This window comes from uncultured Campylobacter sp. (assembly GCF_938039245.1).
Classification (GTDB): domain Bacteria; phylum Campylobacterota; class Campylobacteria; order Campylobacterales; family Campylobacteraceae; genus Campylobacter_A.
Genome location: NZ_CALHVN010000001.1, coordinates 1 through 45,699 on the forward strand (window position 1 = coordinate 1; position 45,699 = coordinate 45,699).

Below are 45,699 nucleotides of genomic sequence, written 5' to 3' on the forward strand. Positions count from 1 at the left end.
TAAGGGGGAAGGGAGCGACTTCGTAATTCAAGCCCCTTCCCCCTTAACATAAAAGCTAGACGCCACCAAACAACACAGGGTCTCGGTGCGTAAAATTTCGAGTTAAATTTGCAAATCTGAGCGTAAAACGATAAGGCGAAGTATCTTGCGATGAATTTAAATGTTGCGACAAAATTTTCGACCGAAGATAGAACATTTAGTTCATCGAGGGAGAAAATTTCTAGCTCATTTAAAGGCGCGCAAGAGACGAGTCGCAAATCAGAATCAATCACTCAAAAATTCTATGATTTTCTTCTCACACTCCCCGACGCTGTCGCTAAATTTACTCTCAAACTGCGATCTATTAAACGTCCGCTGACGCTTGGCCAGCTGCGCCGTATGCGTGCAGATGAGCTCCTCCAGCTCGGCCTCGGTCTTGATCTCGCCTCGCAAAAACTCTCCGCACTCTTTTAGACCGACCGAGTTTAGCGGCTTTGGTCGCTGCGGATACCGCGCAAACAGCCCCCGCGCTTCGTCCAGCAAACCCTGCTCAAACATCGCCCTAGTGCGCTCTTTGATACGACCTCTTAGCTCGTCCCTATCCCAGCTAAGCTCGAAAATCGCCAAATTTGACGCAACGGGAGCTAGGGTATTTTCGCGCAGATACGAGCTTGGAGCCTCGCCGCGCCCGCTAGAGCGCAAAAACGAGTAGATGTCAAACCACTTTTGCAAGCGGTAGGTATCGTTTGCGCTAAATTTGACGGCAAAATCAGGATCGAGGCTTGAAACGAGCTCGTAAATTTGAGCGTTGCTTAGGCCGCTTTCTACGCGCTCAAATTTAGGCGTGAGACCCGACAGCAGCGCCTTTAGATAAAATCCGCTGCCGCCGGTTATAAATAAATTTTTACCGTTTTTTTGCGCAAATTCGCGTGCCGTTTTATAAACCTCAAAAAACATCCCGACGTCAAAATGTTCATCGGGCATCAGCAAATTTACCCCAAAATGCGGCACCGAAGCTAGCTCGTCTGCACTCGGCTTGGCGCTTGCGATATCGATAAATTTATAAACGCAAAGCGAATCAAGACTTAAAATCGCTCCGTTAAATTCGCTTGCAAGCTTTAGCGCGAGCGCCGTTTTTCCGCTAGCGGTGGTGCCGATGATGGCGAGTTCTTTCATAAAAATGCCTTAAAATTCGTGAATCTGCTCAAATTTTATCACAATTTACGCTTTTATAAGATAAAATAAAGCAAAAATTTCAGGAAGATTATGCAAAAATTTATAAATATTTTAAAAGATATTAACGAACTGATCGTTTTTAAGCACTCTATTTTCGCGCTACCTTTTATATTTACCGCGATGATAACGGCGAGCGCGCAGGTAAACGGCACGGCTTGGTTTGGCTGGAAGTTGCTTATTTTGGGCGTTCTTTGCGCGGTTTCGGCGCGAAATTTCGCGATGGCGTTTAACCGCTACAAGGACGAGGACATCGACAAGCTAAACCCGCGCACGGCAAATCGCCCGAGCGTGGACGGACGCATCGGCAAGACGAATCTGCAAATTTTTATCGCAGCAAACGCCGCCATCTTCGTGCTCGTCGCCTATCTCGTAAACGAGCTTGCCTTTTGGCTGAGCTTTCCGATCCTAGCGGTGCTTGGCGGATATTCGCTTTTTAAGCGTTTTAGCGAGTTAGCGCATCTAGTCCTTGGTCTCTCGCTAGGTCTTGCGCCCATCGCCGGAGCCGTAGCAGTCACGGGCGAGATACCGCTTTTTAGCGTGCTACTCTGCCTTGGCGTGATGTTTTGGGTGGCGGGATTTGACCTGCTTTATTCGCTTCAAGATATCGAATTTGACCGCGAGCACGGGCTTTTTAGCATACCTAGCGTTTACGGCGAAAAGGCTACGATGTTTATCTCGGCAATCTTTCACGCCACGGCCGTGATCTTTTGGCTACTTTTTGCGTGGGCGGGAGGGCTTGGCGCGGCGGCATATGCGGGCATTTTGCTTTGCGGTGGCATCCTAGTGGCCGAGCACCGCATCGTTAGGCGAGATTTTAGCAAGATCGACCGTGCGTTTTTCACGTTAAACGGCTATCTTGGCATACTTTTTTTTGTTTTCGTCTGGGCTAGCCTATGAGACTGGTTCCGGCAAATTTAGACGTAGTTTTTGAGGAAATCGGCGAGCGCGAGAGCGAGTTTTTGCGCGAATTTGACAAGCTAAGCGGAAACGAGGACGATCCGCTAGGAGCGTGGATAAAGCGCGCCAAAGCAAAGGGCGACACAAAAGAGAGCGATCAGGTGATACTGACGCTGCTGGTCGAGCTTCACCGTAAATTTGACGAGCTAAACGCCTACATAAAAAACGAGAAATTCGTAAAACTCGAGCTTGCGCAATCTAGCGTGCTAGACGGGATAAATTTTGAAAATTTTAGGATAAAAGAGGCTAAATTTAAAAACGGTGCCGGATACTACGGACGCATTTTTATGCCTATTTTTCCAAAGCGAGACGTGGCGATATTTTTTGAAGCGCTAGATGAGAAAACCGCCAAAATCACGCGTATAAACGAGAGCGACGAGAGCGACTACAACGGCTACGTGACGGCCAGAGAGCGGGCAATGATAAGAGAACTAAAGGAGATGAACGATGAATAACGACTTGATAATATTTGTCATTTTCGGGCTGATTTTGACGGTGCTTTTTGTGCTGGTTTTTATAAAAGATTTAGAGGCTTCGAGGAAATTTTCAAGATACGAAAAGGCGATCGAAAGCCTAATACAAGAGCTTCACGCGGTAAAAAAACAGGTTGCGAATTTTAGCCAAAGCGAGCCTGCCGAATTTGACGTAGTGCAGCTAGAAAGCAACCTCGAACAGCGTTTAAATGAAAAAATCAATCAAAAAATAACTCCGATAATAAACACCCTCCAAGGCATCGAAAGCTCGATAGATAACTTTCAAAGCCAGCAGCAAGATAGGTTATTTACGCTTGAAGAGCGCACCAAAAGTATCAGCAAGATCTCCGCTCCAAACGGCGAGGACGACGAAAAGCGCATCGTGCAGATGTATAGCGAGGGCAAAAGCGTCGAAAGCATCGCAAAAGAGCTATGCGTGGGGCTTGGTAAGGTCGAGCTGACGCTAAAACTGAGAGAGCTGATTTAGTGTTAAAACGCGGGCGCGAAATATAAAAAAATAACATTATTTTCATACGCGAATTTTAAAAAAATTTAAAGCTTAAATTCCTATAATGCCTTTTAACCAAATCAAAAACAAATCTTTTTGATAAAATTAAGGGCGAAAAATGTTAATAGACGGGCACGGACGGACGGTTGATTATCTGCGTATTTCGGTCACGCAAAGATGCAACTTTAGATGCAAATACTGCATGCCTAAAACTCCGTTTAGCTGGGAGCCGAAGGAAAATTTACTAAGCTTTGAGGAGCTGTTTTTATTTGTCAAAGTCTGCCTAGACGAAGGCGTAAAAAAGATCCGTATCACGGGCGGCGAACCGCTACTGCGTAAGGACTTGGACAAATTTATCGCGATGATAAGCGAGCATAGCCCGGACGTCGATCTAGCTATCACGACAAACGGCTTTATGCTCAAACACTACGCAAAAGCCCTCAAAAACGCGGGCTTAAAGCGCATAAATATGTCGCTTGATAGCTTAAAAACCGAAAAGGCTAAATTTCTTGCGCAAAAAAGCGTCCTGCACGAGGTTTTAGCGGGCCTTGACGCTGCGCTTGAAGCCGGACTAAAAGTCAAGCTAAACACCGTCGCGCTAAGAGGCGTAAACGACGACGAGATCGTCTCTTTACTAGAGTTTGCGCGCTCTATGGGTTGTCAGATTCGCTTTATCGAATACATGGAAAATATCCACGCGACGGACGAGCTAAAAGGCATGAAATCGGCTGAAATTTTAGAGGTCATCGCAAAAAAATATCGCTTCGAAGCAGCCGAAAAGATCCCGACGAGCCCGGCCAGCATCTACAGACTAGAGGACGGCTATACCTTCGGCGTCATCGACCCGCACAAACACGACTTTTGCGAGAGCTGTAATCGCATACGCCTCACGGCCGAGGGGCATCTCATCCCGTGCCTATACTTCGAGGATGCGATGAGCATAAAAGACGCCGTAAGAAAGGGCGATATCGCGGGCGCTAGCGAAATTTTACGCCAGGTTTTACAAAATAAACCCAAAGAAAACAAATGGGCGATCGGTTCTCAAAACGAGACCTCAAGCCGCGCCTTTTACCAAACGGGCGGCTGAAATCAGGACTAAATTTACGTCAAATTTGACGTAGATTTAGCCTGCTTTACTAAATTTAACCTCACTTTATTTTTACGTTTTTATCCGTAAATTTACCGCCGTTTTTTTAGCAAAACCCGCTCAAATTTGACGCAAAATCCGCTTAACTCCATAAAACTACCCTTCAAATTTTGCTATAATCGACCAAAATTTAAAAGGCGAAATTTGAGTTTAAACCTAGTCGAGAGTTTTTTAAGCATCCAAGGCGAAGGCGCAAGCAGCGGCCGTTTGGCGATTTTCTTGCGGTTTGCGGGCTGCAATCTAAACTGCGCAGGCTTTGGAGTGCGCGCCGTCTCGCCCAAAACCGATGAAACGCTAGTTGGCTGCGACACGATCCGTGCGGTTTTTACGGGGCATTTTTCGTATCAAAAAATCTCGAGCGCGGACGAACTCATAAAAATAACGCAAAATTTGAGCGCAAATTTACGCCAAAAGCCTATCATCGTCATCACGGGCGGCGAGCCGCTACTACATCATAAAAATCAAATTTTGCTAGATTTTTTAAATTTTGCGACTAGCAAGGGCTACGAGGCGCATTTTGAAACGAACGGCACGATCGAGGTGGATTTCGCTAGATTTGAGATTTATAAAAAATGCCGCTTTGCCGTTAGCGTCAAGCTTGAAAATAGCGGCGAAAGCGAGGCTAGACGTATCAACGCTAGCGCTCTAAAAGCGATAAAACAAAACGCCGCGGGCAGTTTTTATAAATTCGTCCTTGATAAAAAAAGCGCGGAGGACGGCTCGGCGATAGCGCAAATTTCGCGCATTTTAGGCATTTGCGACGCGGAAGTCTTTTGTATGCCGCAAGGTTATGATAAAATAAGCCTTGAGCAAAACGCCCTATCCGTCGCGCAGTTTGCGATTAAGCACGGTTTTAACTACTCCGATCGCCTACACATCAGGCTTTGGGGCGCAAAAGAAGGGGTTTAAAGCGCAAATTTAGGCGGCGTTACCCGTATCTTTACGGCGCGAAACAAAAATTTAATAAACGGAGCTAAGATGATAATAAGAAAAATGTTTAAATTTGAAAACGCCCATATCGTTAGATTTTGTAGCTCGAAACGCTGCAAAACCAGTATCCACGGGCACTCTTACAGGGCTGAAATTTTACTGGAGTCAAATTTTCTCGATAATGCGGGGATGGTGTATGATTTTGGTCTAATGAAGCGCGAAATCGGCTGCATCATCGATAGCTTTGATCACTGCACGACGATATTTAGCGGCGACGAAGCCGAGTACAAAAACGACCTTAAAAAGCACTCCGCGCGCTGGGTAGAGATCCCGCTAAACCCCTCCGCAGAGCAGTTTTGCAGGATATTTTTCGTGATGATAGATAGGCTTTTAAAAGCCACTCAGATGCAAAACGGCGAGCGCGAAGTGAAGCTTCACAGCGTCATCGTCCACGAGACCGATACAGGCTATGCGCAGTGCTTCAGAGAGGATGCATATAACGCCAAAATGGGCGAGGTAAATTTAAACGAGGTCGTCTTTTCCGAGGGCGTGAGAGCCGAGTGGGAGGACGCCGAGCTGTTTGAGAAGATCAAACTGAGTAAAAAAATAGTAAATCCAAAGGAGGTCTAGCGCAAATGAGGAAAATTTTTGCGATTTTGACGCTGACGGCTCTAATCTTTAGCGGCTGCGAGGACGAGAAAAGCTCGCCTGAACTAGATCTAAACGAAACCGTCCCCAGCGACGTACCCATCGCGCAAAGCGACGCAAACGTGAGTATCGACGAAAATATGCCGCCGGAACCGGTGCCTGAAAAATGAAATTCAACGAACATCTATCAGAGCTCTACGAGCTAGCGCGCTCTATACATGTCGGGCTTGCCTTTACGCTTTTGGCGCTTGTCGCGGCGCACTTTTGCCTGATAAATTTCGGCGTAAATTCGCCCGCCTACGCTAAGCGCATCAGGCTATTTTTGCCCACATACTACTCGTTTTTGGCCGCGATGATGCTTACGGGGCTGCTTTTGATGAGCGTTTTTTACTTTTATCTGAGCCTCAAGGCTCTTGTTATGATCGCGGTTTGGATACTGCTTATCGGGCTTGGGGCGATAGAGTTTAAGCGGCTAAAAAAGGCGATGAAAACTAAAAATTTCGCTGACTTTAGAGCCAAAATGCGCCTAAAAATCGCGGCTGATTTTGTTTTGATACTAATTGCAAGCGGGGTGAGATGAAATTTTTATATTCAAAAGATGCCAAAAACGAGCAAATAAGGCTTGATGGCGAGGCGTTTTTGCACCTGAAGGCGCGGCGCGCAAAGGCAGGCGAGCGCATTGACGTGCGAAATTTGACCGACGGGCAAAACCACATCTATGAAATCGTAAATTTAGACAAAAGGAGCGCGGAGCTAAATTTGATATTTTCGCACGACGTGGAAGCGCGAAATAGCGATCTAACGCTAGCTTGGGCCGTCGTCGATCCAAAAACTATCGAAAAAACGTTGCCCGGCCTAAATGAAATGGGCGTAGCTAAAGTCGTATTTTTTTACGGCGAATTTTCTCAAAAAAACTTTAAGCTCGATTTTTCGCGCCTAGAGCGCATTCTGATAAACTCATGCGAGCAGTGCGGACGAAACGATTTGATGAAATTTGAAATTTACAAAAGCTTAGACGAATTAGTCAAATTTTACCCAAACGTCGCTCTTATCGACTTTGAAGGCAAAAACCTAGACGGCTACGCGGGCAAGGAAATTTTAGCGATCGGCCCCGAGGGGGGATTTAGCGGGAGCGAGCGAGAGGCGGTTGCAAAAAAATACGGACTAAGAGCAAAAAATATTTTGCGCTCGCAAACGGCGATTTTAGGCATAGCGGCTAAAATTTTGATTTAAATTTGATTTTTTACGAAGTTTTTTGTATAATCTCGCCTTACTTTAAATGAAAATTAAAAAATCAGACGATAAAAGGATAAAATGATGAAAAAAGAAATTCATCCGGAATTTGTTGAGTGCAAAGTAACTTGCGCTTGCGGCAACACCTTCACTACGAAGTCAAACAAAAGCGAGATCAGAGTAGATATCTGCTCAGAGTGCCATCCGTTTTTTACGGGCAGCGAAAAGATCGTAGATAGCGCGGGCCGCGTCGATAAATTTAAGAAAAAATATAACTTAAAATAATCCTTTGCTATATTTCGTTCCTACTCCGATAGGAAATTTAAACGATATCTCGCTTCGCGCTTTGAGCGTTTTGCGCGAATGCGAGATACTCTTTTGCGAAGATACCAGAGTCGCAAAATCTCTCATAAACCTGCTAAATACGCGTTTTGATGCAAATATAAACATCCAAAATTTTATTCCGCTACACACGCATAACGAAGATGAAATTTTATCCAAAATAAAGCTTGAGATTTTTGATAAAAACGTCGCGTTTTTAAGCGATGCGGGAATGCCGGGCATCAGCGATCCGGGAGCCGCGCTCGTAAATTTCGCGATAAAAAACGATATCGCATACGAAGTGCTAAGCGGATCAAACGCCGCGCTCTTAGCCGTCGTCGCAAGCGGTCTTTGCGAAAAAGAATTTTGTTTTTTAGGATTTTTGCCAAATAACGGCAAAGAGCGAGCCGCAGCGGTGCAAAATGCGCTAAATTCGCCGTTTCCCGCAGTCATCTACGAAAGCCCAAAACGCATACTTTCGCTTATTTTAGATTTTGCCAAACTTGAGCCGGATAGAGAAATTTTTGCCATAAAAGAGGCGACGAAGAAATTTGAAACAAAATTTAGGGCCGCGGCAAGCAATCTGGCAAAAAAGCTACAAAAGGCGAATTTAAGCGGCGAGTGGTGCGTCGTAGTGCAAAAAAATTCAAATTTTACCTCAGAAAAAATCACTCAAAACGATATTTTAGAACTTGAAATTTCGCCTAAGGCCAAGTCCAAACTCCTAGCAAAAATTACGGGCAAAAGCGCTAAAGAAATTTACTCAGAACTGGCTCGCTAAAATCGCATACGGACTTAGCAAAGGGCGAAATTATCTAAAAATTTAGCTAAATTTTACCGATTTTTAGCTATTATCAGGCGATGATAATATACGGTAAACAGCTATTTTTGCACATCATAAAAAACTATAAAAAAAACGTCAAAACGGTCTATCTCGCCAAAGAGTGCAATAAGGCGCTATTTTCGCAGATCGTAAGCGTCGGTGCGCCTATAAAACGCGTGGATAACCAAAAGGCTCAAGCTCTCGCACACGGCGGCAATCACCAAGGTTTTTTAGCCGAGGTCGAAGAGTTTGAGTTCAAGAGTATCGACGAGATAAAAAAAGAAAATTTTATAGCGGTTTTATACGGACTTAGCGATGTCGGAAACATCGGCGCTATAGTCAGAACGGCGCATGCACTCGGCTGTGGAGGCATCGTCGTCGTCGCTAAAAATTTGGCGATGGAAGGCGTCCTGCGAGCTAGTAGCGCAGCGGCCTACGAGGCAAATATCGCTCTCGTAGAAGACGGCCTTAGCTTGCTAAACGAACTAAAACAAGTCGAATTTAAAATTTATGCCACGGCAAGCGGCGGCAAAAACGCCCACGAGGTCAAATTTAGCCAAAAAGTAGCTCTCGTGATGGGTAGCGAGGGCGAAGGTTTGCACAAAAAAGTCCTCGCCAAAAGCGACGAAATAATAGGAGTAAAAATGAAAAACGATTGGGACAGCCTAAACGTCTCGGCTGCGTTTGCCATACTTTGCGATAGGATTATAAATGAATGACATAAGTTTATTAAAAGAACTGGGGCTTAGCGAAGTCGCTAGAAGAACGCACATCGAAGCCGAATATCTAGGCTACATCGCCGATAAAAATTTTGAGAAATTAGCGCGTTTTAACGTTAAAGGCTTCGTTAAAATTCTAGAGCGCGAGCTAGATATAGACTTTACGCAATGGATGAGCGAGTATGATGCTTTTATGACCGAGCACGAGGGCGAGCTAAAGCATAAAACCATAACCATATCGCCTAAAATACCGGCCTATACCGCAAGCGAAAAATCCTCCTACGGCGGTATGCTAGGCGGTATCGTTACCATTTGCGCGATCGGCGCTTTAGTGTATTTTTTCGAGCCTCAAAAATATATCGGCGATCTCTCAAGCCTCTTTGAAGATAAAAATAAAAGCGTGACTTACTCCGATGCGACGACCGTACGGCAAGCCGCCAAAAACCTAGACGCCATTAAAGACGCAAATATTACGGTCAGCGTATTATCATCTCCAAAGGCGCAAGACGAGCTTAGCAATAACGAAGAAAACGCCTCAAATCTAGCGATACCTAACGCCGCCCAACCTCTACCCGAGATAAACGTAACCGTCGCGACGGTCGCGCAACCAAAGCCTATAGAGCAAAATACAGGTTCAAATTTGCAACCTACCGAGATGTCAAATAAAACCGAGCAAAATATAACCGCTACCGTTTTATCTACGCCTAAAACCGGCGATATATACGAACTAAACGGACTTAGCGAGATAAAAGTCGTTCCTCGTAAAAAAGTATGGCTTGGGGTGATAAACCTAGACGATAATAAAAAACGCTCGCTAAACGCTTCAAATCCGGTCACTATCGAGATAGGTAAAAAGCAGCTCGTCGTTACCGGTCACGGCGAGGTAAATTTAGAAATCGGCGAGCAAAATATCAAATTTAGCGGCGATAATCCAAAGCGCTTTTTAGTCGAGAAAGATAAAGTAACTCCGCTATCATTTGATGAATTCGTAGCGCTTAACAAAGGCAAATCGTGGTAAAAAAGCTCCAACTTTTAGCCCTTAGCACTGTCTTTTGTTTTGCGGGCAGCGTGGCGGATATAGCAGGCGGATTGCTCGGTCAAAATAGCACAAAAGCGACCCAGCTCTTTGGCGACGGCTCGGCATATCTAAACGCAAACGGCAAACCCGACATCGCCAAAATTTCAAACGTCCTAAAATCAAATTCGCTCCTGCGCCTATCCTACAAGCAAAACGTAAAAGTAAATATCAAATTTATCTCGCGTCAAAATAACCCTTTACTTCTCATGAAAATCGCCAGAGACGCCCTAAACGGACTAGGCTATAACGATATCTTAACTAGCGAATTTTCTAATGCCGGCGGTGCTACTTGGGGAGTGACCGTAGATACTAAATTTATCCCCAATCCAGGCTCGCTCTACTCTGCCTTTAAAGAAAGCGGCACCGAAATAACAGATATAAACAGAGTCGGCGAGCTATCCTACGAATACGTCATCGACGCGTCAAATTCATCGATCAATCAAACCCCGGTACCGTTTTCGCAGCAGGTTCAGCTCTCAAAGCCGCTTGAGCCCTATCTCATCGACGTTAGCGGCGCAAAAGTCGCCGCCATAGGCGCAGACGGGGAGGATCGCTGGTCGGCGATCGTGAGAATTTTGGATAAAAATTTAAATTTGCTCGAGGAAAAACGAAGCGACAAAGCTATAAATAGCCTAAAGGTTTCCTTTCCGCAAAATGCAAAATATCTAATGATCGACGACGCGGTCAGCCTAGAAAATATCAAACGAGGACTCAAAATCTACCTAGAATAAGGAAAAATTTATGTTTGACGAGATTAGATTTAATACGATTGAAAGACTTCCAAACTACGTATTTGCCGAGGTAAACGCCATAAAAATGGCCGCGCGCCGAGCGGGCGAGGATATCATCGACTTTTCAATGGGAAACCCCGAAGGTCGCACGCCTCAGCACATCGTCGATAAGCTCTGCGAAAGCGCGCAAAAAGACAAAACCCACGGCTACTCGGCAAGCGCGGGTATCTACAAACTGCGCCTAGCCATCTGCAACTGGTACAAGCGCAAATACGGCGTAAATTTAGATCCCGATACCGAGGCTGTCGCCGTTATGGGTAGCAAAGAGGGCTTCGTACATCTAGCCCAAGCGATAGTAAATCCGGGCGACGTAGCCGTTGTACCCGATCCTGCATACCCGATCCACACGCAGGCGTTTTTATTTGCCGGCGGTAGCGTGGCGAAAATGCCGCTAAAATACAACGATAAATTCGAGCTTGACGAAAATAAATTTTTTGAAGATCTACTTCACACGATCCGCTCAAGCTCGCCAAGGCCTAAATACGTCGTCGTAAATTTCCCGCATAATCCAACTACCGTAACCGTACAAAAGAGCTTCTACGAGCGGCTAGTGGCGATGAGTAAACAAGAGCGCTTCTACGTGATCTCGGACATCGCCTACGCAGACCTTACTTTTGACGGCTACAAGACGCCTAGTATATTTGAAGTAGAAGGCGCAAAAGACGTCGCAGTCGAGTGCTATACGCTATCAAAAAGCTACAATATGGCGGGCTGGCGCGTCGGATTTTTATGCGGAAACAAACGCCTTTGTGCCGCTCTAAAAAAGATAAAATCATGGGTCGATTACGGCATGTTTACCCCGATCCAAGTCTCCGCCACCGTCGCACTAGACGGCGATCAAAGCTGCGTCGAGGACATCCGTCAAATTTACGAAAAACGCCGCGACGTGATGCTAGAAGCCTTTGCAAGCGCCGGCTGGGAAATGCATAAGCCAAGCGCTAGTATGTTTATCTGGGCGAAAATCCCACCGCAAGTAGGAAACATCGGCAGCCTTGAGTTTTCTAAACAGCTGCTTACTAAAGCTAGCGTCGCGGTGAGCCCGGGCATCGGCTTTGGCGAGGGCGGCAACGACTATGTGCGCCTTGCTCTCATCGAAAACGAAAATCGCATCCGCCAAGCGGCGAGAAACGTCAAAAAATATCTGAAAGAATTTGCATGAATATAGCCATTTTAGGCGTCGGCACGGTCGGAGAGGCCGTAGCTAAAATTTTACTCCAAAACAAAAAACTAATCGCGGCAAGATGCGGCGAAGAGATAGTTCCGGTTATCGGCGTCGTTAGAAATTTAAGCAAAAAAAGAGACGTCGCCATCCCGCTCACGGACGATATAGATAGCGTCCTGGGGCGCGAGGATATCGACGTTTTCGTCGAGCTTATGGGCGGCGTAGAGGAGCCCTTTAGGATCGTTAGCAAAATTTTAGAGCGTAAAAAAGCCGTCGTAACGGCAAACAAAGCGCTACTAGCCTATCACCGCTACGCCTTGCAAAATTTGGCGCAAAATACGCCTTTTGGTTTTGAAGCCAGCGTCGCGGGCGGCATACCTATCATCAGGGCCCTTCGCGAGGGCCTTAGCGCCAATCACATCCTAAGCATCAACGGGATTTTAAACGGCACGAGCAACTATATCTTAACCTCGATGATGAGCAAGGGGTCAAATTTCGCGGACGCGCTAAAAAAAGCCCAGGAGCTAGGCTACGCCGAGGCCGATCCGACCTTTGACGTCGGAGGCTTTGACGCGGCGCACAAGCTACTGATCCTAGCCAGCATCGCATACGGCGTGCACGGCAACCCCGAAGACATCCTGATAGAAGGCATCGAAGGCATCACGCCCGAGGATATATTTTTCGCCAACGATTTCGAGTACGTTATCAAGCTACTAGCCATCGCCAAAAAAACCGGCGACAAGGTGGAGCTACGCGTACATCCCGCACTCGTACCAAAAGATAAAATGATAGCTAAAACAGACGGCGTGACAAATGCCGTGAGCGTAGTGGGCGACGCAGTCGGCGAGACGATGTTTTACGGTCCGGGCGCGGGCGGGACAGCTACGGCAAGCTCGGTTATCAGCGACCTCATCGACATCGCCAGAGACGGCAAATCCCCGATGTTAGGCTACAAAGCGCCGTTTGAGATAAATGCGCTGGGGCTCCTAGATCCGAGCGAAATTCGCACGAAGTATTATTTTAGACTTAGAGTCGAGGACAAAGTCGGCGTACTGGCTAAAATCACGAATTTAATGAGCGAAAACAACCTCTCTATCGATAGTTTGCTGCAAAAACCGAAGGACGAAAGTCCGTATGCGACGCTATTTTTCACGACGCACACGAGCGTAGAAAAGGACGTGAGGCGCACTATGGAAATTTTACAAGAGCAAGATTTTGTAAAAGAAAAGCCTTTTATGATGAGGATAGAAGAGTAAAATTTGGGGCTTAGGGCGTATCTTTTCGGCAAGAGTTCAGAATATCTGGCTTGCGAGTTTTTGCTAAAAAACGGCTGCGAGATACTCGCTAGAAATTTTAGCTCCAAATTTGGCGAAATCGACGTCATCGCTAAAAAAGACGGCGTTTTGCGCTTCGTTGAAATCAAAGCTACGCAGGGCGACTACGAGGCGGAGTACCGTCTCACGCCCGCTAAATTTAATAAAATTTTAAAAACTATAGACTTTTATCTGCTACAAAACGGTGCAAATGCCGATTTTCAGGTCGATTTGATCGCGATAAAAAAGGGCGAGATAAAGTGGATAGAAAATATTAGTTTGTAAAAATTCTTATTTAGCTAAAATTTAAATACTTTCGTGTATAATTACGACTATCTTTAAAAAGGAGAATAAAATGGGAAAATACGTAGAACTAACGACTGCGAATTTCGACGTCGCTAAAGATGGCGTCGCGCTAGTAGATTTTTGGGCGCCTTGGTGCGGACCTTGCCGTATGCTTGCTCCGGTCATCGACGAGCTAGCCGAGGAGTTTGATGGTAGAGCTAAAATTTGCAAAGTAAACACCGACGAGGTGCAAGACCTAGCCGTGGAATTCGGCATCCGCTCGATCCCTACGCTTCTATTTTTCAAAAACGGCGAAGTAGTAGAGCAAATGGTCGGCGCGCAATCAAAACAAGCCATCGCCGATAAGATAAATTCGCTTCTTTAATGGTTTTTAGACGAGGAGGAAGCCTGCTTCCTCTCACCTCCGTTTTTGCGTCCTTTATCGGTGCAGCGCTGGTAGCAGGCGTATTTGCTTACAATAATTACAGATTTTCGCAGTATAAATTCGTAAATTTTAACGAGCTGGTTTTTTACGAGCAGGCTCAAATTTTTGCGCCCCAAGACGACAAATTTTTACTCGTGGTTTTTAGCTCCAACCAATCAAACTGGAGAGAAATTTTAAAAACTTCGACTAAGGATTTAAAAATCGTCGCCGTGGACTTGCTCCAAAAACGCGCGCCAAGCGAGGGAAATATAAATTTCGTCGCTTCGGATATAAATACGATTTTAAAGCTGATGCATGTCCTAAATATCACGGCTTTGCCCGCTAGCGTCGAGCTAAAGGCGCAAAAGGGCGGCATTTATAAACAAGATTCGAAAATAAATAAAATTTAAAGGAAAAAATATGTTAGATTTAGCGATCATCGGAGGCGGTCCTGCCGGACTTAGCGCGGGACTTTACGCCACTAGAGGCGGACTAAAAAACGTCGTAATGTTTGAAAAAGGAATGCCCGGCGGCCAGATCACGAGCAGCTCCGAGATAGAAAACTATCCGGGTCAAAAAGCGCCCGGCGAGAGCGGCATCGACTTCATGAGTACGTGGGTCGCGCAGTGCACGCATTTTGGCCTAAAGCACGAAATGGCGGGCGTCGAGCGCGTGGTAAAAAACTCTGATGGCAGCTTCACGGTCAAGCTTGAAGGCGGCAAAGAAGAGCAGGCCAAAGCAGTCATCGTAGCCACCGGCTCCACTCCGCGCCGCGCGGGCTTTGCGGGCGAGGACGAGTTTTTTGGCAGAGGCGTGAGCACCTGCGCGACCTGCGACGGATTTTTCTATAAAAACAAAGAAGTCGCAGTTCTAGGCGGCGGCGACACGGCGATCGAGGAGGCCCTATATCTAGCCAACATCTGCTCGCGCGTTTACGTCATCCACCGCAGAGACGAGTTTCGCGCCGCTCCGGTGACGCTAGAAAAGGCTCGCGCTAACGCCAAAATCGAGTTTATCACAAGCGCTACGATCAAGCAAGCTTACGGCGACAAAGCAGGCCTAGCAGGCCTAATCATAAACACCAAAGATGGCGAGCGCGATCTAAAAGTGCCGGGCGTTTTCGTATTCGTCGGGCTTAACGTAAACAACGACGTCCTTCGCCAAGAAAATGGCGAGTTCTTGTGCGATATGGAGGCTGGCGGCCAAGTGAGCGTCGATCTAAAAATGCAAACTAGCGTGCCTGGACTATTTGCCGCGGGCGACATCAGAAAAGACGCGCCAAAACAAGTTATCGTAGCCGCAGGAGACGGCGCAGTAGCGGCCCTTAGCGCGCTTAGCTACATCGAGAGCCTGCACTAAGATTTGTCAAATTTAGCCGAGTTTTTCGGCTAAATTTCTCTTTTTACTTCAAATTTTCTCAAATTTACCGAGTTTTGCTTTGTCCTTTCAAATTTAGTCAAATTTGCCTTGATTTAAATTTCACCGCATTTTTCAAATTTACAGCCCCCAAATTCACTCAAATTTAACCGCCTTTTGGCTAAGATTTTGCAAATTTAGTCATGAGCAAAAAGGATCAAATGTGCAAACCTTTTTTAAATTTCTATTCACCCTCGCAGCCTTTGCCGCCATCCTCTTTTATCTTTCGTTTTTGGGAGTTAAATTTGGATCAAGCTCTATGCCGACGGGTTTTACTATCACGCCGGACACTAAAATAGACCCAAACTCCGAGCTAGCTAAATACGTAACGCAAGAGGAGATAGAGGCGTTTGGATTTGGAGTTAGAGATATCGTTTGCGATAAAGAGAAAAACGCTACGCTCGTGCCTTTAAGGGCAGCTCTTGATAGAAAAGATACCGATTTCGTAGTTAAATTTATAAAAGACAACAACCTAAGCGTAGACGTTAGCATGAGAGACAAAAGAACTCCGCTGATGTACAGCTCTTTTAGAAACGACGTAAATACCTTTAACGCTTTACTAAATTTAGGAGCCGACATAAGGGCTAAAGATAGATTCGGCTTGTCTTCTATGGCTTATGCTATTATGCTAAACTCCGTTGATACGGCTAGGATTCTACTAGAAAAAGGGGTTAAATTTGAAGAGGTAGAGTATGTATCTCCTCATATCCATACTAATAGATATTATGACTCTTCTAGGTTTGATTCTATAATAATAAACGATGACGATAATATAACCATACGCTACAAATACGATCAGGGGCGTCCAGAGACGGATCTAAACAATCCGCAATGCGTAGAGTCGAGCACTAGATATAAATCGGATCCGTTTTTCTACGTAGTAAATAGAAATCTGCCTCAGATGGCCGAGCTAATGCTAAGCACGGGGTATAAACCCAGAGAGTTTGAAATGGGTATCGGACTAGAAGGTATAAAAGACGAAGAGAAAAACAGGCCGTTAAAGCTAAGCGGCTGGGCATATCTAGGCAACTACGAAAACTACGAGCCCATGCTTGATGTCTTTATAAAATACGACCTTCCCAATGCCCCGACTAAGGAACAGTTAAAGGAGGCGTATGAGGTGTGCTATGACAACTATTTGCATTACAAAGGCAACTGGATAGACGGGTATATGATAAATAACAAAAGACCTTTTTACGTCGATATGGCTATAAAAAATTTAGAAAAATATTGCACCGATCCAAGCGGAACTTTTCAAGACGCGAGATCGTTTATAGCTTGGGCAAACGAGCAAAACAAAGTGGATGCCATATATAGCATGAGAAGGGCAAACAGATTGTCGTATATCGATAATAGAACAAACAATAAGAAACTAAAAATAAATCAATAATCAAGGAATAAAGAATGTTAGAATCAAACAACGCAAACCAAAGCCGATAGATCCAAAAATGATAGAAGAATTTGACAAAGATATAAATTTCTACAAACAACACTGTCCCGACGAAAATGCAACGTTTAAAGACATTAGAACTTTCATAAAATGGGCAAACGAAAGAAAAAGGCGATATGAGATAGAGGTATTTATAGATAAATACGAAAAAAATCCAAACAAGGTGATTTACATAGATGGCAACCGAAGTAAATCTAGCCCAAGCTCAAATTTGAAGTAAAATAATCTCGGCGTAAAGGCGAAGCCAAAATATAAATTCGGACGAATGAAATTTGAGCTCGCGGCGGGCGTAAAATTAAATTTAAGCAGGCGAAATTTGACGAGACCGTCCGTAAATTTTGCCCGTAAAATTTTAAATTTAACAGTCCTTAGTCAAATCTAAAGCCAAATTTTACTCGTCGCCCGGGCGACAAATCAAATTTACCGCCGAGGCTTAAATTTACTTCGCCGCGGCGGGATCATTTACGCTTATCACGACATTTTTCTCGTCCAGATAGAGCTTCGCCGCGTCTTTTACGTCCTGCTCGGTGAGCGCATTTACCGCGTTTTCGTACTCGTCAAGGCTTAAAATCTCATCGCCGAAAACCAGCTCGCGCATGAGCGCGCGCGTCCAAAACTCGCCCTGAACGTAGGATTGGCGCATTTTTACGAGCGCAGATTTTTTGAAATTTTGCAGATAGCGCTTGACGTCCGCGCCGCCTTTTAGCTCGGCGACGTTTGATTTTATCTCGCCTAGCACGGCGTTTACGTTATCAGGCGCAGCCGTAAAACCAAAATGCGCGGTGAAGCTTTTGTACGGGTATTTTGCGAGATTCATATGCACGCCCAGGCCGTAGACCTGCCCGCGGTCCTCGCGCACGTCCTCGCGCAACATCATCGAAAGCACCGCAGATAGGGCGTTTACGCGCAGTAACTCCGGGCGCGAATACTTCACGTTTTCGTTTTTCATTATCATCGCGGCGTCGCTTCGCTGCGTGGTTTGGTAGCTTCGCTTAAACTCCCGTTCGCCCAAAATCGTCCTTACGCCGTCATCTACGAAGTTTTCACGCTGTGTGCGCGCGGGTAAATTTGTAAGATATTTTTGTAAAAGCGGCTCGACCGCAGTCAAATTTAGATCGCCGACCACGATAAAATCATACGAAGCCGCGTTGGTGAATTTCTCTTTTACTATCTTTTTTACGTCGTTCATCTGCAGCTCGTTTATATCCGCGGCCTCGAGCGGGTTTGTTCGCGGGTTGTTTTCGTAGAAAAATCTCGCAAATTCGTCGCTAAATTTCCGCTCGGGCAGATTTTTGGTTTTTTCCAGCTGCTCAAGCTCGTTTATTTTCGTCTTTTTTAGCGCGTTTTCGTCAAATCTAGGCTCGCTAAACTCCAAAAACAGTGCGCGCAAAAGCCACTCAAAGTCCGCACTCGCCGAGCTTGCGCTGTATCCTTGCGAAAGCTGATCGATAAATTTGCTATAGCTTAGCTGCTTGCCGCTTAGGATTTTAGCCAGATCGTAGTTGCTAAACTCCCCTACCCCGCTCTCGTTTGAGACCTCTACAGCTAGCGCGCCCTGCTTTGGTTTGGCCAAATTTGACGTGCCGCCGCGGCTAACCGCGCTTAGCCAGACGACGTCTTTTTTTGTTTTTACCTCCTTAAATGCGACGCGCGCGCCGTTTGGCAGCTCGTAAATATAAAAATCAAGCTTCTCGTTATGCTTTTTCGAGACGAAATTTTTAGGCTTTAACGCTCCGTAGTCGAAAAGCTCGCTCTTTGCTTGATTTGAAGCTAGCGTATCGTACGGCTTTGCCTCCGCCCAAATTTGATCAAATTTAGCCTCGTTTAGCTTCGCTCCTTTGGCGCTAATTACGTTTAAAATTTTTGCGTCGATACCGAGTATCCGCCTAAATTCGGCGTTTACCTCCTCAAGGCTAATGTCCTCAAGCAGCGCCAAGGTAACGTCGCGCAAGTCCTTGTCGCCTAGCAGCACGCCGCCGATCCTAGTCGTCTCCTCGATATTTGCCGCGACCGCGCTCGAGCGCTTGTTACCCGCTTGCAGATAGGAGTTTTTGGCCGAGTTTATAAAATCTTTTTTCGCGCTTTCAAAGTCCGCCCGGCTAAAGCCGAATTTTTCTACGCCCTTTAAAACGCTCGCCAGATCGCTAAGCGCGCCGCTAAAATCATCCTCGACGGCGTTTATCTCAAAGGCGTAAAGCACGTTTTGGTCTTCGATTATCGGCGAGTAAAATCGCCCGCGCAGGGCTAAATTTCGCTGCTCGTATATCATCGCGACGAGGTCTGAGACGTAGTTGGCAAGCAAATTTTGCCTGAGCCTTTGGATCTCGCCGTCAAATTTATACTTTTGCGCGAAGATCAAATTTATAGAGTTTAGCCCGATCTCTGCCGAGTCGTAGTTGTTTACGCTAAAGCCGCTTTTTATAGGGATAGTTTTATCGGGGCTTGCGTAGTCGTTCGTGTTTTTAGCGGAGCTAAAGCTTTGCTTTATCATCTCCTCGATGCGCTTTTTATCAAAGTCGCCGACTGCGATAAATTTCATAAATCTAGGCTGATAGGTCCTGCCGTAAAAGCCCTTTATCGTCGCTACGTCGACGTTTTTTACGATATTCATATCGCCGATGGGCGACCTTTTGGCGTAGATACTATCGCCATAAAGCTCGGGCACGCGGTTTTTGATGTAAAATCTATACGCGGGCGTGTTTCTGGCGCGCTCTTCTTCGATGATGATACCGCGCTCTTTATCCAGCTCGGCCGCGTCAAAGCTCACGCCGTCGATCCAGTCACGAAAAACGCGAAAAACGTCCTTTAAATTTTGCTCGTTTACGTGGATTTCTAGCAGATAGCTAGTCTGGTCGTAGCTAGTCTGCGCGTTTAGATCAGCGCCAAATGCCACTCCGAGGCTCTCTAGCTTTTTAACTAGCTCGTTTTTGTTAAACTCGCGGCTGCCGTTAAACGCCATGTGCTCGGTAAAGTGCGCAAGTCCCAGCTCGTTTTCGCGCTCGTCGGTCGAGCCGATGTTTACGACTAGGTAAAAATAGGCCGAATTTGCGGGCTGCTTGTTTTCCTTGACGTAGTATTTTAGGCCGTTGGCTAGCTCGCCGCTGATGATGGCGGGGTCTTGGGTCAAATTTAGCTTTTGCGAGTTTTTATCGTTCGCCGTCAAATTTAACGCGCTCAAATTTGCGTCCGCCTGCCGCGTTTTAGCTGACTCTGCTACCAGTGCTTGTTTAGCAAAAACGCTCGCCGCAAAAACGGCTAGAAATAAAAATAAAATTTTCCTCATCGTCGTCCTTTAAATTTAAAAAGCCGATTATATAGCGCGATTTTTAATATTTTTGCCCGCGCGCGGCGAAGACGGCGGCCGTGCTAAATTTATTTTTTATAAAATTTATGCTAAATTTAGCCCAAATTTTAAAGGATAAATTTTGGTAAAAATAGGAATCCACGGCGCAAGCGGCAAAATGGGACGCATGATCATAGAGTGCCTAAAAAACGAGCCAAACGCAAAACTTAGCGCGGCCTATACGATAGAGCCGCTTGATTTTGCGTTGCCCCAGGGCGTCATCCTCACGGACAAATTTGACGAGCTTTTCGCAAACTGCGACGTCATTATAGATTTTACGATCAAAGAGGGTGCGATAAATCTGCTAAACTACGCCCGCACCGACCCAAAACCGCTAGTCATCGGCACGACGGGTCTTGGCGAGGACGGCGCAAGCCTGCTAAAGCTAGCAAGCGCGGCGATGCCGATACTTTACGCCACCAATATGAGCCTTGGCGTCGCGGTTTTAAACCGCTTAGCGGCGCTAGCTTCAAAGGCTTTGCGCGAATTTGACGCCGAGATCGTCGAGCAGCACCACAGGCACAAAAAAGACGCTCCAAGCGGCACTGCGCTAACGCTTGGCGAGCGCGTAGCGGAGGCTAGAGGGCTAAATCTAAAAGACGTTTTGGTGACCGGTAGAGACGGGCTAGTCGGAGCTCGCAGCAAGGACGAGATCGCGATCCTAGCGGTGCGAGGCGGCGATGTCGTGGGCAGGCATACGGTCGGATTTTACAACGACGGCGAGTTTATCGAGCTAAATCACACCGCAACTAGCCGCGCGACCTTTGCTAAAGGCGCGATAAAGGCGGCTATTTGGGTTGCCGGGCAGCAAAGCGGGTTGTACGGGATAGATGATTGTCTTGGGCTGTGATAATAAGCGGCTTGGCTTTTTCTACTTACTTTGCGTTGAAATTTAATTTTCAAGTTCGGCAACCCGCGCGGTTAGCCTACGCTTAAAAATTAAATTTCGCCTTAATTAAGCGAAAAATCCTTCGCCTTATCGTTTTACGTTCAAATTTTGATAATTAAATTTTAGCATGAGAGGCAAAGTATCGCGAGATGATTTTTGAGGTTGCGTAGAAATTCTCGTCCAAGACTAGACATGTAGTCTGTCGCAGGGCGAAAATTTCAAGCTCCGCAAAAAGCACTCGCGAGACGCCCCTAAAAAAGGAAAAAAATGTGCGCGATAGTTGGAGTGATTAATTCTAAAGATGCGGCAAAAACGGCATATTATGCGCTATTTGCCATGCAACACCGAGGCCAGGAAGCAAGCGGCATCAGCGCATGCGAAAACGGCCGTATAGAGACCGTCAAAGGCCGCGGGCTAGTTACCGAAGTCTTTGACAAGACGAACCTCGAGAGCCTAAAAGGCGATATGGCGATCGGCCATAACCGCTACGCCACCGCAGGCAAAAACTCCGCCGCCGATGCCCAGCCCATCGCCGCAAACTACTCGTTAGGCCAAGTCTCTATCGTGCACAACGGCAACCTCGTAAACAAAGACGAAGTCCGCAACGCGCTAATCGCCGAAGGCGCAATATTTCAGAGCAATATGGATACCGAAAATATCGTGCATCTCATCGCTAGAAGTCGCAGCGAACATCTACAAGACCGCATCGTAGCGGCGCTAAAACAGATCAAAGGCGCCTACTGCCTACTCATCCAGTCGCGCCATAAAGTCTTTGCCATCCGCGACCGCTGGGGCGTGAGACCGCTCTCGCTAGGACGCCTAAAAGACGGCGGCTACATCGTAGCTAGCGAGACGTGCGCGTTTGATTTGGTGGGCGCGACCTTTATCCGCGACGTGGAGCCCGGCGAGATGCTGGTTTTTGAGCAAGGCAAAAGCGAGTTTGAGAGCGTACGCCTTTTTGAGGCAGAGCCTAGAATTTGCGCGTTTGAGTATATTTATTTTGCGCGCCCAGATAGCGTCATCGAGGGCAAAAGCGTCTATGAAGTACGCAAAAAAATGGGCGAAACGCTAGCTAAAAAAAGCAAGATTAGCGCGGACTTCGTCGTGCCGGTACCTGATAGCGGTGTGCCTGCGGCGCTAGGCTACGCAAACGCTAGCGGGATACCGTTTGAGCTAGCTATCGTGCGCAACCACTACGTCGGCCGCACCTTCATTGAGCCGACGCAAGAGATGCGCAACCTCAAGGTAAAACTCAAGCTAAACCCGATGGCAAGCCTACTCAAAGGCAAAAGCGTAGTCGTCGTGGACGATAGCATCGTACGCGGCACGACCTCTAAGAAGATCGTCGAACTGCTACGCCACGCGGGAGCGAGAGAGATACACTTTAAAGTCGCTTGCCCCGAGCTAAAATACCCTGAGCGCTACGGCATCGACACTCCGAGCTTCGAGGAGCTAATCAGCGCAAACAAAACGCCTAAGGAGGTGTGCGAATTTATCGGCGCGGACAGTCTTGAGTTTTTGGACGTAGATGAGCTAGTTAGCAGTATCGGCAGCGAGCGCAAGTACTCGCTGGTTAGCTTTGACGGGGATTATTTTATCAAGTAAATTCGGCATTTGTCGTTTCAAATTTTATTTTGGCGAATTTGAACTCGCCAAATTTGAGCGGCAAAACCCGCACTTTGAAAATGCGAATTTTTGTTTTTGGCGCTCTTGCCTCAAATTTGGATTTTTGTTGATTTAAATTTGGTAAATTTGTACCCAAAAATCGTAAATTTAAATTTTAAAATTTGACTTTTGGGTGCGCTACTGCGCAAAAATGAAAATATTTTATCAATATATAAGCAAACGTTGAATATAATTGCGAACTTTAACGTCACGGTAGCTCAGCTGGTTAGAGCGCTGGTCTCATAAGCCGGAGGTCGGGAGTTCAAGTCTCCCCCGTGACACCAACGAAAAACCTCTCAAAAATCCCTAAAATACGACATTTCATCAAATACAATCATCACAAAACGGTTAAGCATAAAAGCTTTAAATTTGTCAAATCGTCAAAGTTTTGACAAAAGATAGGGCACAGTTTGGGGCACACTAAAACCGCCTATTTTCAAGACCAATCAACAATATCTTTTTGCCGTTAGGGCACACTCAAATTGTTTTTATAAGTCTGTTTTAAACGGATTTATAAAAGTAATTAGCCGCGCTACACCGCCAAGGCTCTATTTTTTGCCTCGACTACCGCCCCTGTTGCCGGCAGAGTTTCTTTCGGCTTGTCTTTGTCTACTTTTCTCCCCGCGGCTCGTTTTGCCGTAGCCGGTCTTTGCCCCTAGATTTTTGCCCTTGCCCGACGTTCCGCCTTTAGCCGCGTCTTGTGCGGTCTTTTGCCTACCCAGCTCGTCTGCTAGCTGTTTTTGAGCGTTAGGGTCCGTCTTCGCCCCGCCAAACCCCAGTAGTCCGCCGGCTTCCGTCCAGTTTCCCACCTTGGTGTTTGCAAAGCTCCAGCCCCCGCTTTTGTTTTTTGACGGGCTTATCCCGCCCATTCCCTTGCCGCCTCTTGATTGCGCCATTCTTGCTTTTTCCGCCCATTCCATAGAGCTTGTTTTATTTGACGTTTGGGCACCGTCACCGTTTATGCTCGTCTGTGCGTTTTGCAGAGCTTGCGCGAGAGCGGCGCTTACGTCTACGCTAGGAGCGGTTACGGTTGTATTTAGTTGGTACGAAAAGCTATTTTGCACCTCTTGTAGGCTCTGAGTCAGCGCGCCTCTTAGTTCGCTCGCCCAGCCGTAGTTTTCCTGTTTAGTATAGCCGAAATTTAAACCGCCAAAACCAAGCCCTACGCCTAAATTAAATTGCGGGTTATATCCTAATCTAGGCACGCCGTAAATTCTGCCGACTTCTACTACGTCCGTTCTTACTACGCTAGACGGCCTCGTTTTATCGACGTAAAGGAATTTCTTATCTTGCAATCTATACCCTACTACGTCGCCTTTTTTATTTTCAAGTTCAACGTGGCTATCTAGCACCCCAAATTTCTCCTTAAAAAATTCTCCAAATCCAAGCGCCCTGTCATAATACGGCGCACCGTCCGCATCAAATCCTTGCAACTCCCCGCCAAATCCGAAATGATTATCAAGCCCCGCTATTACCTCCGTTATTTCATCGACGATCGTTCCTATGGCAAGGCTTAGCCCAAACATCCCTAGCAGTGACGGAGCCGTGCCTAATGCCCGCAATCCGTAGCTTAGCGCGCTTTGCGTGAGCGTATTTTTTAACTCGCCTAGCAAAGCCTCGCCGATATTGGCGGTATTAAATTCCCCGTTTACTATCCCGTCATAAAGCATACCCGCCGCTATTTGACCAAATACTCCGCCAAACGTTCGCCCCAGAGTTTGCGCGGCTTTCTCAAAGACGCTATCGGTAGCCATCTCGCGAACAAAATCTCTAAAATTCTTATTTATATCGCCTGCACCCGCGATACCTCGCCCTAGATTTTGTCCCCGCTCGCTCTGCCTTATCTGCGTTTTACGCTCTTTTGCGTGGTTTGCCGTTATCTCGCTCGCGCTTGATATTAGTTTAGCCGCGCTTTCTTTGTCCTCTCGCAAGATCAAAATCTGCATAGGCATCAGCACGAATTCCGCAAAGTCCTCGTTTAGTTCGAGTAAGCCGGCGGTCAAAGAAAAGGCTTGGTTGATAAAAAAGCTTCTTAAATCGGGAGTGGGTAAATTTAAGGCATTATAGCCGTAGCCGCCTGCGTAATATCCGTCAAACAGCCCGCCGGCCATAAAATCATAAACCCCGCCCGTATCGGGGTTGGTAACGTTTAGATAGTCAAAGTTGGTGTAGTTCACTTCCTTTTTTCCATATCAAATTTCGCAGGCTTGCCAAGTCCCGGCAGATCCTCTTTGACTAGCCCAAAAAGCATATCAAAAAAGACCTTCGTCATATCCGCGGGCACTATCATTCCGCCCGCTTGGTTTTCAGAGATAAACCCGCCTAGCGTAGACGTGGCTTTGATTACACGATTGTCTTTTACCTGCCTATCTATCGCCTCTTTTTGACTTTTAGCCAGTTCGGTCTCGTCTTTTAGCTTTTTTATTTGCGCGTCTACTAGCTCGTTTTGTTTTTTTAGCCCTGTTAGCCTATCGTTCATCCCGCGCTCTAGCTCCTCGTTTCTTAGCCGCGCGCTTTTAGTCTGCTCTTTTAAGCCGTTCATTTCCTCGTCGAAGGTTAGTTCGCGGTAGGTTAGCTCCATCGCCTGCGCCATCGCCTGCGCGGTGTAGCCCATAGTTAGGTTTGCCAGCAGCTCGCTTATGTGCTTAGCGCGGAGTTCGTTTGAGATGTTGTATTTATCGTATTGCTCGTTTAGATATTCCAGCGTCTTTTGATACGGGGTATTCGCCGCCGTAGTTTCGGTCAGCAAGTCCCCAAAATTAGCTATGTATTTATCCGTGAAGTTCATCTTATCGCTCTTTCTCTATTTAGCCGCGTGAGCTTAAAATTTATCAAATCCGTATCGTCATCCGTTTTTTCAGATAGCGCGGCGAGGTCTTTTTTCACGCCGCTAACGCCAGCGCTTAGCCCCTCAAATTTTGCCTCTAGCCCCGCTATTTTGCTATTTATGGCGACTACGTTATCACTCACTGCAGCTATTGCGGCGTTTGCGGAGTTAACCGCGGCTATTAGCGCGGCTTCTTGTTCGGGCGTCATTTCGCGCCGCCTAAAATTTCATTGAGTTTTTGGGCGCAAAGGATTATCATCTGTCTTAGCTCCTGCGCGCTCACATCGGTTAGCTCCCCGCTTACGGTCGGAAATTTCACGCTCGGCGCGCCTGATATTTCAGCCGATTTTAGAGCGATCATCATCCTTGTTTGGCTCGCCTCGTCTGCGGGGAAAATTTTACTGCCGATTTCTATCTCCAAATTTGCGAGCTTGCGCGTTCTTTCTCGGTCGCGTTCGCTTTCTAGCATTTCTGCGCTTTTGCTTAGAGAGCCGTTTTCAAATTTATATCCCATTGGGTTATCTGTACCTAAATTATCTATTACGGAGGCTAGCACGCTAAAGTAATGCGGGTGTTCTTCGCTGCCTTGCCCCACGATGATTTTGGTATCTTTTTCTAGGTAATAATACATTTGCCCTCCTATCTTAAGGCTTCTTGATTTAGATAAAGCATTATCGCCGCGGTATTTGGCGGCATAACGAACGAGCCGTGAAAACTGCCGTAACCGTTGCGGCCTAAAAAGCTAACCCCGCTTTTGCTGCCGTCTGAATTTCCCCAAAGCACTATGCAGGCGTTCGAGCTTGAGCTGAAATTGGCGTATATCGTCTTGTTGCTTGATGCGTTATTTTCGTATCGCTCTATTTTGATTATCGTGTTGGTTTGCTTTAGCTGGTCAAAGCTCACGTCCGCGCCGAATTTTATCTTGCCGCCCGATATTTCAAACGGCGTTAAGCTTCTTAGGCTATCGGTTATCCTGAAGTTATCGGCGTTTATCTCAAATTTAGACTGCTGATTGCTGCCGTCGCCGTAGCTCCAGCCCGTTATCCTTCCTCTGCTATCGGTTACGACCGATTTTACGCGCGCGGCGTAATCTCTAGCTTGCGTAGCGATAGTCGAGGCATTGTCTATTTTTACGTTTTGTCCGCTTACGGACGCGCTTAGCCTGCTTAGATCGCTTGTTATAGAGCTTGTTTTACCGTCTACGGCGCTATTTATCTTAGTCTCCACGTTCCTCATTATCTGCGTAGAGAGATTATCGGCGTTAGGCAAAGTAGCCTTTAGCTCCTCGAATTTTTGCGCCAAAGCCTCGTCTTTGCTAGCGTAGCTCTGTTTTAATTCGTTTATGCTAGATGTTATTTCGCCGAATTTCGCGTTTATCTGTTTGATAGCCTGCGCTAGCGCTTCGTTGTCCGTGGTTACGGCGACGTCCTTGTTCGTAACGATAGCTTGTATCTTGTCGTTTACGGCCTTTACTTCGGTTTTTAGCTCTTTTATGTCCTTAATGACGCCTTTGAGCTTATCGCGTAAATTAACGTTATCAAAGGTGTACTCTTTCTTTAGGTAATCCTCGATAATCTTTTCAAGCTCGGTTAGGTGATCCCATACGTTTACGTCTCCGCCGCTTCCGCTACCCGCGTTACCGCCGCTATTATTATTCCCCCCGTTATTTCCGCCGTTGCCGCCCGTATTTGGACGCACCGCCCAATAATCAGGCACCAAATTAGCCCTCATATCCGCTCCTTTTACTAATTTCGCTTTACCGCGCAAAACGCAGTATTTGTCGTTATTTTTGTTTCTTATCCATACGCTATACGCGTGCCAAACGCCGCCGTAGCCGTATATGTCGCTGATGTCGTTTTTGAAAAACCCGCTAGGCGCGTTTTGCCATATTTCGCTACCGCACCGCACCAATATCTCGTTTCCTCTGATCGCGCCTACGCCCGTGGCGTAAAAACCGACGTCGTTTTCGGTATTCGTAAAAGCGACAAATACGTCGTCGTACTCGGGATTAAATCTTATCTCCTCGCCGTTTTCGCCAGTGTATGCCGCTTGCAGGGTAAACGCGCTATCTATGATAAAGGTTTTGTCGTAGTATAAGTTCATTACTAGCCTTTATTAATGATCTCCACGCTTAATTCTTTCCCTCTTGCTAGTCTCAAAAATTCTGCCAGCATCGCTTTGCTCTCTAGCACTCCCTCGTCGCACGCCTTGCGCCCTAGCAATATGCAGCCCTCCGTGTCTTTTGGATAATTGCCGGAGTGAATAAGGATAAAGCGATCTTTAGGTACGTTCTTATTATGTAGCAGGGGTAGGACTTTGCCAAATTTCGGACTTGTATGCCACGCTACGTCGTAAAGCCCCGCAGGTATTCTCTTGTCTTTCCCGCGCGCCGTAGTATCCTCGCCCGCGGGCTCTAGCGTATAGCCTTTTAGCACTACCTCGTTTCCCTCTATCAGCTCAAATTTACCGATTGTTCCGTCACTGATGTCTTTATAGCGTTTTACTATTAGCTTCATTTTGTCTCCTTTCTTTAAATTTCACCCTTTCTCTATGTTCTCCGGTCTTGCCTATATTAAAGCTCTCCACCGGGCGATGATAGCCCATAACGCGGGTATACACCACGCATTTAGTGCGCTTTGTTCGTAGAGCGTCTAAGATTTCGTTATCGCTCATCGCTTCCCCACTCGTCAAATTTGTTTCCCCCCATAGTTTCTATCTTTTTTTCTACGGCTTTATCTATCATCGCAGTCGCCCACTCCGCCCCTCTCCACGCAAAAAATCCGCCGACGGCTAGCGAAAACTTTGGCGCTTGCGTAAAATAAAACGTAGCCTCATAGGCTAGCCAGCATACAAACATCGAGCTTGCCGTGCCTACTAACGCGTTTATGAGCCTTTGCGCGCCCTTTTTCTTGCTATTTGCTAGATTTAGCAGTCCGCCTACTAGCCCCACCAAAATAACCCAAAAATAAAGCCCTATCTCCTCTATTACGTTGTCCATTATTGTCCTCTTACATCGTGACTAGCCACATTAGCAAGATTGACAAAACGATCTCGATAACAGCTTTTTTGCTTAGCCAAAATTTCTTAGCTTTAATTACCAGCTCGCTCATCCACGCATCCTTTCAAAAGCCTATCCGCCGCTACGGCGTACTCCATAAGCTCTTTAAACGTCTGCGGATCGTTTGGGTCGTATTCGGGCGGCGTAGGCAAATCCTCGCGCTTTATGCAAGCTACGGGCGTTTTTACCTCTTGATACTCCGTACGGACGATGACTTGCGGCTCTTTGCCCGCGCACCCGGCTAGCATTAGCGTGCAAACTAGCACGCATAAGGTTTGAGTATTTCTCATCTTTCCCCCTTAAATGCCTTAGCCGCTACGCTCGCCGTATCCTCGTAAAATTTCAGTTTTTCTTGACACTGCGCGTCTTTAGCGGGCGCGGCTAGTTTTTCAAATCTCGCTTTTGCTTGTTTGGCTTCTTTGATGGCGTTTTGCTTTTTTGTCTCCAACGCTTCAAATTTAGCGTTTTGCAAATCTATACGCAGGTTACACTCGGAAAGATTTGCAGCCGAGATTTGCAAATTTGCTTCTTTTATAGCGAGTTCTTTTTGTGCCTGGGCAAGCCCGGCTTTTGCGTCCTCGACGTCGCTCTTTAATTTCCAAATTTCAACCCCAAGCCCCAGCATTACGCCCACAAGAGCGCCGATTACGATCAGCCAAAGTTTGTTCGCGATTAGGAAATTCATCACGCTCCTTTCAGCAAATTTATTGCGATGACGGCGAGCAAGATAGTAGCTGCGATCAGTGCGAATTTCTTTGTTGACGGTTTCATTGTTTTATCCTCTTTACGGGATTGATCGCCCAAACCGTTTGTAGTATCTTTTTATCATTCTCGTCCATATACGTATGCTTGTTATCCTCGCGCATACCTACGACGTCCATCAACTTCCAGCCTAAATAAATCCTACAATACCATTTAGACTGCCCGTAGCGTATCTCGCGGTAATACCCGAAACGCTCGCGTCCGTCTTTCATCTTGCAGGTCACTAGGCAAAAGGTAGATTTTTGCCCTTTGTTGTAGGTCGCTAGCGTATCGCCGATCGCGCGCACGCTGTTTGCGTCTATGTCCTCGACTCTGACGCCCAGATACTTTGCGCTGAAATTTCCTATGCGGTTTCTGTACAACCAGCAAAGGCGCGCCCAGTACGTCCTATTCTTGCCGTTTGGGAAATGCTCGCCCCTCCAGCCGTCGTCTCCGTTGATGCCGTAGTCCGGGTCGTCAAACCACGCCGCCCATTTGGGCAAATTTTCGCTTTTTTCGTCGCAGGCTAGCAATGCTATCGGCACGATGAAAAAGTGCAAAATTTCGACGGGGATTTCAACCGCGAAATTACGCGCTACGGTTAGTTTTTGTTTTATGGTTAGGTTCATCTTAGTATCCGTATTTGATTTTACTCTCGCCGATAGAGTTAGCTAGGTTTTGCCTGCTTGCGCTATCGTAATAATGACTTATGCTAACCCAGCTAGGGTTCGAGTTTAAAAAGTTATTCGCGCCGATATTCCTTAACGCGTTCATACGGTAAGAGCTTATCCTATCCACGTTACAAAAAGACCCGGAACCCGAAATCGTTTCCAGCTTTTCAAACGTTACCCCTCCCGATAAAGGAGCGCGTACGCCGTTAGGAAAAATCGTCGTTATATCGCTAAAACATCTATTGCTTACTTGCGTTAATTCCGGCGCTACTATCTTTGTTAGCGTATTAGAATTAAAGCAACCCGATATAGTCTGCGTTTTTGGCATATTTAACTCTTTTAAATTTCCTCCTAGATTATTAAAACAGTTAGCCCCCAGCGTCTGCAAGGAGCTTAGATTTAACATCCCGTCCGTGCAAACGGCTCCGAAAGACGGCGCATCGTTAAAATTATTAGACCCGATGTTTTCTACTTTGCTAAAGTCTAGTCTGTTTTTATGGTAGCCGGGATTTTGGACGTAGTTTTTATAGCTTGAGGTAAAATTCGCGGGGATATTTTTACCCCACGTTATTTTCATTATTCCTCCCTCGTTTGCTATCGTCGTATGCTCGGGATACGGCGCGCTTACGCTACCGAAAAAAAACGCTCCTTTTAACATTACTGCGCCTTTATAAACGAGATTAGGATTTTATTATCCGTCGGTCGCACGAAATAGCTAAAAAATACGTATCCTTGGCTATACGTCGCCTCGGCGGGATTAAGGATAACAAAGTCGTCCGAAAATCCCGTCACGCCGCTTGCGTTGCTTATATACACTAGACCACTTTGTCCGCCGCTTCGCATGCTAGCTTTTATTTGCCCGCTTATGTTCTGGGCGGTAAAATTTACTCCCGTACTAAAATCTATCGTGTTGCCGTAAAAGTTTTTAGCCGCCGTATACACGCTTAGTTCGCTCTTGCTAGCATAAGAGCTTAGCTGTGATTTTAGGGCGTAGTTTGCCTTTTCCGAGTTATATGTCGCAGCGTCTAGCTTCGCGTTTAGCTCTGTTTTATTAGCCAAATTTGCAGTCTTTGCCGTTATTAGCTCATTTGCTCTGGTTTCGCCTATCTTTGCATTTAGCTCCTCTTTAGTAGCTAGCGTAGAAACGTCCGCGGCCTCGCTTTTTTTAGCAAAGGTATCCTCTATCTTTTTACTAGAAAACGTTTTATTCTCCGCCGCGGTCGTATCGTCGATAGGCGATGATACGGATTTTAGCGCGTCCTCTATCCTGGTTTTTAGCGCGGCTAACTCCGCGTATTTGCTCTCAAAGTTAGACTTAATTTGTTCAAACTCCTCCGCTTTCCTAGCTAGCGAGGCGTTAAAGGTTTGAGCTTTTATGTCTATCTCGTCTTTGGCGGCCTTACCTACGCGCTCTACGTCGGCCGCTAACGGCTCTAGGTCGTTTTTAGCTTTTTCGATTAACTCTTTTGATTTTGCTACATCGCTCTCTAACCCTTGCATCTTCTGTGCTAGATAGCGAAACTCGCGTAGCTCGCTTACGTCTATGCTTTTTACGGCAGCCTCTAGGTCTTTGATTTGAGATAGTAGAAATTTTAGCGCTTCTAGTTTTTCCGCGCCCATTTTTAGTTCGTATATGCTTGTCATTTGATTAGTCCGCTTTCTTTGATAGTTTTCGTCGTATTTGCAAAGAATTCGCCCGCCTCTTTAAAAAAGGCTAGCAAATCGACCGTAGCTAAAACCCGCGCACTTAAGATCGCGGGAAACAAATCTCTATTCATAGCCCGTACTCCTTTCCGTAGTTGGCGTTGTAGTCCGCGATGATTTCAAGGGCTAGCGTGCGATAGTAAGTATCTTGATTTAGTAAAAACGCCACTTCGTTAATGACGGCGTACATAAGCGTCTCGTCTATCATAAGATGTTCGTCGGGGTCGTTAAAATTCGGACGATCGGGGTAGGTCAAAAATGCGTTTTGGTCCACGTTTCGATATACCCGCTCGTTGCTCTCTATGCTACGCAAAAGCTCGTTTGGTATGCATTTATTCGCCACGTATAGCATAGCCTCGAAAAACACGTCGCTTAACGTTTCGTCATCGGGGACTTTCTTATCCCCGACGCACTTGAATTTCAAGATTTTTTTTGCATCTTGGCAGCGCATTTTTACGCCTTTAGTCCGACTCCGATCGCAAATGCGTCGGCATTTCTAACTTCTAGGCAGCCTTCGGTGTAGTATCTCTTTTGTATAGCCGTTTTTGACGTAGTAACGTCTTTTAGCTCCGTCGGCACGAGCAGGCCGTTTTTCATATACTCAAAATCCCCCGCGATAAGCACGTCGCCTAGTCCGAATTTTTGAGACAAGAAGCGGTGTAGCCTAAAATTTACTTTACCAAAATCGGTGTCTAGGCTAACTACGCTAGAGTTTATGGCTTTTTCGTTACCGAATTGCCTAGTAGCGAAGCGATTTATCGCAGGTTTTAACCCCGCGCCCACGAATACGTCCTTAGGTTTTCCGCCCGCATCCCAGATATTTTGAAGCAGGTTTGATAGTATCTCCTCGGTTAGCTGCGTCTCGGTTCCGCTCCAGTTGTTCGTGCTATCAAAAGCTACCACGTTTCCTCTTTTGCCGCCGCTCCAGCTAGCAGCGCCTTTGGCGACGTAGTAAAACAAGCCCGCCATTTCGCCCGCCGTCGTATCGGTTCTTACTGCAGGCGGCATAAATACGGATTGTTTTGCGTTTGCGTGGCGACCTAGCCCAAATAGCGCATACTCCATATCCAGTTTATGCTCTTTGGCTCTTTTCGTTACCTCGCGCTGGAGTTCTTTGCCGCCGTACGTAGCCACGGCTTGCATACTTCTTGACACGCTAACGGGCGAAGTGAAGATTTGCGTTGCGTTTGACGTTTTTTGAACGGTGCTTTTTCTCGTATCGTCAAAGTCGCTGATCTCTAGTTGCGCGTTCTTTTTCGGTGCCGCTAGCGTATCGGTTAGCCAGCTATGCTCTATGCCTTTGACTTCAGACGTACCGATCATACTTAGTATCGGCGTTTCGTCCGGTCCTATTAAAATGATTTTGTCATAGACCGAAGGTTTTAGCCCTTCTCTTGAGGTTGCGGGGGTTTGATAACCCGTAGTAGTGATTGCCATAATTGCTCCTTTTCGTATGGTTTAGAGCGATTATCGCGTAGGTGGCAGTGTCAAATCTACCTAGTTTTGGGGCATATTGGAGATAAATAGTGTCAAAATATACACAATTTGGGGAAAATCGGAAAAATTTTATTAAATCTAGCAGAGTAAGGGCGATTTATCCGCCCTTTTATTTTTGCTTTTTATCGTCTTTTTGCGTATTCTTGGCAGTTATAGCGACTAGTCGCCTTTTTGCCGCATTGATCGCCGCAAGCTTCGTTTTTGTAGAGATGTCTTTGCTGATGATGGTTTTTCTTAGCATATTGCCGATTTTTTCGGCATCGTCTAGTTCTATTATCTTTTCTACTAGACGATCGGCGGGATTTTGTGATATAATACTATCAGCGGTCAATGAACGTGCATTTGCACCATTCGCCCCTGCCGGCTTAGTATCGGTGTGCAGGGATGGTGGGCGACCCTGCCATTGGCCTCTTTCTTCCGCATTCATTCTTCTACGATTTGCATGTATGATTTTTTTATCGCTCTTGTCTATTACTATGTCTTTCATCTTATTATCGTCTGCTTTGCCTAAATATACGCTATTTTCGCTTTTACCGCTTTTTACTACGCTCGGCCTATCCAGCACGTATTCTATCAGCTCTTTTATCGCCCTCTTATTTTTATGCATTTCGGGATGTTGTGATTTTAGCCAAGCCAGCGAAGTAGTTACGGCGTCTATACCCGTTTGATCTTTTAGTACGTCGTCAAGCTCAAATTTAACCTGATCTAGGTAAGTAAGCTTACCCTCTCTCATCGTCCAGCCCTCGCCCTTTACGACTTCTTGTTTTGCTTCTGCTTGCTCTAGCTTACTTCCTTGCTCGGCAGCTTCTTTGACTATCCCATCCGCCTTAGCCTTATCTAACTCATTGCTAAATTTAAACTGCGCCTTAGCCATCTCGATGATGTCTATTTTTTCGCTAACGGGTATATCTTTATTCATCGCGGCCTTTGATAGCTTTTCGCCCAGTTCTCGCGCGCTTGACGAACTCATCACGGCATTGTATATAGCGTGTCTTGACGCTGCGGTCTTTCCCATCTGCAAAAACGGCAGGAATTTAACGGTATTTTGCACGGCCCTGTTTGCCGCCATAGTCAAGTATCTCACGGCTACGTTATGACTGAGGCCTTGCTGGAGTTTAGGGTCTTTAGGCGCCTTAAAAGCATCGGCAAGGGTATGATCGAGCCCGTGGATTTTATTCATCTTTTCGGTTATCTCGATAGCTTTCTTAGCCGCCTCGCTTTTATAGTTCGGATTATCTTTTAGCGTTTTTAACATCCCCGAGTAATCCACCACCCTTTTGCCGCCCATCGTTTCTTTGATATTTCTCTCCAGCGTATTTTTTATCGCCTCGATCTCCAGCCTTTCTCTGCTGGGCGCGTCAAGTCCTGACAAATATTCGTTTAGCTTGCCGTTGGTGTTTCTAAATTTCTTATCCAACTTGGCTTGCGTTAGCTCTTTTGTGGTACCTTTTTGTATCCCTTCATAAAGCGAATCGTCCTCTATGCGCTTCATTTGCGAGTATTTGACGTCGGCGTCATAAAGGCTATTTTTTAGCCTTTCCAGCTCCATGCCGCTTTTGCCCGTGCTTGCAAATATCCCATCGTCTAGGCTTTGTTTTAGCCTTATTAGTTTGTCTTTCGTCGGCTTATAGTCGGCTTGTCTTATTAAGCTATTTACGGCGTGCCTAGCCTCAAATAACGCTTCGGCATCCGCTCCGTCATCCAAAACCTTTAAGATTCTATTGGTTACGGGAGATAAGTCGGTTTGAGATTTGATGTAGGTTTTAACATCCTCGGCTGCCGATCTTATCAGTCTTTCGTCTAGTTTTACGCCGTTTGTGTTTATCGCATTTTTTACCTCACTCGTAGTCTTTGCATAATCGTCTTTGATTCTTTTTACGTATTCGCCTAGTATATCTCCCACTTCATCGCCCGTGCGTTCTCCGCTCGCTCCGATCTCGTCGATAAACCTGCGCGTATCGTCACCCAGGATGTCGGCGTATTTCTTAGCAAATTCTGGGCTTTCTTTTATAAGCCCGTTAAATTCGTTTATGTGTTTCTCGTCGGCCCTAGCCTTAGCAAATACCAACCTTTGACGCGCGGCCGTGTCCTCGTCGGCGAATTTAGACGCTAAATTTTGCGCCGCCTCCTCGGCTTTACTCGCTACTCCTCTTAAAATTTCGGGCGTGGCCGAGTTTTCTTTTATGTGTTTTGCGCCTTGAGCTAGTTCGCTTAGCTTTACGTTGGCGTTAGTACCCTGCGGGGTGTATATTTCCATAAGCTCTCTAAGCGCTCTTTGCTCATCTATGGATAAATCTGCGCCAAAGTCGGCTACGTTAGCTTCCGCACCCCTTATGTTTCCGGTTCTAACGTGGTCGTAAATAGGGATGTCGGTTTTTGCGGTTACGTCTTTTAGCGGATGGGTCATATCGGCTACTTTTTCTTTTACGTTTTCGCCGCTCATTTTTAGCTTCTGCGTTGCTTGGGCGGCTTTATCTTTAGCCTCGTTTATCAGCCCTTTCGTGCCTTGATAGCCCCTGATCGCTCCTCCTATTATGGTATCGCCTGCCGCAGATAGTAGCGCGTCCTCGCCCATTTTGGCTAGCGCCTCTTTTGCGTCGAGTTCTCTGCCGACATAGTCGCTATTTGCTACGTAGTCGGCGTAACCGCCGACAGACGTACCTATCATACCGCGTACTAGATTATTTTTAAAGCCCGCTCCACTTTTTACGCTTGCGGCAGCACCCACTAATGACCAAACGTTATCCCTTATACCGCGACCGATCTGTTTTATCATTCCGTCGTCGAGCGGGGTTAAATCCTCGCCCCGCCTTAAGAATACCTGCCCGCTCTTTTTGTGCGTTACGAGCTCGCCCTGGTTGTTTTGAGCCAGTTGGGCGTTTATATTTCTAAAAAGCTCGTTTTTTTGAGCTAAAATTTTATCTCTATCGCCGAATATCAGGTGTGAATTCTCAAGCTTCGAGACGGAATTATTTACTACGCTTCTCACATCGTCCGCGCCCTGGGCTTGAGCTAAATCATTTTTATAGTCGTCCCTAGGTCCGATGCCTCTGCCTACCGTATCCGCCGCTATCGTAGCGGCCGCTTTCATCGGATTTAAGCTAAGGGGTAAAATTTGAGGTTCGATAGGCGCGTCCTCTTTTTCAAAACCTATCATTTGCGCCCTCGCTTGAGGCGTTAGTGGGTATCTTTGCCCTACTTGATTTAGTTCATCTTGGGTTAAAGGTCTCATTCGTATTCTCCGCTTCTTACAAATTCGTCCGCCGTTTCGGCAGTGTATTTTTTGGGTATTTTAGTTTTGCCTAGTATCGCATCGCTTATCTTGTCTCTTTGGACTTCCAACTCTTTGATTTTGGAGTTTATCGCGTATCTTTGATAACCGTCTTTCGTCGCGTCTCGTTTCGTTCTTAGCGAGCTTATTTCGATGTTAAATATTCTGTTGTTTAACCTTTCGGCTTTTAATGCCGTATCGTTATCAAAGATTGCGCCGTTAAGCTTTATTCCGACTTCTTTTGTAAGGTCTTGTATCTCTCTATCGGCGCGCCCCAGTTTTGTAAGCTGTACGCCCGTATTGGTTAGTATTTGGGCTAAATTTTGCGCTGATTGCGAGCCGTTATCTACCCCCGCTTTTTCCGCGAACCAATCTAAAACCCTATCGCCCCAGCCGTCGTAGCTATCTAGCGGTTTGCCGTATTTGGCAAACTCCTCGCCCGCTTGTCCCAACTTGTCCGTGCCCTCCGATAACCCCGTCATCTCTTTATCGAAGTTATCGTCTTTGTTTAGCTTATCCGTAATGTTTTTGCCCCAGGTCCTATTCGTAGTTACGTAATTAACAAAATTCTGTGCGGCTCTTGCGTAGTCTATCGCCCCGGTGTTTTCGTCAAGCCCGCCGAACATTGCGGCAAACTGCTTATTGTCTTTATTCGTCTCGAAAAAATCTTTTGGATTTAGCGCACTTGCGCTTATTCCGCCGACGGTCGGCATCGCTCCCGCATCGGCTGCTGTTAGCTTGGCCTCTCTCGCGTCTTTTCTATCTTGCAACATCGCATTTCTAAAAGCGGCGTTTTCGGCCATTTGTTGTTTTCTTAGAGCGATATTTTCATTTAGTTGTTTTTGACGCAAATCATAATCTTTTTGCCATTGATCGGTCTTTATACCTAGCTCGCTTTGCTTAAACTGCCTATTAAAGGCGTTATCGTTCGCCGTCTCTCTTTCGGTTTCGGCGTGGTGCCTAGCCGTTTCGGCGTCTCTTGCCCCGGTTAACGCCTCGCTAGCCAAATTTGATCGCATAGTTTCGTTGATTTTCATCTGATTTTGGTTTTTCGCTACGTTTTCTTTGTATATGTCCCAAAGGGAGCGTCCGACCGCTCCGACTGCATCTATCATGTTCGTGTTGTAGTTGAAATCTACTCTATTTGGGTTAAAGTACGCCACCTTTTTGCTCCTTAAATTGTAAAATACGCTATAATCCCAAAAAGGATTATTTATGAAATATTGCCTATCTATTGCCCTTTGCTTGTCTATCCTCGGCTGCGCCGCTAGCGAGCAAACAAGCTTTATACAAGCAGGGTTAAACGCCGCCAGCGGCGAAAAATACATAAACGACGACTCGCTTTTTCATGACGTCAGCAACCAAAACGGGCTTATCACTACGGGCGTCGTGCTAGGATTAGGCCTGCTGGTTTCGGGCGCTAAAGCCATATCAAATGCCTTTAGCAGCGACGACGCAGGCTCGGACGAAGTCGCCGTATCAAACGACGAAAACGTGACTATTGCGACTAGCGATGACAACGCCACGATAAATCAATAGCCCTCATCCTCGTCTTTGCGCTTACTAAAAGCGGACGAGTTCCATGCGTTGAGTAGATTTTGATTGGCCTCATTCTCCCTTGAAATCTGCCGCTCGGATAGCATTTTATTGAAATCAAACGCAGCCTTTTGCTGCTTCATCAAGTTTTTAGCCGCCTGTTGTTGCGCTATGCCCGAGTACATATTGCCCGCCATTCCTAGCGCGTTCATCCAGTTAGGCGTTCCCGCCGCGTCGCTATCTCCTAGCCAACTGCCCGCGCTCTTTAAAAGCCCCATAAAGTCAAAACCGCCGTCGTTCGCCGCCGAATTTGCCGCCGCAGCGCCATAGCTAAGTCCTCTTTTTAGGCTATCTGTGGCCCAAGCGCCCGTATCAAGTCCAAATCCCATTTTCCCCTCCTTATAGCATTCCTGCTGATTTTAAAATCTCAGCGCCTAGCTCGATGTCGCTTACGTTCTCGCCCTTTTTTACGCGCTCAAACGCGCTTACTCCGCCCGCGCCCCTGTTGCTGCCGATGATAGGATCAGGTTCGCCGCTTACTTTGGCTAGGCCTATCATCGCTTTTGCGACTGCTTTCCAGCCGTCGTAGTTTTCGCCCAGCAGCGGCATAAAGCCGTTTTCGTCGGCAAATTTGCCTAGCTCCTCTAGCTTTATCGTCGGGAAATCTTTTTTAAACTCGGCGGAGTTCTTGCTAAAAATTTCCTGCTGCCTAGCTTGTTCTGCGGCTGCTGCTTGCGCGGCTTGAAACTGCGCTAATTGCTCTTTGATCTGCCCTATGTCGCCTAGTCCCATACTTTCAAGCATTGCTTGTTGCTCGGGCGTCATTACAGCGGGCGCGCTCTCTTTGGGCGTAGCTTCCTCGTTTTTTGGCGTCTCCTTCGGCGCTTGGGCTACGGGTGCTTCGCTTGTTTCTTGCGCTACTTCCTGCGGCTCGCTTGCGGTATCTTGCCCTTCGTCAAATGCGCCCATTAGCGCCTCTATTGCATCATTCTCAGTCATTTTCGTTCTCCTTGTAGTTGTCAAATACGTCAAAAAGACTATCGAGAAGTTTTAAATTTCCCATAGCCCCCAGCCTAGCTCTCTTTTTCAGCGTCTCGTTTTCCGCGACGTTTAAGTTTTGCGTATAAAGTGCGCAGATATGCTCTATAAATTTCCTAAAAGCCTCCTTGTTCATAAGCTCCGCCAGCTCCCGCCGCGTCCCATACTCCGCCAATTTGTCCCGGTATAGGCGCATTCTCATTTGTGGCAACATTTAAACTATCCTCCTCTCCTATAAAATTACGCGCGTCTTTGATACCGTAAAGCGGCAAAAGTTCAAGCAAAAGCTTTTTGTTCGCCTCTTTCATCTTCTCCGCGCCTATTTGATCGCCTACTTGCAAGCACATCCCAAACTGCGCGCCGATTATTTGCCCCGCGTCCATTAGCGACCTTTTTTGCACCTCTTTGTTTAGCGCGCCTATGCCCGTGTTTAAATTTACGTTAAAGCTCGGCACTTCTCCGCGGTTAAAACCCGCGAAAAATATCGGGTCGCCGTATTTCCACACGAGAAACGCCAGCCTTTCAAAGATAGGCTCAAAAAAGGTCTCATTATAGGTTCTGATGTAGCCTTGCAGTCTCACGCTACCCTCGTTTGCCATTATGGAGGCCATAGTAGCCGTTTCTTTCCTCGTAGTAGGCGCGCCGTTTTGTTGGGGAGATACGCCGCTAACCTCGCTCATCTCGTTTTCTATCGTTTGCAAAGCGGTCATTGCTGCACCGATGTCGCCGGGCGGCACTATTTTTACGTCCGCGGCGCCCTCGGTAAATACCGGCTCGCCCACCTTTTCTAAGTCCGCGCGCGATACGCTAGCCGAGCGGTTAAAGATCACTTTAGGCGACACGTGCGTTCTCACGACATCGGTTACGGAGTTTCTGGTTACGTTTAGCTCGTCTTGCAACGGCAGCATCGAGGCAAGGGCAGGCTCGCCGTAAGCGCAGATATAATCCTCGTCGTTTTTGCCCCTAACTTGCGGGAGCATATACCCAAACACGAACGGTTGGCCGTCTTTTAGCTTGACGGCATCTCTTAGTATGTTATTTTCGTATATGGTGCTAACTTGCCACTCTTTGCCTTTGAGTTCGTATATTTCGTACAGTTCAAAGCGTTCGTACGGTTTTTTGTCCTCAAACGTTTCGGGCGTTTCTATCTTGAAAACTTCATTTTTTAGGAATTCTTTTACGTCCTCGCTCGTTAGGTAGATTTTATGCACGATGAAGCGAATATCGTTTAGATCTCTTGCGCTTGGGTCAAAATACAAATCGCAAAGCTCTATCTCCTCTATCCTTGCCTCATTGTCTTCCCAGTATACTTTCACTGCCGACGTTGCGGTAAACGGCGCTTTTAAAAATATCGGCGCAAAAACCTTATACAAATTTATGCGCTCGCAGTAGTGGTCTAGCGCCTCTTGCCACTTGTCTATCACGTCGTCCGTAGAGTTGATATACGGCTCTAGTTTGGCAAATCTATCGTTGTTAAAATACGTCTCCGTTAGCCCGTCGTAAATCCTTTTGGCTTTTGAATTTAGCTTTGGTATGTAGTTTTTGCTTTTGTTTCTATCCTTTAAACTCTGTAAAATTTCAGGCTCCAGCACCAGCAAATACGCGTCGTTTAGCTTATCGAATGCGGGTTTATACCGCTCGTAGCCATTAATCGCAATCTGCCGTAGCTCATCCAAGTAGCCCGCTCTATCTTCCATCTTTGCCCTCCAATCTATAATACGTATTTTTGCTAATCCCCGTAAGTTCGCACACGCGGCGCATTCCAACGCCTTTTGCTTTGAGCGCGCTCGCAAATCTTACTTTGTGTTGTTTTGTCGGCACCACTCGCACGCCTTTGGTCCATTCGCAAATCATCGCCGCAACCGATAGCTTGATCGCCTCATCGTCTAGCGCGGCTATTTGACGTATGAGACCAGGGTCTATCCGTTCGTAAATATACTCGACTTGCAGTGTCAAATCTACCCTATTTTGGGAAAAACGCGCCGTTTTTGCCATTTTCTTATTCTTACCACCCAAAATCATCGTCTCGCGAGCGCTCGGCTTTGAATTTAGGGGCGATCTTGTCAAAAAACGTGAGCGCTAAAGCGTCCGCGTAATCGGGGCTTACCCCGTATTCTTTTTTAATGGCGTCTTTTGGGAGTATCAAATATCTTTCTTTGCTATCGTATTCGTATTCGATCATTTGTAGTTGTCTTTTGATTTTTTCGTTTGCGCCCATAGATAGCATAGAAAAAGCCTCGCGCAAGGAAAAATACATCTCCGCGCGCTTGTTTGCATATCTGCGCTCGTCGGTAGCCTTAAAGCTCGCTTTTGCCTCTCTTACGACGCTACGCAATCCCAGATCGCAAAGCGTGTCGTATACCCCGGCGCCTACGCCTATCGTATCGATAAATATAACCTCGGGCTTATTTTGCGCGCGCTCGTAGCGTCCGTATATTTCTCTTGCCAGCCCCGTGACGCTTGTTATCCTAAAGCCCTCAAAACCTTTTACACGGTAGCCCTCTCTTTGACAAAGTACGCTTTCATCATCTCCGTCGCGCGCCACGTCAAGCCCCCAAACGCCCATAGCCTTGCCGTTAAAATCCCACGCCGCGCTAAAAGAATTTTCTATCATCGATAGCGAAAAAAGCGCATTTGTCGTCGTGTCTAAAAACTCGCCGTATATCTCTTGCCTCACTACGTCGCTATCCGCTCCGCCTAGCTCTGCGATTAGCTCGTCTATCTCGCCGTGGCGTAGCATCGGGTTTTTATAGCTGGAGATTTGAAAATTTACCCAGTCTTTGTCGTTTCTCATCCCGCGCGAGGCTAGGTCGAAAAACTTATTTTTCCCCTTTGGCACTCCACCGATAAAAGCGCGCGACGTCGGATAGTCAAGCAACATCGGGCGTATAGCGTTGTCCCACAAATAGGCGTTTTTTAGGATGATGCCGGCCTCGTTCAACACTACGATGTCATAGCCGAAACCCTCGATATTTTCGGGACGTTCTGCCGATCTCATATCAAGATACGCGCCGTTTATCGTAAGCTTTTTATCCTGCGCGTGAAATTTCCAAAGCTCTTTTGGAAGCTGTTTGAGTTCGGGCAAAAAATATCGCTCGTAGTATCTTTGCAAGTTTCCCGCCACCGTATCGACCCAAAGTATCTTTTTGCCCTCTAGTAGCCACTCGATACAAGCGTTCGCCATACCTTTCGTAAAGCCGCAACGCCTGCCTTTTTCAATTGTGGTAAATTTCGCGCCATTCTCAAAAAATACCTCTCGCTGCCAAGGAGCGTATTTTAGATTGAGTTTAATCTCGCTCATCCGCCAGCTCCCGCCTCTCTATCACGATTTTGGTTTCTTCGCTTTGCTGCACGTTTGCGTTGTTGATCGTAGTGTTTGCGGCTCTTTGATTTACGCCAAGCGTTAGGCTGGCTTTATCTATCGCGTCTTGTAGCGCCTTATAGTCGTTCGCGTTTAGCTCCACCGGCTCGAAATTTTGCACCCCGTCGCCGACGCCCACCTTTTCGTATTTGGTGTTTTTGTCTAGCATTTGGGTTATTTTGGCTAGGTTTTTTTGCGTGGCATTAAAAATCAGCCCACGGTTATACGCTTCATCTTTGGCCGCGGTCATAATTGCGGTCATTTCCGTAGTCGTTAAACTACTTTGTGCCGACAAAAGCGATATTTGCGCCTCAACTAAGCGGTCATTTTTCGGGCTTAGCCCTTTCGTCAAATTCGCAATTGTAGTCTTTGACGCGTTGTATTTTTTCGCCAGCTCTCTTTGACTAAATTTGCCAGTATGAAAATCTGCTAAAATTTTCTCTTTTATCTCGTTTGTTATTTTTGCCACTATCTTCTCCCCATCTCGCTCTTAATAAAATCTATCGCCCCGCCCGAGCCGTAACAAACTTTCGCCTTTGCATATCCGTAGCAGTTGATAGTATCTATCCAACCCTCTTGCTCGTCTGATACCCTGCTTAGGCTTTTCTTTGCGCGCTTCATCTCGACGAAAACTATCTTGCTCGGCAAAAATACCAGCATATCAGGAAAGCCTGCGCTAGTTCCCATGGCTTTTAGTTTCTTTTTGTATTGCACGCTAGCTACTCTTTCGTTTGCTACGTGAGTAAATTTTAGATTATTTCTTTTTAGCCAGCCGGCAAAGAATTTCATCTCCCAATCCTCTAGCGGCACTTGCCCCGTCGCTTTTGCATACGCTAGGGTGTTTTCGTATTTTGGTGGCATCAAAACAAACTCCCTTGCTCGCCTTTTATTCTTAGCTCGCCCTCGCTTAGCCTCTTGCGCACTCCTTGCCGCCTGCGACGAGTATTTCAACCTCTCCGCTTTCAAAGTCTATTCGCGCCACGTCGTAAAAGTTTCCTCTGTCGTTCGGCCTAAATTCTAGTTTCATACCGCCGCCTTATTTATGCCGCTTAACAAAGCGCTAAGCGCGGGTTTGTTTTGAATAGCTTTAGCCTCTTTTTGTTTTTCCTGCTCGTATGCTATTAGGGCCATCGGGGCTTTATATTCATTGCCTACGAAATACACTGGGTCGTTTTGCGTCTGATAGCCGTCTTGTCCATTCTTCTTAGTGGCCCAACCGAGCAAAATTTCAGGAGCTTGGTGCGGGGTTTTGATGTAGGTCTTGTATTGTTTCTCAAACTCGAATTTTCTAAAATTATCCCAATCCTTGCCCTCAAGGTTACAAATTTTCTCCCATCCCCCGTTATTTTTTACGACGGTCATTATGGTTTTGTCCTCAAATACCACATTTTTATTCGGGCCGTGCTTCCCGATAGCGTAGGTCAGTTGATCGAGCGCCAGCCTTGCCTTATCCTCGATGCTGCCCTCTAAAATTTCTAAAAATTCGGCTATTTTTGGCATCGATTGATATACTCTGGTTTGCAGTATCTCGCGCCTAGCTCTTAGCAATTCCTCGCGGCTGAAGCACCCTAATTCGTCAAAATAAAGCATAAGCGCACTCTTGCTTAAATTTGCGTTGAAGTAGTCCATCAAGGGCGCAAATATCTCTAAAAACTCGGTCTTGCTCATCAGTTTATCCTTTCGTCCTCTAAAAATTCCCGCATACTTTGCATCGTGCGTTGCATATTGGCCGTCGGGCTATACCCCCCGCGGTTTGCCGGCGCGGTCTTTTTGTCTTTTGCGGTCCATCGCGAGTAGGCTACGGCAAAGTTCAGGTATTTGTAGCTACTCTTGCACTGCAAGGCCTCGAAAAACTCATCCGCGCTCATTAGGCCTGGGTCATCGCGCCGTTTAGCTTCGATGAATAGCTGCAGTCGCTTCTTGTAGCCCTCGTCAAGCTTGCTAAAGTGCGTTTCTTTCGGCAAAGCAAAACTACTAACGGAGATTTCTAAGATTTCTGGTTCGATTATCTGCGGTTTGCGCTCCTGCGTTTGCGCGTGCTCCCCCTTAAAGGCTTGTAATTTTCCTAGCTTGTAATTATCATGGCTTGTATTTTTAAAGCTTGTATTATTCAACCTATTAATGCGGTTGACGTTTTCGTCAATCGGCGGTTGATTGTTTTGATAACGGCCATTGACGTTTTCGTCAACGGCGTTGATACTTTCGTCATTCGCGGTTGACGTTTTCGTCAACGGCGGTTGATTGAGATTTTCAAGAGCTATCAGTCTGATTTTACGATTTGTTACTACCGCCCCAAATTTATCGTCTTGCGTTTCTATGTAGCCGCATTCTTTGAGCTTGGTTATTTGGCGTGAGATCGTCTCGGGAGTAGTGCCGAATTTCTCCGCTAGGTATTGGTTTGAGGCATAGCAATACCCCTCTTTCGCCGATAGCGACGAGATAAGAAGTAGCAAAGGCAACATTTTTTGTATGCGCTTATCGAATATCCAGCTATTGGGGCATATCGCGTAGCCGTTGTTAAGTTTTTCGTTCATTCCTCATCCCCCTTAATTTTCTCAACCGTCAGCCACGCAAACACGGCCGACGCAAAAAAACAAACCGCCAAAAAGCTCAAAATTATCCCAATTATCAAGGTTAAGAGTTTCATCGCGCTACCCTCTCGACGGCTTTTAAAATTTCCGCGCTATGCCCCGTAACGGCGTCTTTTTTAGTGCCGACTACGATCAAGTAACCTCGCTCTATCAGTTCGTTTGCGCGACCGCATACGCCGCACTCTTTGAATTTATATATTTCGCCGTACCAGCGCGCTATTTCTTGCCGTGTTGCGCCGTTTGGATGCAGTTTAAAACACTCATATACCTGCGCACGTTTACCGTTTAGAAACGGCTTTATGGCGCGATATGCTTTTAATGATGTTTGGGCGATCATTTTTACGCTCCTAGCCTAAAATCTTTATTTTTTGCGAGCTTTATCCGCTCGAAAATCATTTTTACGACGTTTACGCTCATCGCGTTGCCCGCTTGCTTATACGCCTGCGTATCGCTCACTACGATTTTAAAGCTCTCGGGAAATCCTTGCAAGCGTAAACACTCTCTAGGCGTGAGCTTGCGTATGCGCTCGCTTCTTAGGAGATTATTTTGCTCAAAGCTATTTGACCTTTGAATAACTTTGGGCGTTTCTTGATTGTTCTTGGCCGTCAATAGTG

General features: G+C 46.5%; 57 protein-coding genes and 1 tRNA gene. 26 read left to right on the top strand and 32 right to left on the bottom strand.

Annotated features, from left to right (window positions below; translation table 11 throughout):
* Nucleotides 1–264: 264 nt before the first annotated feature.
* Nucleotides 265–1,155, bottom strand: coding sequence for a tRNA (adenosine(37)-N6)-dimethylallyltransferase MiaA (gene miaA / locus Q0218_RS00005; RefSeq protein ID WP_297965112.1), 891 nt, complete (start codon nucleotides 1,153–1,155; stop codon nucleotides 265–267).
* 90 nt (nucleotides 1,156–1,245) lie between these two features.
* Here miaA and mqnP point away from each other — a divergent pair, with 90 nt between their 5' ends.
* The 22 genes from mqnP to Q0218_RS00115 all read left to right on the top strand — a co-directional run bounded on the left by mqnP (nucleotide 1,246) and on the right by Q0218_RS00115 (nucleotide 17,113).
* The gene (gene mqnP, locus Q0218_RS00010; protein ID WP_297965114.1) at nucleotides 1,246–2,112 is read left to right on the top strand and encodes a menaquinone biosynthesis prenyltransferase MqnP; all 867 of its coding nucleotides are present in this window, start codon (nucleotides 1,246–1,248) and stop codon (nucleotides 2,110–2,112) included.
* Nucleotides 2,109–2,627 (top strand): hypothetical protein, encoded by a 519-nt coding sequence (locus Q0218_RS00015; protein WP_297965116.1) that lies wholly within the window; start codon nucleotides 2,109–2,111, stop codon nucleotides 2,625–2,627. The genes mqnP and Q0218_RS00015 overlap by 4 nt, the downstream gene beginning before the upstream one ends.
* Nucleotides 2,620–3,132 carry a hypothetical protein gene (locus tag Q0218_RS00020; protein WP_297965118.1) on the top strand — a complete coding sequence of 171 codons (513 nt, stop codon included), beginning with the start codon at nucleotides 2,620–2,622 and terminating at the stop codon, nucleotides 3,130–3,132. The genes Q0218_RS00015 and Q0218_RS00020 overlap by 8 nt, the downstream gene beginning before the upstream one ends.
* A 139-nt stretch (nucleotides 3,133–3,271) precedes the next feature.
* Nucleotides 3,272–4,240: a GTP 3',8-cyclase MoaA gene (moaA, locus tag Q0218_RS00025; RefSeq protein ID WP_122863460.1), complete on the top strand. Its 969-nt coding sequence runs from the start codon at nucleotides 3,272–3,274 to the stop codon at nucleotides 4,238–4,240.
* Between the two features lie 204 nt (nucleotides 4,241–4,444).
* Entirely contained in the window at nucleotides 4,445–5,209 is a 765-nt protein-coding gene (locus tag Q0218_RS00030; protein WP_297965121.1) for a 7-carboxy-7-deazaguanine synthase QueE, read from the top strand.
* Between the two features lie 69 nt (nucleotides 5,210–5,278).
* Entirely contained in the window at nucleotides 5,279–5,860 is a 582-nt protein-coding gene (locus tag Q0218_RS00035) for a 6-carboxytetrahydropterin synthase (protein ID WP_297965123.1), read from the top strand.
* Nucleotides 5,861–5,865: 5 nt separating this feature from the next.
* Complete coding sequence (locus tag Q0218_RS00040; RefSeq protein ID WP_297965125.1) at nucleotides 5,866–6,048, top strand: hypothetical protein; 183 nt, start codon at nucleotides 5,866–5,868, stop codon at nucleotides 6,046–6,048.
* Complete coding sequence (locus Q0218_RS00045) at nucleotides 6,045–6,458, top strand: hypothetical protein (RefSeq protein WP_297965127.1); 414 nt, start codon at nucleotides 6,045–6,047, stop codon at nucleotides 6,456–6,458. Before Q0218_RS00040 ends, Q0218_RS00045 begins: the two co-directional genes overlap by 4 nt.
* Nucleotides 6,455–7,111 carry a 16S rRNA (uracil(1498)-N(3))-methyltransferase gene (locus Q0218_RS00050; RefSeq protein ID WP_297965128.1) on the top strand — a complete coding sequence of 219 codons (657 nt, stop codon included), beginning with the start codon at nucleotides 6,455–6,457 and terminating at the stop codon, nucleotides 7,109–7,111. Before Q0218_RS00045 ends, Q0218_RS00050 begins: the two co-directional genes overlap by 4 nt.
* An 84-nt stretch (nucleotides 7,112–7,195) precedes the next feature.
* On the top strand, nucleotides 7,196–7,396 hold the full coding sequence (gene rpmE / locus Q0218_RS00055) for a 50S ribosomal protein L31 (protein ID WP_009495090.1): 201 nt from the start codon (nucleotides 7,196–7,198) through the stop codon (nucleotides 7,394–7,396).
* Nucleotides 7,397–7,400: 4 nt separating this feature from the next.
* A complete protein-coding gene (gene rsmI / locus Q0218_RS00060; protein WP_297965130.1) occupies nucleotides 7,401–8,213 on the top strand; it encodes a 16S rRNA (cytidine(1402)-2'-O)-methyltransferase in 813 nt (270 codons plus the stop codon).
* Between the two features lie 80 nt (nucleotides 8,214–8,293).
* The gene (rlmB, locus tag Q0218_RS00065; RefSeq protein WP_297965132.1) at nucleotides 8,294–8,974 is read left to right on the top strand and encodes a 23S rRNA (guanosine(2251)-2'-O)-methyltransferase RlmB; all 681 of its coding nucleotides are present in this window, start codon (nucleotides 8,294–8,296) and stop codon (nucleotides 8,972–8,974) included.
* Nucleotides 8,967–9,992, top strand: coding sequence for a phosphatidylglycerophosphate synthase (locus Q0218_RS00070; protein WP_297965134.1), 1,026 nt, complete (start codon nucleotides 8,967–8,969; stop codon nucleotides 9,990–9,992). Before rlmB ends, Q0218_RS00070 begins: the two co-directional genes overlap by 8 nt.
* Entirely contained in the window at nucleotides 9,986–10,783 is a 798-nt protein-coding gene (locus Q0218_RS00075; protein ID WP_297965136.1) for a hypothetical protein, read from the top strand. The genes Q0218_RS00070 and Q0218_RS00075 overlap by 7 nt, the downstream gene beginning before the upstream one ends.
* A gap of 10 nt (nucleotides 10,784–10,793) precedes the next feature.
* The gene (locus Q0218_RS00080; protein WP_297965138.1) at nucleotides 10,794–12,002 is read left to right on the top strand and encodes an LL-diaminopimelate aminotransferase; all 1,209 of its coding nucleotides are present in this window, start codon (nucleotides 10,794–10,796) and stop codon (nucleotides 12,000–12,002) included.
* Nucleotides 11,999–13,261: a homoserine dehydrogenase gene (locus Q0218_RS00085; protein WP_297965140.1), complete on the top strand. Its 1,263-nt coding sequence runs from the start codon at nucleotides 11,999–12,001 to the stop codon at nucleotides 13,259–13,261. The genes Q0218_RS00080 and Q0218_RS00085 overlap by 4 nt, the downstream gene beginning before the upstream one ends.
* Before the next feature lie 3 nt (nucleotides 13,262–13,264).
* The gene (locus tag Q0218_RS00090) at nucleotides 13,265–13,603 is read left to right on the top strand and encodes a YraN family protein (RefSeq protein WP_297965142.1); all 339 of its coding nucleotides are present in this window, start codon (nucleotides 13,265–13,267) and stop codon (nucleotides 13,601–13,603) included.
* A 70-nt stretch (nucleotides 13,604–13,673) separates the two neighbouring features.
* Nucleotides 13,674–13,988, top strand: coding sequence for a thioredoxin (gene trxA / locus Q0218_RS00095; protein ID WP_297965144.1), 315 nt, complete (start codon nucleotides 13,674–13,676; stop codon nucleotides 13,986–13,988).
* A complete protein-coding gene (locus Q0218_RS00100; RefSeq protein ID WP_297965146.1) occupies nucleotides 13,988–14,437 on the top strand; it encodes a hypothetical protein in 450 nt (149 codons plus the stop codon). Before trxA ends, Q0218_RS00100 begins: the two co-directional genes overlap by 1 nt.
* 10 nt (nucleotides 14,438–14,447) lie before the next feature.
* A complete protein-coding gene (locus tag Q0218_RS00105; RefSeq protein ID WP_297965148.1) occupies nucleotides 14,448–15,386 on the top strand; it encodes an FAD-dependent oxidoreductase in 939 nt (312 codons plus the stop codon).
* 220 nt (nucleotides 15,387–15,606) lie between these two features.
* Nucleotides 15,607–16,833, top strand: a complete 1,227-nt coding sequence (locus tag Q0218_RS00110) for an ankyrin repeat domain-containing protein (RefSeq protein ID WP_297965150.1) — start codon at nucleotides 15,607–15,609, stop codon at nucleotides 16,831–16,833.
* Between the two features lie 58 nt (nucleotides 16,834–16,891).
* Nucleotides 16,892–17,113, top strand: coding sequence for a hypothetical protein (locus Q0218_RS00115; protein ID WP_297965152.1), 222 nt, complete (start codon nucleotides 16,892–16,894; stop codon nucleotides 17,111–17,113).
* Between the two features lie 219 nt (nucleotides 17,114–17,332).
* On the opposite strand, the gene Q0218_RS00120 is transcribed toward Q0218_RS00115, so the two are convergent.
* Nucleotides 17,333–20,176: a M16 family metallopeptidase gene (locus Q0218_RS00120; RefSeq protein ID WP_297965154.1), complete on the bottom strand. Its 2,844-nt coding sequence runs from the start codon at nucleotides 20,174–20,176 to the stop codon at nucleotides 17,333–17,335.
* Nucleotides 20,177–20,318: 142 nt separating this feature from the next.
* Here Q0218_RS00120 and dapB point away from each other — a divergent pair, with 142 nt between their 5' ends.
* From dapB to Q0218_RS00135, 3 genes are all read left to right on the top strand, one after another.
* A complete protein-coding gene (gene dapB, locus Q0218_RS00125; RefSeq protein ID WP_297965155.1) occupies nucleotides 20,319–21,086 on the top strand; it encodes a 4-hydroxy-tetrahydrodipicolinate reductase in 768 nt (255 codons plus the stop codon).
* 306 nt (nucleotides 21,087–21,392) lie between these two features.
* Nucleotides 21,393–22,730 carry an amidophosphoribosyltransferase gene (purF, locus tag Q0218_RS00130; RefSeq protein ID WP_297965157.1) on the top strand — a complete coding sequence of 446 codons (1,338 nt, stop codon included), beginning with the start codon at nucleotides 21,393–21,395 and terminating at the stop codon, nucleotides 22,728–22,730.
* Between the two features lie 267 nt (nucleotides 22,731–22,997).
* Nucleotides 22,998–23,074, top strand: a tRNA-Met gene (locus Q0218_RS00135).
* 264 nt (nucleotides 23,075–23,338) lie between these two features.
* Here Q0218_RS00135 and Q0218_RS00140 read toward each other — a convergent pair.
* From Q0218_RS00140 to Q0218_RS00225, 18 genes are all read right to left on the bottom strand, one after another.
* Nucleotides 23,339–24,967 (bottom strand): hypothetical protein, encoded by a 1,629-nt coding sequence (locus tag Q0218_RS00140; RefSeq protein ID WP_297965159.1) that lies wholly within the window; start codon nucleotides 24,965–24,967, stop codon nucleotides 23,339–23,341.
* Nucleotides 24,964–25,578: a hypothetical protein gene (locus tag Q0218_RS00145; RefSeq protein ID WP_297965161.1), complete on the bottom strand. Its 615-nt coding sequence runs from the start codon at nucleotides 25,576–25,578 to the stop codon at nucleotides 24,964–24,966. Before Q0218_RS00145 ends, Q0218_RS00140 begins: the two co-directional genes overlap by 4 nt.
* Nucleotides 25,575–25,826 carry a hypothetical protein gene (locus tag Q0218_RS00150; protein ID WP_297965163.1) on the bottom strand — a complete coding sequence of 84 codons (252 nt, stop codon included), beginning with the start codon at nucleotides 25,824–25,826 and terminating at the stop codon, nucleotides 25,575–25,577. The genes Q0218_RS00145 and Q0218_RS00150 overlap by 4 nt, the downstream gene beginning before the upstream one ends.
* A complete protein-coding gene (locus Q0218_RS00155) occupies nucleotides 25,823–26,248 on the bottom strand; it encodes a hypothetical protein (RefSeq protein WP_297965165.1) in 426 nt (141 codons plus the stop codon). The genes Q0218_RS00150 and Q0218_RS00155 overlap by 4 nt, the downstream gene beginning before the upstream one ends.
* Before the next feature lie 8 nt (nucleotides 26,249–26,256).
* Nucleotides 26,257–27,720: a hypothetical protein gene (locus Q0218_RS00160; protein WP_297965167.1), complete on the bottom strand. Its 1,464-nt coding sequence runs from the start codon at nucleotides 27,718–27,720 to the stop codon at nucleotides 26,257–26,259.
* 2 nt (nucleotides 27,721–27,722) lie between these two features.
* Nucleotides 27,723–28,133, bottom strand: coding sequence for a DUF5675 family protein (locus Q0218_RS00165; RefSeq protein ID WP_297965169.1), 411 nt, complete (start codon nucleotides 28,131–28,133; stop codon nucleotides 27,723–27,725).
* On the bottom strand, nucleotides 28,108–28,290 hold the full coding sequence (nrdD, locus tag Q0218_RS00170; RefSeq protein ID WP_297965171.1) for an anaerobic ribonucleoside-triphosphate reductase: 183 nt from the start codon (nucleotides 28,288–28,290) through the stop codon (nucleotides 28,108–28,110). The genes Q0218_RS00165 and nrdD overlap by 26 nt, the downstream gene beginning before the upstream one ends.
* Nucleotides 28,280–28,615 (bottom strand): phage holin family protein, encoded by a 336-nt coding sequence (locus Q0218_RS00175; RefSeq protein ID WP_297965173.1) that lies wholly within the window; start codon nucleotides 28,613–28,615, stop codon nucleotides 28,280–28,282. Before Q0218_RS00175 ends, nrdD begins: the two co-directional genes overlap by 11 nt.
* 92 nt (nucleotides 28,616–28,707) lie before the next feature.
* Nucleotides 28,708–28,965 carry a hypothetical protein gene (locus tag Q0218_RS00180; protein WP_297965174.1) on the bottom strand — a complete coding sequence of 86 codons (258 nt, stop codon included), beginning with the start codon at nucleotides 28,963–28,965 and terminating at the stop codon, nucleotides 28,708–28,710.
* Nucleotides 28,962–29,360, bottom strand: coding sequence for a hypothetical protein (locus Q0218_RS00185; protein ID WP_297965176.1), 399 nt, complete (start codon nucleotides 29,358–29,360; stop codon nucleotides 28,962–28,964). Before Q0218_RS00185 ends, Q0218_RS00180 begins: the two co-directional genes overlap by 4 nt.
* Nucleotides 29,361–29,442: 82 nt before the next feature.
* Nucleotides 29,443–30,045 carry a hypothetical protein gene (locus tag Q0218_RS00190; protein ID WP_297965178.1) on the bottom strand — a complete coding sequence of 201 codons (603 nt, stop codon included), beginning with the start codon at nucleotides 30,043–30,045 and terminating at the stop codon, nucleotides 29,443–29,445.
* A gap of 1 nt (nucleotide 30,046) precedes the next feature.
* The gene (locus Q0218_RS00195) at nucleotides 30,047–30,745 is read right to left on the bottom strand and encodes a hypothetical protein (protein WP_297965180.1); all 699 of its coding nucleotides are present in this window, start codon (nucleotides 30,743–30,745) and stop codon (nucleotides 30,047–30,049) included.
* A complete protein-coding gene (locus Q0218_RS00200; protein WP_297965182.1) occupies nucleotides 30,745–31,731 on the bottom strand; it encodes a hypothetical protein in 987 nt (328 codons plus the stop codon). Before Q0218_RS00200 ends, Q0218_RS00195 begins: the two co-directional genes overlap by 1 nt.
* The gene (locus tag Q0218_RS00205; RefSeq protein WP_297965184.1) at nucleotides 31,728–31,865 is read right to left on the bottom strand and encodes a hypothetical protein; all 138 of its coding nucleotides are present in this window, start codon (nucleotides 31,863–31,865) and stop codon (nucleotides 31,728–31,730) included. The genes Q0218_RS00200 and Q0218_RS00205 overlap by 4 nt, the downstream gene beginning before the upstream one ends.
* Nucleotides 31,862–32,242, bottom strand: coding sequence for a hypothetical protein (locus tag Q0218_RS00210; protein ID WP_297965186.1), 381 nt, complete (start codon nucleotides 32,240–32,242; stop codon nucleotides 31,862–31,864). The genes Q0218_RS00205 and Q0218_RS00210 overlap by 4 nt, the downstream gene beginning before the upstream one ends.
* A gap of 2 nt (nucleotides 32,243–32,244) precedes the next feature.
* Nucleotides 32,245–33,228: a DUF5309 family protein gene (locus Q0218_RS00215; protein ID WP_297965187.1), complete on the bottom strand. Its 984-nt coding sequence runs from the start codon at nucleotides 33,226–33,228 to the stop codon at nucleotides 32,245–32,247.
* 169 nt (nucleotides 33,229–33,397) lie between these two features.
* Nucleotides 33,398–36,520, bottom strand: a complete 3,123-nt coding sequence (locus Q0218_RS00220) for a hypothetical protein (RefSeq protein ID WP_297965189.1) — start codon at nucleotides 36,518–36,520, stop codon at nucleotides 33,398–33,400.
* The gene (locus Q0218_RS00225) at nucleotides 36,517–37,722 is read right to left on the bottom strand and encodes a hypothetical protein (protein WP_297965190.1); all 1,206 of its coding nucleotides are present in this window, start codon (nucleotides 37,720–37,722) and stop codon (nucleotides 36,517–36,519) included. The genes Q0218_RS00220 and Q0218_RS00225 overlap by 4 nt, the downstream gene beginning before the upstream one ends.
* Nucleotides 37,723–37,774: 52 nt before the next feature.
* Here Q0218_RS00225 and Q0218_RS00230 point away from each other — a divergent pair, with 52 nt between their 5' ends.
* Nucleotides 37,775–38,098, top strand: coding sequence for a hypothetical protein (locus tag Q0218_RS00230; protein ID WP_297965192.1), 324 nt, complete (start codon nucleotides 37,775–37,777; stop codon nucleotides 38,096–38,098).
* Here the strand turns inward: Q0218_RS00230 and Q0218_RS00235 are convergent.
* The 12 genes from Q0218_RS00235 to Q0218_RS00290 form a co-directional block, all read right to left on the bottom strand.
* A complete protein-coding gene (locus Q0218_RS00235; protein WP_297965193.1) occupies nucleotides 38,092–38,484 on the bottom strand; it encodes a hypothetical protein in 393 nt (130 codons plus the stop codon). The two genes, Q0218_RS00230 and Q0218_RS00235, sit on opposite strands and share 7 nt — an antisense overlap.
* 10 nt (nucleotides 38,485–38,494) lie before the next feature.
* Nucleotides 38,495–39,094 (bottom strand): HIT family hydrolase, encoded by a 600-nt coding sequence (locus Q0218_RS00240; RefSeq protein WP_297965195.1) that lies wholly within the window; start codon nucleotides 39,092–39,094, stop codon nucleotides 38,495–38,497.
* A complete protein-coding gene (locus Q0218_RS00245; protein WP_297965197.1) occupies nucleotides 39,087–39,269 on the bottom strand; it encodes a hypothetical protein in 183 nt (60 codons plus the stop codon). Before Q0218_RS00245 ends, Q0218_RS00240 begins: the two co-directional genes overlap by 8 nt.
* Entirely contained in the window at nucleotides 39,250–40,830 is a 1,581-nt protein-coding gene (locus tag Q0218_RS00250; RefSeq protein ID WP_297965198.1) for a phage head-tail adapter protein, read from the bottom strand. The genes Q0218_RS00245 and Q0218_RS00250 overlap by 20 nt, the downstream gene beginning before the upstream one ends.
* A complete protein-coding gene (locus Q0218_RS00255; RefSeq protein WP_297965199.1) occupies nucleotides 40,820–41,089 on the bottom strand; it encodes a resolvase in 270 nt (89 codons plus the stop codon). The genes Q0218_RS00250 and Q0218_RS00255 overlap by 11 nt, the downstream gene beginning before the upstream one ends.
* A 49-nt stretch (nucleotides 41,090–41,138) precedes the next feature.
* Nucleotides 41,139–42,434, bottom strand: coding sequence for a terminase family protein (locus Q0218_RS00260; protein WP_297965200.1), 1,296 nt, complete (start codon nucleotides 42,432–42,434; stop codon nucleotides 41,139–41,141).
* Nucleotides 42,421–42,963, bottom strand: a complete 543-nt coding sequence (locus Q0218_RS00265) for a hypothetical protein (RefSeq protein ID WP_297965202.1) — start codon at nucleotides 42,961–42,963, stop codon at nucleotides 42,421–42,423. Before Q0218_RS00265 ends, Q0218_RS00260 begins: the two co-directional genes overlap by 14 nt.
* Nucleotides 42,963–43,355, bottom strand: a complete 393-nt coding sequence (locus Q0218_RS00270; protein WP_297965204.1) for a VRR-NUC domain-containing protein — start codon at nucleotides 43,353–43,355, stop codon at nucleotides 42,963–42,965. The genes Q0218_RS00265 and Q0218_RS00270 overlap by 1 nt, the downstream gene beginning before the upstream one ends.
* Nucleotides 43,356–43,517: 162 nt before the next feature.
* A complete protein-coding gene (locus Q0218_RS00275; RefSeq protein WP_297965205.1) occupies nucleotides 43,518–44,162 on the bottom strand; it encodes a DUF6475 domain-containing protein in 645 nt (214 codons plus the stop codon).
* Nucleotides 44,162–45,028 carry a helix-turn-helix domain-containing protein gene (locus Q0218_RS00280; protein WP_297965206.1) on the bottom strand — a complete coding sequence of 289 codons (867 nt, stop codon included), beginning with the start codon at nucleotides 45,026–45,028 and terminating at the stop codon, nucleotides 44,162–44,164. Before Q0218_RS00280 ends, Q0218_RS00275 begins: the two co-directional genes overlap by 1 nt.
* 109 nt (nucleotides 45,029–45,137) lie before the next feature.
* The gene (locus Q0218_RS00285; protein ID WP_297965207.1) at nucleotides 45,138–45,422 is read right to left on the bottom strand and encodes a hypothetical protein; all 285 of its coding nucleotides are present in this window, start codon (nucleotides 45,420–45,422) and stop codon (nucleotides 45,138–45,140) included.
* 2 nt (nucleotides 45,423–45,424) lie between these two features.
* Nucleotides 45,425–45,699, bottom strand: a 275-nt coding sequence (locus Q0218_RS00290) for a DNA cytosine methyltransferase (protein WP_297965208.1), incomplete at its 5' end; no start/stop codon positions are given.

Coding starts and splice junctions, on each gene's coding strand:
- miaA (WP_297965112.1), bottom strand. CDS start 1,155: ATGAAAGAACTCGCCATCATCGGCACCACCGCTAGCGGAAAAACGGCG.
- mqnP (WP_297965114.1), top strand. CDS start 1,246: ATGCAAAAATTTATAAATATTTTAAAAGATATTAACGAACTGATCGTT.
- Q0218_RS00015 (WP_297965116.1), top strand. CDS start 2,109: ATGAGACTGGTTCCGGCAAATTTAGACGTAGTTTTTGAGGAAATCGGC.
- Q0218_RS00020 (WP_297965118.1), top strand. CDS start 2,620: ATGAATAACGACTTGATAATATTTGTCATTTTCGGGCTGATTTTGACG.
- moaA (WP_122863460.1), top strand. CDS start 3,272: ATGTTAATAGACGGGCACGGACGGACGGTTGATTATCTGCGTATTTCG.
- Q0218_RS00035 (WP_297965123.1), top strand. CDS start 5,279: ATGATAATAAGAAAAATGTTTAAATTTGAAAACGCCCATATCGTTAGA.
- Q0218_RS00040 (WP_297965125.1), top strand. CDS start 5,866: ATGAGGAAAATTTTTGCGATTTTGACGCTGACGGCTCTAATCTTTAGC.
- Q0218_RS00045 (WP_297965127.1), top strand. CDS start 6,045: ATGAAATTCAACGAACATCTATCAGAGCTCTACGAGCTAGCGCGCTCT.
- Q0218_RS00050 (WP_297965128.1), top strand. CDS start 6,455: ATGAAATTTTTATATTCAAAAGATGCCAAAAACGAGCAAATAAGGCTT.
- rpmE (WP_009495090.1), top strand. CDS start 7,196: ATGAAAAAAGAAATTCATCCGGAATTTGTTGAGTGCAAAGTAACTTGC.
- rlmB (WP_297965132.1), top strand. CDS start 8,294: ATGATAATATACGGTAAACAGCTATTTTTGCACATCATAAAAAACTAT.
- Q0218_RS00070 (WP_297965134.1), top strand. CDS start 8,967: ATGAATGACATAAGTTTATTAAAAGAACTGGGGCTTAGCGAAGTCGCT.
- Q0218_RS00080 (WP_297965138.1), top strand. CDS start 10,794: ATGTTTGACGAGATTAGATTTAATACGATTGAAAGACTTCCAAACTAC.
- Q0218_RS00085 (WP_297965140.1), top strand. CDS start 11,999: ATGAATATAGCCATTTTAGGCGTCGGCACGGTCGGAGAGGCCGTAGCT.
- trxA (WP_297965144.1), top strand. CDS start 13,674: ATGGGAAAATACGTAGAACTAACGACTGCGAATTTCGACGTCGCTAAA.
- Q0218_RS00100 (WP_297965146.1), top strand. CDS start 13,988: ATGGTTTTTAGACGAGGAGGAAGCCTGCTTCCTCTCACCTCCGTTTTT.
- Q0218_RS00105 (WP_297965148.1), top strand. CDS start 14,448: ATGTTAGATTTAGCGATCATCGGAGGCGGTCCTGCCGGACTTAGCGCG.
- Q0218_RS00115 (WP_297965152.1), top strand. CDS start 16,892: ATGATAGAAGAATTTGACAAAGATATAAATTTCTACAAACAACACTGT.
- Q0218_RS00120 (WP_297965154.1), bottom strand. CDS start 20,176: ATGAGGAAAATTTTATTTTTATTTCTAGCCGTTTTTGCGGCGAGCGTT.
- purF (WP_297965157.1), top strand. CDS start 21,393: ATGTGCGCGATAGTTGGAGTGATTAATTCTAAAGATGCGGCAAAAACG.
- Q0218_RS00145 (WP_297965161.1), bottom strand. CDS start 25,578: ATGAACTTCACGGATAAATACATAGCTAATTTTGGGGACTTGCTGACC.
- Q0218_RS00150 (WP_297965163.1), bottom strand. CDS start 25,826: ATGACGCCCGAACAAGAAGCCGCGCTAATAGCCGCGGTTAACTCCGCA.
- Q0218_RS00155 (WP_297965165.1), bottom strand. CDS start 26,248: ATGTATTATTACCTAGAAAAAGATACCAAAATCATCGTGGGGCAAGGC.
- Q0218_RS00160 (WP_297965167.1), bottom strand. CDS start 27,720: ATGAACTTATACTACGACAAAACCTTTATCATAGATAGCGCGTTTACC.
- Q0218_RS00165 (WP_297965169.1), bottom strand. CDS start 28,133: ATGAAGCTAATAGTAAAACGCTATAAAGACATCAGTGACGGAACAATC.
- nrdD (WP_297965171.1), bottom strand. CDS start 28,290: ATGAGCGATAACGAAATCTTAGACGCTCTACGAACAAAGCGCACTAAA.
- Q0218_RS00175 (WP_297965173.1), bottom strand. CDS start 28,615: ATGGACAACGTAATAGAGGAGATAGGGCTTTATTTTTGGGTTATTTTG.
- Q0218_RS00180 (WP_297965174.1), bottom strand. CDS start 28,965: ATGAGAAATACTCAAACCTTATGCGTGCTAGTTTGCACGCTAATGCTA.
- Q0218_RS00185 (WP_297965176.1), bottom strand. CDS start 29,360: ATGAATTTCCTAATCGCGAACAAACTTTGGCTGATCGTAATCGGCGCT.
- Q0218_RS00190 (WP_297965178.1), bottom strand. CDS start 30,045: ATGAACCTAACCATAAAACAAAAACTAACCGTAGCGCGTAATTTCGCG.
- Q0218_RS00195 (WP_297965180.1), bottom strand. CDS start 30,745: ATGTTAAAAGGAGCGTTTTTTTTCGGTAGCGTAAGCGCGCCGTATCCC.
- Q0218_RS00200 (WP_297965182.1), bottom strand. CDS start 31,731: ATGACAAGCATATACGAACTAAAAATGGGCGCGGAAAAACTAGAAGCG.
- Q0218_RS00205 (WP_297965184.1), bottom strand. CDS start 31,865: ATGAATAGAGATTTGTTTCCCGCGATCTTAAGTGCGCGGGTTTTAGCT.
- Q0218_RS00210 (WP_297965186.1), bottom strand. CDS start 32,242: ATGCGCTGCCAAGATGCAAAAAAAATCTTGAAATTCAAGTGCGTCGGG.
- Q0218_RS00215 (WP_297965187.1), bottom strand. CDS start 33,228: ATGGCAATCACTACTACGGGTTATCAAACCCCCGCAACCTCAAGAGAA.
- Q0218_RS00220 (WP_297965189.1), bottom strand. CDS start 36,520: ATGAGACCTTTAACCCAAGATGAACTAAATCAAGTAGGGCAAAGATAC.
- Q0218_RS00230 (WP_297965192.1), top strand. CDS start 37,775: ATGAAATATTGCCTATCTATTGCCCTTTGCTTGTCTATCCTCGGCTGC.
- Q0218_RS00235 (WP_297965193.1), bottom strand. CDS start 38,484: ATGGGATTTGGACTTGATACGGGCGCTTGGGCCACAGATAGCCTAAAA.
- Q0218_RS00240 (WP_297965195.1), bottom strand. CDS start 39,094: ATGACTGAGAATGATGCAATAGAGGCGCTAATGGGCGCATTTGACGAA.
- Q0218_RS00245 (WP_297965197.1), bottom strand. CDS start 39,269: ATGAACAAGGAGGCTTTTAGGAAATTTATAGAGCATATCTGCGCACTT.
- Q0218_RS00250 (WP_297965198.1), bottom strand. CDS start 40,830: ATGGAAGATAGAGCGGGCTACTTGGATGAGCTACGGCAGATTGCGATT.
- Q0218_RS00260 (WP_297965200.1), bottom strand. CDS start 42,434: ATGAGCGAGATTAAACTCAATCTAAAATACGCTCCTTGGCAGCGAGAG.
- Q0218_RS00270 (WP_297965204.1), bottom strand. CDS start 43,355: ATGCCACCAAAATACGAAAACACCCTAGCGTATGCAAAAGCGACGGGG.
- Q0218_RS00275 (WP_297965205.1), bottom strand. CDS start 44,162: ATGAGCAAGACCGAGTTTTTAGAGATATTTGCGCCCTTGATGGACTAC.
- Q0218_RS00280 (WP_297965206.1), bottom strand. CDS start 45,028: ATGAACGAAAAACTTAACAACGGCTACGCGATATGCCCCAATAGCTGG.
- Q0218_RS00285 (WP_297965207.1), bottom strand. CDS start 45,422: ATGATCGCCCAAACATCATTAAAAGCATATCGCGCCATAAAGCCGTTT.